The following is a 43,829-nucleotide window of genomic DNA, read 5'->3' as shown; positions in this document are numbered from 1 at the left end:
TGTGACTGCGTAAAACCTGTATCATAGCTGAGTACCTCGCCAAACCAGTTTCCGGTGCTACCACCATTATTTACATAGTTTGCATTAACGCTTGTTTGCCAGCCTGCCAGGTTATAGGTATTTTGCTTTACTTCATCCAGCCTGCATGATCGTAGTGCATCGGGGTAAGCGAGGTAAACTGTGGGGTAGCGCCGCTGAGCAGGTTCGTTTGTTTGACTTTTGGTGAACGTATTACCCTGCAGCGCAAACAGCTTAAACTTTCTCAGCATGATCTCGCTAAAAGAGTTGGCACTTCTGCTCCGATCATTGCCGGGTATGAACAGGAGGAAATTAAGCCATCTATCGATATGGCTAAAAAATTGCAGATAAACTGGGGGTGACAGTGGATTATCTGATCGGCGGAACGGACAAACTTGTCCTGGATAAAAAGCTACTCAAAAGAATGGAAGAGATTAAAGCCCTCCCCACTGAAGATAAAGAGAGGGTATATTATTTTATCGATATGGCTATTACTTATAACAAAACTAAAAAAGCATATTCACGATAAATAGCAAAAGCCGAAAGCTATGACGCCTGCGGCTTTTTGATTTACAATTTCCCCTATCGACATTTTTTCAAAACAAAATCTGCCAATAATTTATTACTGTAATACTTCCCTGTTTTCTTATTCACAAAAAGCCCCCAACGGTCCATACAATATTCTTCTTTTACTCCTTTATAACAAAAGGTGAATAACACTCGAACATCTACAGATTTGGGTTTAGCCGCCTTAAACTTATTAACAGAAGTGGCTATCTGTTTAAGCTCCAACGTGTCTTTTATATCTATGTGCTTAATTGTTCCTGCAAATGCCGCTTTGAAAAATTCACAAGGTACATCCTCTACTGTACTCGTCGCAAAGTCTTCATACTCTATAAAAACGCCAACAAGCACTTTTGAGGATTGACAGTATCCATACTCAGTGAAAAAAGTAATCAAGACAGTAAGTAAAATTGCATTAATTATAACTCGCATATGATTCGCTTTGGCTTCTAATTTTTCTTCTTGCTTTGTCCTTTCACTTCTATTCCACCCAGATTATAATAAGGACTTATAATCGAACCTTTATTTGAAGTTGGGTCCGACACTATGGTCTGATTTTTAAACTGGTGACTTTTCCTTGCAACCTGCCCTGGCTTCGTTTCCCCTAACGCCGTTGCTGTCTTCTGTTCACTACCCGTTATCACTCTTCTCTCTTCTTTGTTACCATATTCAGCATCTTGTGTTTTTACATTATTCCGCTGCTCCATAGGGTTTGTATCATATCCTGCCGCATGGTCTAATTCATGATTAAGCACAGTTGACGGCGAGATAAAAGCATCCGTTTCCGTTTGTTTCCCATTATAAGGGTTCCAAGATATTGTACCACCATTTCCTCCTCCTACAACATTACCAGATTCATCACGTGTATAGTCCCCCTGAAATGAGCCATTCGTACCATCAAATTCCTTCACTGTATATATTTTACTAGAAGAGGATAATTGGTCATAGAACTCTCCAACTCCCTTCTCTTTAAGAAAAGCAATTGCTTTATTGAAATTTTGCTGAAACTCTTTCGTTGTGGATTTGCCAAATATAATAGTATCACCTAAAAAATCACTATAACGAATCGGATTATTCTCCATGGCTGCATAAGGAGATACTGCATCATTGGGCCTCGGATCCACATCCCACCATCTTCCAATTTGCGGATCTAAATTTCTATAAAATGCATCATACTGATTTAAACCTAATTCAGTCGTATGCTCTATTCCATTATACCTCAACCTATTCGCCGCATAATTCAACCCCTTCAACACATTCGAACTAATCCCCTCCATCGTCCCTCCAAATGGATAATAATAGCGTCTCCTCCAGCAACGGTCTCAAACAACTTCTACCACTAAAAATAACGGATTTTATTTTTTCATATGAAAGAAAAAAAATCTGATCCGTCATAAAACGCGGTCACCGTCCGGGGATAGATGATGTGTTACTGCTGCTGATTTTACATTCTCATGCCAGATCATAGATTTATCGCTCAGCCTATATTCTGCTGCTGACCACATCATCCATCCCCGGACGGAAGCGCGATGGTACAAAAGCTGATCAGGGTACTACCGCTGGTGTTCGCGCAGCTTATTCTCCCGTCGCCGGGTCAGCGGTATAACGCTGATGGCTATATTCTGTCGCCCCAACAGGGCTGACCGTTACTATCCCGCTTTACTTCCCGCTGATACTGATGATAAAAGGTAATCGTTTCTATAAACGATAATAACAGCGTCATGGTTCTACGGGGCTTAAAAATTTGCTCCGGTAGCTGGATGCAGCCTGCATAGGGATTCACCACCAGTACCGGTTGCAGTACCTGCTGTACATTCCTAAAAAGCTGTTTAATAGCCCGTTCCTGGCTGTAGTTAACTGCTCCCGCACTCTGGCGGGCTTGATACTCCATAATACTCCGGTCCTGTTCTTTGCTGGCATCCACATAGAACAACAGACAACGGTTAGCGTTATCTTCGTATTGCTTTTCCCGTGTGGTGCAACCGCTCACGCTTACCGGGCCATCCACTGTTACAGTGACGGTTTTTAGGTTCCCTTTATTGTCTTTTAGTGTAACCGTTTTGGTGATACGCTTTTTACTTTGCAGTTCCCGCAAGGGATACAAGGACGTTTCCGCACCGTCCAGATCCTCGATCAGCAGCAGCTTATGCTTTAACTCGTCCTGCTTAAAGTAATAAAACGCATTTTCTGTAATCTGGGTAATCTCTATTTTATCTCCTGCAGGGATCAGGTCTGATACCCGTTCCTGCAGATAGGTTTTACCGCTGCCACTGCTGCCTAAAAACATAATATGCAACGGGGTAGATTGTTTACGGCTGCTGTACACCAGGTAAGCAATCATCCGGTTTACTTCTTCCCCTACAAGCCCAGACCTGCCTATATCTTCACCCGTACGCTTTAAATGATCAGGGGCTTTCAGGTAGTTAATAGCTGCCTCACGTTGTGCTGGTGATAGCTCCGGCTTAGCCGCTGTCTTAGGTTGCAGGCTCTCCATACGCTGCACCCGGTAACCTTCCAACGCATTTGTTAGCTGCGCAATAACAGCCGTAACTACCTGGATATAAACAAACTTTCTCCTAAGGACAAGGAACTCGTATATGAGTTCCTCGACTCCTTCATTGCTAATAGAAAAATCAAAAACGTATTGCAATAAAAAACGCAGGCGATATTGCCTGCGTTTTTTATTGCAATACGGGAACTAAAATTTAATGCCATAATAAATCCTACCTTTTTTACTTAGCAAAAACAATAAATAAAAAAAGTAAAAAAATAAAGGAACTAATATTATGGTATGATGCAACCAAGAACCTGTTTTAGTGCCAAAAAATAAATATATCAACGGAGAAGTAAATTGCATAAAAGTAGGCTCAGCTGTAGTTACACTCACTAATAATAAATTATATACCCCATAAATACAAAGTATAATACCCGGTACAAAAGTCCACCTACTATTCCACAACACCATCCATAAAATCAATATTAATACACAAAGGATGTCTCTCCGGAAAAAACTACTTCCCAATACAGCAAAATAAATACTGACTCCTATTGTGAATATTAATAGGCTTATTATAAACCACTTAATCATTTTCATTATTAATGTTTATAGTTGTAATATCCTCCTCCTGGTTCTTTTCTATATCCTTCAACCTTACCATACTGGGAACTAACATCAGTCAAGGTTTCCACTTTCGGCTTTGCTGTTGTCCCATCTTTACTCCATAAATATTGCGTCCCTTCTTTTGATGTTCCAAGATAAAGCGCTCCATGCGTGGTTACACTGTAAGAGCCAGAAAATATACTCCACTTGGATTCGGCAAAGCGAACAACGGTTTCCCCAAACTTATATTGCGATGGATTATCAGTCACGTCTGTATAATTAGCCGTTATATCTGTCTTAAAATCTTCTTTGGTCATCACATTACCAAAATCAGGTGTTCTGTCCTGTGAAATAGAAGTTGCACATTCCCAACAATTATAATTCTGATCGGTTAACATCGTTGTACCATATTTACCTGGGTCATCAACATAATCCTTTATAGACGCATTAATTTCCTTAACTCCAGATACACTGTTAGGAAGAGCCACAACTCCGTTTTTATCCATTGTATTAAACAACTTCTGTCCTTCCTTCTGATCTACTCCCAGAAAAGCGGATAACGTCTTGGCATTATCTCCAGCTTCTTTCCTAAGCACTAATTGAGCTGACACTACCTTGCCTGATTTATCTTTATTCTCTTGTACTTCTGGAACCCATGGAGCCATTCCATCGGGATCAATAAATCTTATCGGATTATCAAACGCATAATTATAAGGAGAGTGCCTTCTCATTTTTTCGGATAGTGGATCTAACACATGCCATCTTCCTATCTGCGCATCATACATCCTCGCCCCATAATCATACCACTCAAGTCCTGATCCATCCCCGAACTCTTTTGATTGAAGTTCTTTCCCGTTATATTTCAGGCGGTTTTCAGGATAATTACTCCCCTTCAACACATTCGAACTAATCCCCTCCATCGTCCCTCCAAATGGATAATAATGCGTTTCCTCCAATAGCGGACCCGCAATATGCGTTACCGTTAGGTTATCAAAATAAACATTATCTATGGATTCGTTATTCGTATATACGTACAGGAAACCGGTTTGGTTTACTGTAAACTTATCTACTATAAGACTTTGTAGCTCATCAGGGTTATTGCACAGAGAACGGATACCGGTATTCTCTTCCACTAATTTAAAGCGATCATTGAATACCGCAAAATTTAAATGCGCCCGCGAGGCCACAGAATTAAAGGACTGCCGCTCCTGCTTTAACAGCGTTGAACCTGTGGAAATACATTGAATATTATAATAACCAACGAATCAAATTAAAACTGAGCTGACGGTCCGGGTTCGGCTGCACGGTTTAACCAGCCTACAGATGTATGTATGGACGCCGCTGGCAACATCTACATCGCGGATCTGGGGAATCACCGCATCAGGAAGATTGTTAAAAAATAAACGGTAAACAATGTGATAAGGTGCTTCCAGTTTTGGAGGCACCTTTTTTTATGCCAGTTACTTTGAGTTTAGTTTGTTAGCATTCAATTAGATCTTTATTCGCACATATCACCGACGGAGTAAAACTTATTTCTATGATTAAGAGAATTTTCATTTTAGAGATTTAGATTCTCGCGGAGTGCGTTTCGTCGCCATGTTTTATTGATTTATAATCTGTTATATAATACAGTAATTGTTAATTTAGATAATAGCTGTCCCCGTATGGGACCTGATTACTGGGCTGCGATGCCCTAAAATTGATACTATTTTGTGAAGAAATAATATCTGTATGTTATATCATATCTATCATTTACAACTACGGTTCTACCTTCTTGCATTAATACCATTCGTGATGGCAAAAGGGTTAAGATAGATATCAGTTCCTCATCTTGTGGATATATTATAAAGCCGTCAGAAATGCGTATATTTTTAGACTCAGTACCTACTGGGGTAATCCTTTTTAACTCAGTATTAAGGATTGACCATATTACATTATTGTACTTCTTTGTTTCTCTTACTGTATCCCTAACAGTTCCATCAGGGTTAATGATAACGCATGTGCCAAACGTACATTTGCGAACAGACTTTGATTGCATACTATCTAGCCTCCAATTACCTTGTAATGCCAAAGTTATGCTATCTCTTGTTTTCTGAGGTTGGTCTATCCCAGGCGGAGTGTCTGATTTGCTGCAACCAATGGAGTAAATAACAATAAGTGAAACGATTAATCTTTTCATGTTTGTTTTATTGAGGTGTACGTAAATACAATGCGTAGTGTGCCCATACCTTCATTCTACTTACTGCACCTGGCTATCTGTTAACCACAAATTGTAGATGTATGAAGAAGGGAATTGCAAAACGAATTAAGAAGAAGCAGACAACCCCAGATCCTTTCGGATTTCTTGTGTCTTATCTCGAACGTCCTGTTCGGCTTCGTCTAAAATCGCATCGAGATTGCGGCCTTTGTAGCGCGGTACAACTTCAGCTTGAATTTCCGCAACCTTAGCAAGAATAGTTTCCTCGAAAGCCTCCAAGCGTATCATCTGAGCTGTTATAAACTCATTTTGATGCTTCAGGAGGCTTTCCTGTGCTTGGACCAACTTCTTTAAAACCTCTTTTTCTTCATCTACTTTTTTTACTTTGTCTAAATTTTGCCCAAAAATTTCCTCAACATCTACGCCTAGCACTTCAGCGGCCTTCAACTTAAACTCATGAGATAGTGTATCTCCTTTTTTAAGCTGGTAGTATAACCCTTGACGCCCCCTGTATCCTGCCTTCTCCGCAAAATCTTCTACCGCGATCCCTCTTGATTTAATGAAGTTTATTAAAATATCCCCCTCTTTTTTAGACATATGGTAAAAAATTATGTGAAAATTTAGACAAAATTATTTGTCCAAATGTGAAAAATATCTGTTCTTTGTATCACAGTATTCGTACAACAAATGTACGAATACTGTGATACAAACAATACAACGCGTATTAGTACGCAAATTCTATTACCAGTATGATAATGAGATTAACAAGCAAACAGATCAAGGCATACCGCAACCTCTTCCGCCGGGTGAACCTCACTGAAGTGTGCCGGGAGAACGGTCTGAAACGCCGCACAATTTACGCTGTCCTGGACGGCGAGTCCTCCAACGTGGATGACGTGAAGGCTGCCGCCAAAGCTGCTCGTAAGATCATACGCAAATCTAACGGAGATGTACGTCGCATATCGCGCAGGGGATGAGCCTGAGAAGCAGCTGGTAAAGCCGAAGAAAAAGACCAGGAAGCAGGAGGTGGAGGAGATGGCGGAGTACCTGGTAGCGAAGTGGCGGCACCGTGACAGGATAGCCGCGATGAAGAAACACGGTTTAATCAAATAAAACATATCAGTTATGAAAAGACGATTCCTTCAAAAATTATTTACCCTCTGGCACACCAAAGGTGCATTTGATACTACTGCAGAGTACGCGGTGATGGCTGAAGCGATGATGGCAAAGTACGGTGTATCATTCGAGAATGAGGGTTATCAGATATGGTTTTATCAAAGCATTGTAGAAGCTCCTGAATGGAAGTCGTTCCTAAGCGCGGCGGCCAAGGTAATGGACTTCACCCAGGCAGTTTTTCATAACGTGGAATCAGAATGCACCCGGGGCTGATCGCAGCCCTGGTATTACTAAAGTCTTAAACACCATCTATATATGAAACTTGAAAGATTAACTAACGAACAAGAGCAGAAGATGCTACAAGTACGCGACTTCTGGCTTAACTACATCTTTTCCTGCAAGACGGCCATAAACAAAGATGCTGCTAAGATTGGCATCGATTGGCTGTATAATTCTATCGGAAAGAAAAGCCCTGTCGTTATTTACGTGGACAGCCCAATGGGGTGCCAGTATGCAGTCGCTTACCTGAAAGAAATTATTAAGGTTATTGGTGTGAATTCATCAACGGATCAGGTCAGGGCTCAGGTCAGGGCTCAGGTCGTGGCTCAGGTCTGGGCTCAGGTCGTGGCTCAGGTCGGGGATCAGGTCAGGGCTCAGGTCTGGGATCAGGTCAGGGATCAGGTCAGGGCTCAGGTCGTGGATCAGGTCGGGGCTCAGGTCGTGGCTCAGGTCGGGGATCAGGTCGGGGTAGAATATACAAGTTTTACCGGCTACGCCGGCGGGAGCATCTATGATTACGGTTGGGTATCATTCTATGACTTCTTTACGCAGGTTGGAGTGATTGACCATGCAGGATTTAACCAGTTTAAAAGTGTGCTATTGTCAGGCATATACGACATGATACAGCTGGAAGGATTCTGCATTGTATCATCGCTTCCTTCAAAGATCATACGCAACGCAGAAGGTAGGCTGCACAATCCTAACGGGCCGGCAATTGAGTTTGCAGACGGATATGCACAGCATTATGTGAATGGGCGGGCATTACCATCGTGGATTTGGGAAAAGGCAGCAGCTGGCCAGATTACTAAAGAGATGTTCCTGCGTGAGCCAAACAGCGAAATAAAGGGCGGAATATACGAGGTTCTCGGTCAGAAGAGGATGATGGATTTACTGGGCGCTATTGAGATAGATAGCTGTACTATCACTCACCGAAATGGTGATTTGGAAACTGTTACACTGCTTAAGACATCAGAACTATTTGAGGAGATAGATGGTCAGCCGTTTGCCTGGGTGAAGATGGTTTGCCCGTCTACAGGTACACAATACCTGCAAGGAGTAGACCCTCATCATACGGATGCCCTTACGGCAATCGCGTCTCTATCTCCTTTCAAGCCAGAGGATTACTCTTTCGACTTGCGTTCATAAATTATTCACTTCTCAAAACATATAATCATGACAAACAATTTACGTGGTCACCAGGGTGACGTGCAGTTTGCTTCCATTCAATCTATACCATCCAGTGCTAAACGTGTGCTGAATAAGCCAATCGCATTAGGCGAGCATTCAGGTCACATGCATGTGATAACAGGGGATGTTGAAATGCTGGAAGCTGAAGGTAGAATCATATGCGTTGTAGGGCCTGATGGCGCCAGGATTCAGCATGTTCACGAAAGTAATTTCAGTGAGAAGGACTATGAGAGCAGCAAAGAGCTACCACAGGCTGACCATGGAAGTCACCTGCTGCCAGAGGGTACATACGAGTTCTATATCCAGAATTCATATAACCCTTACTCTAAACTGATGGAAAGAGTAATCGACTAAAGTTTCATAGGGAATGAACGCCCGGATGTTTCTACACTGGGCTATCCTTCTCATAATTATTACTACCATGTCTACTATATACTTATACGCTCAGCTTACACTTTTGGTATCTGCACTGGTTGCAGCTATTTATTTAATAGTTAAAAACGGGAAAGCACCATGGAAGCAATAATTAATATACTCTGCTGCCTCGGCATCATCTGTCTGTTTGTGATACTGGATAGGTATGGCGTACGTGTGGTATTGCGTAGGCACGTGAAGGTAACAGGGGTGCCTAAGGTTACTAAAATTCAAATGAACTGATATGCCTGGAACCCTTAAGGTCACATACTGCGGCGTACTGATAATGTTCTGTAGGTATGAGACGCCAATTGGTCGGCAGGCAATTTTATCACTTATAACCGCATTATATGCTACACAGGAATATACTGTTGCAATTATACCTGACGAGTGTACAACCTCCGAAGTACTCGCGCAACTCTCGAATTGTCGAGAGGCTGAAGCTTATTGCAGGGGGTTTGGTATTCGCCGCGCTGGTGATCATACCGCTGGTACTGTGGATGTGGCATAACTGAGTTTTGGGATTAACAACCCTCGCCGGTGGGGCAATGCCGGCAACTATTATTATGTCTGAATTACAATATAGAAAAGTTGAGCGTAAGAAGGCGCGAGTTCGCCTTGGATTGTCTGGTCCAGCTGGATCAGGGAAGACACTGACTGCTCTGCTTATAGCGTACGGTATTACAGGTGACTGGTCTAAGATAGCGCTGATAGATAGTGAAAACGAAAGTGCCGACCTGTACGACCAGAAGTACCTGCCAGAATACGGGCTCACGGTAGGGGAGTTTAACGTAATCCCACTGTCAGCTCCTTATCACCCTGACAGGTATATCCAATCTATTGATCTGTGTCTGAAGCATGGAGCAGAGGTGATTATCATTGACAGCATTACCCATGAATGGAATGGCGTCGGTGGTTGTCTTGAGTTACATGATGTAGAGGTGTCAAAACAAAGAACGCAAAATGGCTTCACGGCTTGGGCAAAGGTAACCCCACTACATCAAAAATTTGTTGACAGGATACTCACCGCGCCTGTGCATATTATTACTACGGTACGAAGCAAGTCAGACTATATACTCACCGAGAAAAATGGTAAGCAGGTGCCACAGAAAGTAGGCATGGCTGCACAGACTCGTGAGGGTTTCGAATATGAATTAACGGTCTCACTGGACTTGGATATCAATCACCTGGCATTATCTAGTAAGGACCGAACTGGACTATTCGCTGACAAGCCAGCGTTTGTGCCAAACGTAATGACAGGTAAGGCTATACGTGATTGGTGCGATCTCGGTGTAACCGAGTCAATTAAGCGACTGCCTATCACAGATGCCATGCTTGATAAGGCCATTGAACGGATCGTTAATGGAGAGCATGGCATCAAAGAAAAAGTAAAATCAACCTATTCTCTCACCGATGACCAGCGCAAAAAACTGGAAGAAGCCAAACCTAAAGCTGCTTAAAATGGGACAGTCAAAAGAAATATTCGCTGAAGAGCGCAACGAGTCTAAGCGCTCACTATATGATATCCGCCAGGATAATCTTACACTCCTTGCCTTCATCGATGCTGCTGACGGTGAACTGGACGAAGCAGCCATGGAGGAGCTGACTATCAACAGGGAGGAATTCCAGCAGAAAGCCATTGCCTACGGGTTTGCTATCCGGAAACTTGAAGCTGATGCTGAGGTAGTGGCACAGGAAATAAAGCGATTGCAAGCTCGGGAAGCAGCATTCCTGAAGAAGGCAAAAAAGTTAGAGCAGATAGTACTGGAAGCCATGACGGAGTTCGGAGAGGTTAAGGTCCAGAATGAGTTGCTGACACTCAGCATCCGCAAGTCTTCGCCGGTAGAGTTGTCGGAAACGTGCCATGATGACATCATCAGGTATTGTTCAGTCACCGCATTCATTACGCCTGGAAAAGAAGATGAAGCCATAGCTGCAGGAGTTACTTCTGAGGTATTGGCAACCTTGAATATTAAATCAACTATCAGCAAAACGCGTGTCGCCAGCCTGATCAAAGAAGGTATTACATACCCAGGTGCTGCAATAGTTGAGCGTAAATCACTCCAAATCAGATGAGAGTATTAGTTGCATGCGAGTACTCTGGGAGGGTTAGAGATGCCTTTTCTCAAAGAGGGCACTTCGCTCTCAGTTGCGATCTGCTCGCAACTGAGAGCGAAGGAAACCACTATCAAGGCGATGTAAGGGATATTCTTCATGAAGAATGGGATTTGATAATAGCCCATCCGCCGTGCACATATCTCACACGTGCTGGCGTGGGATGGTTGTATCATGATAGCAAGACAATGACTATAGATAGCAGAATGGCCGAGGTAAAGAAGGCCAGGGACTTTTTTATGTTGTTGTTAAATCACCGGGCCCCTCGCATTTGCGTTGAGAATCCCGTACCTCATAAACTTGCCGGGTTACCTGCCTATACACAAGTTATCGAACCATGGTGGTTTGGCGAGTCTGAGAGAAAGAAGACCTGCTTATGGTTGAAGGGGTTACCAAAACTGAATGGACTACCCGAAGTGGCGGCTAACCCTTTGAAATATATTCCGGGCCCGGTATTTACAGACAAGTCGGGTAAGAAAAGATACTACACTGATTCGCAACCTAACACACCTGATAGGTGGAAAGAGCGTAGCAGGACTTTTAAAGGCATAGCTAATGCTATGGCAAATCAATGGGGATAATGAAATCTTTACGACCATATCAGACAGAGGCCATCACCGCCGTAGCTCAGAAGGTAGCAGCTGGTAAGCGTCGTATCGTTTTCCAGCTGGCTACCGGCGGCGGGAAGACCGTCACCTTCTCAGGTCTTAGCCAGCGGTGGCTGTCCAAGCAGTCCAGTAAGGTGCTGATCCTGGTGCACCGGTCGGAGCTACTACATCAGGCACGCCGGACTCTATACGATTGGTATGAGATAATCGGTCATCCGGTAGTAGCTGGGCAGAAATATTTACCAAATGTTCCGGTATATACCGCTATGGTAGAGACGGCGTATAACCGTCTACGTAAGAACCCGAACTATTTCGGTAATGTGGGACTGGTAATAATCGATGAATGCCACCTGGGAAACTTCAAGAAGATGCACCAGTACTTCCCGGATGCAGTTATCATCGGATTCACCGCTACACCAATTAGCGCCAGCAAGAAGGAGCCGTTAAAGGATCTGTATGAGGACATAGTATGCGGGATAGATATACCTGATCTGATTACCTCTGGCGCTCTGGTAAGGAATCAGACCTATCATATCAAGAACATCGACCGTAAGACCCTGAAGATTAAGGGCGGAGAGTTCGATGATAAGCAGATGGGCAATGAGTTCTCCAAGGCCAGACAGGTGAGTAATACCGTAGAAGGATACCGTAAGCACTGCGAGGGAAGCAAGGCGGTTGTGTTTAACTGTAATGTCGAGCATAGCAAGATTGTCACCCAGGCCTTTATAGATGCCGGCTATCCAGCCCGACACCTGGATGCTACCTGTGGTGATGCTTTCCGGAAAGAGTGCCTGCAATGGCTGAAGGATACACCTGGCGCGATCCTGAATAACGTGGGTATTTTGACGACGGGATTCGACGAGCCGGGCATATCCACCGTGATCGTGAACAAGGCAACCACCAGCCTACCGTTGTGGTTGCAGATGACCGGCCGAGGCAGTAGGCCATTCCCAGGTAAGGAATTATTCACCATACTGGATATGGGCGGAAATGCCCTTACGCATGGCGACTGGTGTGCTGTTCGTGATTGGGAGTTTATGTTTCATAACCCGGATAAGCCATCTGATAAAGAAGGAGTCGCGCCAGTGAAGTCTTGCGACCATTGTGAGGCTATCGTTCACGCTTCAGTAACTACCTGCCCGGTTTGCGGCGGTGATCTGAAGAAGGCCATGCGGATAGATTCTGCGCTGGCAGAGTTTGAACTGCTGACGGAAGAGCGTCCATTGCTTATCGCTGTAGATGAAGTAATCAGCACTACCGCTGCTGCCGGATATAACTCTTACGCCGCCCTACACAGGATCAAAGATACCATCATATCAAAGGCTCGTAGGAGCTGGCGTGTTAAAGAGCTTACCGATTCGGTTACGGAGAAACTGCACGCCATGTATCAGGAGAAGGTTAAAGACTGGTGTCACGCCAATGACAAGGGATATAACCAGTGGCACAAGGAAACCACACGGCAGTGGTTTGAAGAAGCATTAAATAAAGTATTTACCAATCAGCAACAGGTAGCATGACCACGATCAGTATATACAGCAATATTAAGCAGGTGAAGGGAGACAATGAAATCCCTGTAGATCTGCTGTTGGAGAACATCAGGGACGGTAAGTACCAGGATGATGTGCTGGCTGTACGCAATGGGCAGAAGGATAAGACCAACCTGGTAGCTGTATGTATGTCAGGCAGGTTCAGTGAGCGCCGCATTACGGGGCTTATTAAACACTCGGGTTTCCTGTGCATTGATATAGACGATGTAGATCCGGAGGAGGTAAAATCCCTCCTGTGTGTCGACCGGTACGTTTACGCTGCCTTCGTATCCGCCGGCGGAAAAGGTCTGGCGGTGATGTTCAAGATCAATCCGGACAAGCATGCTGACGCCTTCGAAGGCCTGCAGGAATATCTGTACACGAATTACCACATCGTAGTAGACCCTTCCTGCAGGGATGTGTCACGTGCACGGTTCGTTTCCTGGGATCCGCACCTGTATCTGAATGAGCAGTCGGACCGCTTCGTGCAGTACCCTAAGAAACAGCCGGCGTCCCTACGTAAGGTGCAGGAGGTAGTCTTCGTGCAGAACGACTTCGAGTCTATCGTCCAGGAGATCGAATCCCGTAGGATTGACCTTACCGGTGATTACCAGGCATGGCTGCGAATTGGGTTTGCCCTGGCTGATAAGTTCGGACAGAACGGCCGGCAGTATTATCACCGTATCAGCCAGTTTCACCATAAGTATAAGTATGAGCTGGCAGATCGCCAGTATACTAACTGCCTAAAGGCTGGCCGGTCCGGTGTTACCATCGCCACATTCTACTACTATGCCAAGCAGGCGGGTCTGCAAACTGTATCAGCCAGGACACAGAAGATAGCCACCGTTGCCAGGAATATTAAAAAGTCCGGTAGCACCAAAGCGGAGGCGGCCAAGATGCTTAAGGATGCTGACGGTATCGACGCTGAGGAATCCGGCCCCATAATCGACCAGGTTTGGGCTGGTGCCGCTGTGGAGAATGATGACAGCTTGATCACCCAGGTGGAGGAATGGTTAAGGTATAATTACAGCCTGCGTAGGAATGTGATCACCCGCTTTATTGAGGTGAACGGGGTGCCAATCGAGGACCGTGATATGAATACCATCTGGAAGGAAACGGCTAAGGTGTATGACAAGGTGAGTAAGGATATGGTGCGTAATATCATCCATTCAAATTTTACTGAGGACTATAATCCATTTGATGAGTTTTTCGAACGGTACCAGCACATCCGCCCAACCGGAGTAATTGACGAATACTTTTCCTGTATTCAGTCCGATACGGGTATGGAGGAAGGTAGTGAATTCTTTCCGGACTTTGTTCAGTACTATGCCAAGCGCTGGCTGGTAGGTATGATTGCGACTTTATATGGTAAGCCATCACCATTAATGATGGTGCTGTCTGGGGAGATAAATACTGGTAAAACAGAGTTTTTCCAGCGTATGCTGCCGGCTGAGTTACAGCAGTATTTCGCTGAATGTAAGATGGAACGTGACAAAGACGACGATGTACTGATGTGTAAGAAGATACTGATTTTCGACGATGAGCTGTCTGGCAAGAATAAGAAAGAGGAGGCAAAGCTGAAATCTATCCTGTCGAAACAGAACATCACCGTGCGGGAACCTTATGCCCATGCATCCGTCACCATGAAGCGTATCTGCACATTCTGTGGCACCACTAACCATAAGGAGATATTGCGTGATCCCACAGGGAACAGGCGCATCATTCCTGTCAATGTGCTATCCATTGACTTCACCAGGATTGATGAAGTGGATCGCATTGAACTGATAATGGAGGCTTACTGGCTATTTAAAGAAGGGTTTAAGTGGGAGCTTAATAAGGAGGATATAGAGCGCTTGAATGCCCATACTACCGGGTTTGAGAACTACAGTAGCGAATATGAGTTATTGCTAACTCACTTCGAGTATGTGCCAGATAATGTATATAATCCATCTGGTATATGGATGACATACGCTGACATCATAACCTACCTGGAAAGGTATTCTACTGTTAGAGTTAACAGAGAGCAGTTAATGAAAGAAGCAAATAGATTAGGGTGGAAGTCAAAGCTAAAAACAGTTAATGGCAGTACGGCACGTCGTGTGTGCCTGGTGGAAACTAAACCGCGTCCGGTTTTTTAGCCAATAACAGCCAATAACTGTAAAATAACGGTGGTGTTATTGCTGTAATGTAATACAGTGGCTGCATTACAGAAGAATAACAGGAATAACACTAAATTCTTAAAAGTTAATAGGAATAGTGGTTAGTAGTAAAATGGGTATATATAACCGATATATCAAAATATATAGTCCATATATCCTATAGCTTTAAAATAGAATGGTATTTCTATAAAAGTTTAGTAAAGTGGTGTTATTGGTGTTATCCTGTTATTTTAAGCCACAGTAAAGAGTTTCAGCAATAACATAGGGGTGTTACTGGTGTTATTGGCTAATAGAGAGTAAATGTCAAACCGTCACGACAAGGTGACACAACAAAAGATATATATGCCCAGAAAATCAAAAGAAGAAGAACTGCGGGACTGGCTGCGCGAGATGAAGCCCTTCCTTATTGAGGTCAACATGATCGCTTACATCTCGCACGCGGTGCTGCTGGCCGTAGACTACAACGACGCGGTGCGGAAGATGGAGGCGCAGTACCCCGGAGTAGATACCAGGATTATTAACCAGTTAACAACAGTTGTTATTTAAACGCTACCAGCAGCGATACTGGTAAACAAAATGAGCAAGGAATCAAGATTTAAGGACCGAATAAAATCAGCATTCTTAGGCCGTACTGATTATTTGCAGATTCGTGATGACTACATGGAGATATGGACTGCAATGATTGTAGACGACACCTTCATGAGAGCATCATCGGCAAGACAATTTAAACTGGTATCCAGGATATATATCATGCTAAAAGTAAAGAAGTATGAAAGAATCGCAACTACAAGCGCGCTGCTATCAATGGGCACATAACACCTACCCGCAGCTGCGTGGCCTCCTGTTCGCGGTGCCTAACGGCGGCACCCGAAACGTACGGGAAGCCATGGCGCTGAAAGCAACCGGCGTGGTGCCTGGCATTCCGGACATGGTTTGCCTGTATGGCGGTAGGCCTGTAGGCTTTGAGCTTAAGGCTGATGCCGGCAGAACATCTAAGGAGCAGGAGAAGATACACCAGGTGTGGCAGGCTGCCGGCATCGAAGTGTACCTGGTCCGAGACGAAGAAACATTTCAATCACTTATAAAATCAATAGTACAATGAGCGACCAAGCTAAAATCACCCTCACTGGAGAAGTCCAGAGCGTTAAAGACGCTGTCATTATTGGAAACTTCGAAAAGCGCGAACTGTGGCTGAAGGAGACCACAGGTGACTACCCACAAACGTACTGTATCGAGTTCCACCAGAACAACACTAGCCTGCTGGATAAGGTTAACAAGGGCGATCATGTAGAGATAGGTATTAACCTGCGCGGCCGGCACTGGACAAAGGATGGCCGAGAAGGGGTAATGAATACCCTGCAAGGATGGCGTATTAAGGTAACTGAAAAGGGCGGCGCGGGAGCGACAGCACAGCAACCGGCAGCACCTGTGGCAGCACCCGCCGCCGAGACTTCTGACGACTTACCATTCTAACCATGAGCACCTGGACTACAATCGTTAGGGCCATAGATCCGTATACCGGCACATTCCGTGAATTCTGTGGTCCTAACGTTCAGGCGCCAACGAAGGCTCTAGCTGCTGAGTACTGCCGGCAAAACTACCTGGGACACAACCGAATTGATTACGATAACCAAAACAACTAATGAAAGTACTCGCACTTCTAAATAAGCACTCCGGCTGCGACTATCACCGTATACGCCTGCCACTGGAATACCTCCACGAGGCGGGGTATATCTCAGGAGTTACTGCACCGACGCAGGAAGAACAACTGGCGCAATGTGACATCCTGTATTATAACCGCATACCATACGGCGTATCTATGGAGACAGTCCTGGCGCTGCGGAGGAAGCACGGCTTTAAGATCGTCGTAGATGTAGATGACTACTGGAAGCTGTACCCAGGGCACATGCTGACTGCTGTATGGAAGTCGCAGGAAATGGAGTGGAAGATCGTCCAAAGCCTTACCGCCGCCGACGCAGTTACCTGCACCAGCGACCGCCTGGCCGAGAAGGTGCGTACGTATAACCGGAACGTGTACGTGGTGCCCAATGGGCTGCCATTTGGCGAAGGGCAATTTACCCGTAATATACCGGGGCCAGAAGGTCTAACCCGATTCGTGTATGCCGGCGGTGGCTCGCACCTATGGGACGTCCGGCTGCTGCGAAATACAGCCCGCAGGTTGGCACGTGAGCCATTTACAGGTGAGCTGGTGCTGGCCGGTGTCGCAGAAGGGATTAAAATATACGACGACATGGCGCTGGCTATGTCTGCCAATGGCGCATTGAAGCAGTTCAGGACAGAGAACCACCTGCCATTGGATAGCTACATGGATCTGTATAGCCATGGGGATGTAGCGCTGGCACCGCTGGTAGCCAACGACTTTAATGCCTGCAAATCCAACCTGAAAGTAATAGAGGCCGGCTGTAAGGGTATGCCGATCATATGTAGCAATGTGCCTCCATACCGTGATGACGATAACCCGCTGATCATGCGAGTGGACACCCCCAGCGACTGGCACAGGTGGATACGCTACTGCGAGTTTAACCCGGCCTTCGTTCAGGATACTGGTGAGGCGATGCACGAGTTCGTGAAGCGAAACTATGAGCTGAGAATATTGAATTTCCTGCGCCTTGAAGCGTTCAAATCTGTACTATGAATAGAGATGCAATCATCGACCAATTTGCCCGCGATCCGGAATACAAGGCCATCTGTTTGCAGGTGGCCGGTGATCCGGTTGATGCGGATGACCTCTACCAGGAGCTGTGCCTGTTTGTGCTGGAAATAACAGAGGATAAACTGCGCCGGCTGAATGAGTCGTGCCTGAAGTGCTTCTTCTATCGCATGGCGCAGAAGCAGTTCAATAGTAAGACCAGTGCCTACCATAAGAAATTCCGCCGTGATGGTATGATAGTACGTCAGCATGCCGAGGACATCAACCAGGCCTGGACGTGTGGCGGCTTCCCAGAAGATCTGTTAAGTAAGACACAGAATGCGCTGGACGAGGCGTATTGGTATGATGCTGGGGTGATGAAGTTGTACGTGCAACATGGGACGCTTAAGGCGGTCAGCGAGCTGACAGAGATACCAATAAAATCGCTCCATAATACCATCACCACCGTGCGTAAGGTCGTGCGGAAAAAAGTTAGAAAGTATGAATAACCTACTGATCATCTTTGGCTCCGCATGCATCGCGGTCATCTTCGTAGAGCAGCGAATGTACATGCCTGTGAAGCGCATGATTCGCTCCGACATGTCTAAGCGGGTTAAGCCGCTGGACTGTGCCCTTTGCCTTGCCTGGTGGCTCGGAATAATTTCTTCCATTTATTTTGAAAAAAACACGCTCGAAGTAATATATATAGGTGCAGGGGCTGCGATATCCGCAGTTGCCATAACCAAGCACCTTCAAAAATGAATTTTACAGAAGACCATATCAAGATACTCGAACAACACAAGGGTCACTGGATCACTCTCCGTGATGCCGGCTTTATCCAGAATCTGGACCGAACAGTATTCGACCAGCTACAGCAGGTCCATAACGAAGCGATAGGCGTTGAGCATTTCAGCCATTGGTGTGGCTCCTGTGTCGCAGAGATGGTAGGCAAGGTTTATAAAGCCTATGACCGATACCTCGCTAAGCAGGCCACAGATAAACCAGCCAAACCACCTAAACCATCAGGCAATGGGAAGTAACTATATACATCCAACAGCGGTCATAGGCCCGAACGTGACCATGGGTACCGGCAACTACATCGGCCCGTACTGCGTAATTGGAATGCCGGCGGAACATCGCGGAAAGTGGGACCCGGCGAATCCGGGAGATGTGGTCATCGGTGATAACTGCCGTATTACTGGTCATGTTACCATTGACGCTGGGATGGAAGGGTACACCTATATAGGTGACAACGCTTTCATCATGAAGCACGCGCATGTTGGGCATGATGCGCAAATCCACAACGATGTAACCATTTCCTGCGGTGCCAAGATCGGGGGACATACGGTGGTAGAACACCACGCCACCATTGGCCTAAACGCTGTTATTCACCAGCGACACCACATTGGCGCTATGTCTATGATTGGCATGGGGGCTGTGGTTCCTCTGAAAGTTGAAATTGATGAAGGAGGAGTATACGCTGGTAACCCTGCCAGGTATATCCGACAAAATATCATACCATGAAAGTAGCAGTGCTAATGCTCAGTTATGAGCGATATGATACGTTTAAGATGGTGCTGGATCACAACCTGAAGAATGCCGGCCACCCGTTCGACTTGTTCATATGGGACAATGGTAGTCAGGATTACAGGGTTAAGCAATTGGCCCGCTCTATCCATCCATACTCACTTTACCTGAGTGATAATAATGTAGGTATTGCGAAGGCGCTGAATATAATGATGGATACTGCAATCAGGTTACATAAATACGATGCCGTTCACTTCATGGCCAACGACATCCTGGAATCTAAGAACTGGCTGAGCGATAAGGTTAAATACTTGAAGGCAATACCAGAATCAGGAATGATCAGTATCTGTCCAGGCGAGCATATGTACCCATACGGGGAGATCGCCGGGCGCCCGGCATTTGTGGGCGATGTGATCGGGAACTGCATGATCAGCCGGCAGGTGTATGATGCAGTAGGTAAGTTCCGGGAGGACTTCGGCAGGTATGGGCCAATCGACAACGACTATAATGTCCGATGCCAGATGAAGGGCTTTGTCAACTACTACATACCTGGCAAGTCCACACACCTGGATGATCACAACAATACTCTGTATGGGTATGATAAGGCAGCATCAGTACAGGCTACCTGGCCGGTACATGTCGCCAGTATCCAGGAATACATCAATAATCCCGGCAGGGTGTATATAGCGCCTGACGGAGAAACCACCATGAACATGGCAGAGTATGTGCCATAAGAAACCACTCACGAAGGAAGAGGCTAACCAGGCGCTATACTGGATCAGGCATAACCGTCAGCGGAAAGCGTTCCGCCGGCGCAATGAATGCCGGGCCTACTTCTGTACTGAGTGCCATTGTTTTCATTTAACCTCAAAGAAGAATAAAGATGTCTGGAAGTAAACCGCGCTTTGAACCAGTAGAGCTTCAGAGCTTATGGGAGGAGTATAAGCGAGATTGTAACAACCATAGGGTTGAAGAGGTAAGTGCAGGCAAGGTTGTGAAATTGTTACGACCGCGCGTGTACACTTTAGAGGAATTCCAGGCACGACTCCCGTTATCCCGTCAGGCCTGGTCGGAGTATTGTAAACGCGAAAGATATGAGGCGATTTGTGAAACAATTTCCTTCGAAGTAGAAGCGCGTAAACGGGCGGCCCTGGTGAACGGCGGTGGCAGCACTACCGGTTTGATATTCGACCTGAAGTGTAACTATGGCTGGCAGGATAAGCAGGTGGTAGAGCAGACCGTGCAGATCAACAGCGTTGATGTACGCTTATTACCGGCTATTAACAACGCGCCTATAGCGTCCAGCGAAAAGGATGTAGATGTATAATGTTTGAGGTAGGGCCACTATATGAAGCTAATCTGGATGCCATCGATGACGTGATAGTTAACCAGGGCGGCACCTCGTCAGGTAAGACGTACAGCATTTTGCAGGTGCTATTTACCAAGGCGATACAGGAGCCGAACCAGGTAATCACCATTGTTGGTCAGGATATTCCGAATCTGAAGAAGGGTGCGCTGCGCGATGCCGAAACCATTATCGCCGGCAGTAGAGAACTGCAAGGGTTCATTACTGACTACAACCGTACCGATCGTGTGTTTAAGTTCTGGAATGGTTCCGTGATGGAGTTCACCAGCTACCAGAACGCACAGGACGCCAAGTCAGGTAAGCGTGATTACCTGTTCGTTAACGAGGCTAACGGTATCGCCTACTCAATATATCAGGAGTTGGAAATGCGTACACGCAAGCAGGTGTATATCGACTACAATCCGAATGCTGAGTTCTGGGTGCATACGGAAGTCCTCGCCGGCAAGAGCGTGAAACTTCTGATCAGTGACCACCGACATAACCCTTTCTGCCCGGATAAGATTCGGGAGAAGATTGAGGCCTTGCGGTTTAAGGATCACGAGTTGTTCAAGGTTTACGGTCGTGGTCTGACCGGTAAGATTGAAGGTCTGATATTCCGTAACTGGAACCTGGTGGACGAGATACCGAAAGAGGCTACGCTGGTAGCGCATGGTCTGGACTTCGGATTTACGAACGACCCGACTGCATGTCCTTCGGTGTATAAGTTTAACGGGGAACTGTGGGTTACGGAGCGGTTCTACGAAACCGGCATGACAAACCCTGTTATCGCCGATCGTATGCGACAGGTGGGCATCCGAACTACCGATGAAGTAGTGGCGGACAGTGCTGAGCCGAAGAGCATCACCGAGCTTACTAACTACGGGTTCAATGTATGGGCTGCGAACAAGGGTGCTGACAGCGTGAAGAACAGTATTGATATCCTGAAGCGCTGGACGATGAACATTACTAAGGACAGCACCAACCTGCGGCGGGAGCTGAATATGTACAAATGGCGACAGGACAAGGACGGCAAGACGCTGAACGAGCCTGTCGATTTTAACAACCACCTTATCGACGCCCTGCGGTATGTAGGGTTGAACAAGTTGGGCAATAACAATAACGGACGATATGTCCTTAGCTAATACAATATGCCGATACCACCACCACCACCAGTCCCCCCGCGCATCCCTGATAGGCCTAAGATCAGGTATATAAGTATTTTCAGGCCAGCGGAAAAGATACCATTAACTGCTGTGTTCATTGGGATGGGCAACGACAATGGTTCTTCTGTATTTTATTATGAAATAATTGAATATGTGGAATAGAATTACAGTAGGTAAATTCCAGGAGCTGTACGATATCCTGCAAGGTAAGAACTTCGACAGCGACATCGCCCGCGATATCGCGCTGCTCTCCGCATTGGAGGGCAAGCCGGCAGACTATTATGAGGACATGCTGGTAACCGACTTCCGGAAGGAGAAGGAAAAGTTATCGTGGTTATCCTTATCGGATATCCCGGCAGTACCTATTCCTTCCCGGCTGAAGGTGAATGGCAGAGAGTACCAGATAGTGTATGAGTTTGACCAGCTGAACGCTGGCCAGTTTATTGACGTGGTATCCGTGTCCAAGACTCCGGAGGAGAATATACTGAACATGCACAAATTACTGGCGGCTATCTGCCTACCAATCAGGAGGAAGAAGTTTTGGGGCATCACGAGGGGCGAGGCTCTGGGGAAGTATGGCGACATCCCATTCCACCAGGTAGCCGAGGACATGTTGTCTGTTCCTATACTCCAAGCCCAGGCAGCGGCCCTTTTTTTTTATCGTGTTTGGGAGGAATATTTAAGAGTTATTCCGGGCTGTTTGGAGAGAAAAGTGCAGCAGGGGAGGACGCTAACGGAGATGGAGGGGGCGATGTATCTGGCAGCGCTTTCCACGAGAGATGGGGCTGGATAATGAACACAAAGGAGGTTGCCGCTTTTGAGGGTATACCGGTGGCACAGGCATATGACCTGTCGGTAATTAACTATCTGAATGATCTGGCCTACCTGAAGGATAAGGCTAAGTATGATAAATTATTGCATGACCAATGGCAACGGAAACACAACGGCAACAGGCTCTAATTGATGACGGATTCCTGGACAACCTAGGAACAGACAGTGGTTCCGATCTGGACCTGACGCCGGTAGAGAAGATATTTGTAAAGTGGATGGGGCAGTTGCTCCTGGCATTCCAGAACAATCTGAACACGCTGAAGGATGGCCGGGAAATATCCGCCAGCGGAAACCTGTCTGAATCGATCCGTGTAGAATACAACTTCGAGGGTAATGCATACGAGGCGGTGTTCTATATGGCTGACTATGCCGATTACGTCGATAAGGGCGTGCGCGGTATTGGCCCAAACAACCGGAATAACACCAGCCCTTACCGGTTTAAGCACGCTTTCCCGTCTAAGAACATGCAGAAGGCGCTGTTATTATGGGTGAGGCAGAAGAATATAGTAGAGAATAATATGCCGCAGAAAGGGCTAAAAGGTCGATTTACGCGCAACTACCTCCGTAACAAGATGCGGGCACAGGATCTGGCTATCCGGCTGGGAGTTGGTATCCTCCGGCACGGTACCCGGGCCACCAATTTCAAGCAGGAAAGTCTGGATGAAGTGATGGCGCAGATGGAGGCAGAGATGCAGAAGGCCCTGTCAAATACAATTGTTGTTAACATTCAGAAGGATTTCAGATGATCACCATAGTATCTACCCCGCAGAAGTTTACGCCGGCCTTCAATCCGGTGGTATTCGCATTAACATCAGATAACTACGCACTGCCAGGCTTCCAATATGTGGCCGATGTGTATTCAGGCGCCGGCCAGTTGCTGGCTACATTGAAGTATCAGCCACCGGTAACCGGTACCGATGCTGTAGTGATCGATCTGGCTAAGATGCTCAGCGATCTGGTAGGATCTAACTACCTGCGGATTGACAGTACCATATCGCCGGCAATCGTCGCCCAGGGTGGTGGCTGTGTTGCTGATTACAGTGTTCAGTTTGGAGAACAGTATAGTGGGGTCATTCATGGCAACCTTGCCAGTTATTCAGGGTATGTATTCAATGGCGCTATTGATCAACTTCGGTGGCCATGGTTCGACTATACCGATTATGCCAATACGAAGTTTCTTACCTTGTTCCAGCGGCAGACGGTCCGTAAGCGTGACAATATGATGCTGTCCATGCTGCAACTGGATACGGTTGCGGTAACCGGGTTTGATATCAAGGTTTACAATTCCGCCGGGACACAGACTTACACTACCACTATCTCCAACCCATACACCAGCCTGTCTAACGTACAGCATCGGGCACTACACCTGTGTGTTGGGTTCGACTATCTGTATGCTCGGCTCGGTTTTTCATCTACCATCTATAGTCAGGCAGCTTATTATACGATCGCTCCAGCGGGAGGTGCCGCAATGCGGATAGATTTGTATAGCCAGTGCGAGCGTTTCCCAGGCGTAAGGCTCCGGTTCCTGAACCAGCTGGGCGGATTTGATTCCTTCAACTTCATGCTGGATCAGAAGGCCAGCCAAAGCACTGAGCGTAAACAGACCCTCCGGCAACCCGGTAATCGGGCTACCGGTTACGATGCGGGAAATAGAAGATTTGAGGTGTTGAATAGGAACTATTACACCAGGACTGTAAAGAAGCTAAAAGCAATCAGCGACTACCTTACAGATGATGAGAGTAAACTGCTGGGCGATATGCTGGATAGTCCGCTTGCTTACCAGGAGGCCGATGCTACTGAGTTTGGCGGTACCGGTATTGTGCTCCTACCGGTGAACATAAAGACAACAGACTACGAGCAGAAGAAGTCCAGGGTCGATAAACTGTTCAACCTGGAGGTTGATCTGGAAATATCTACGGACAACTACCGGCAGGTAATTTAGCCAGCCGGAGAAATATTAATATCAAGATAGCAGTTTAAAGCCGAGCATATTCTAACCAGAGTATTGATTTCAAAGTTACTCTTGCCTAGCTCTATATCTGCTATCGTGGCCTGCCTTAAGGCTGATGACTCGGCCAGCTCGGACTGAGTCATGCCTCTGGCTTCTCGCATTCTCTTAACATTAAGCCCGATGCTTACGAGGTGTGTTGGATGTGTCATTAAAAGATGAATTTTGGATGATTGCTAATTGGAGAGCCATACAGTTTAGTCGCGTAAGACTTACTTACCCATTTGGTCATTTGATTTTCAGCTCCTACCTTATAATATCTGGTTTTAGCTTTAATGCGCACCTGTCCATCGCTACCCTGTTCAATACCCTCTATTACATAAATGTCTGCACTCTCAAATACATCTTTAACTGAGATTTTATTTTTCATGTTATTGGTTTTATTTCATAAAGTTAATACGTTATAACGTATTAACCAAATTTATTTAGAAAAAAAAACAGCACTTCTAATATATACTATTGATGATAAGATCAACAGTCATAGTAGAAGGCTACCCGCTTGACCTCACCGAAGAGGTTGATACCGATTTTACGTACTCCATTCAGGACATACGAGAACCGGATAAGCGCACCACCGACTTCAGCAAAACCATATCCATCCCTGGCACACCGGTGAATAATACTCTGTTCGCCCACATCTTTGATCTGAACATTGAAAACACGTGGAATCCTGCTGCCGTTAACATCGGCTACAACTTCAATCCCAACAAGGTGGCCAAGGCGCTGATCCTGGTGGACGGCATCCAGATATTTAAGGGGGTGATCCGGATAATGAACATAACCAACGAGCGCGGCGCCATTACCTATGAAACAAATGTGCTGGGACGGCTGTCTGATATTCTGTTCGCTATGGGAGATAAGAAGTTGTCAGACCTTGATTTCTCCGACCTGGATGTTTCGCCGATAACTGGCACTGGCTCGAATACATTAACGCCGGCGAACATACGCTATGTGTGGGATCATCCCACGCAGTACCGTTACACGTATCCACTCATTGACTATGGGCTATCTACTGATGGCATGCACTACCCAATTCAGGGGTTCGCCCCAGCAATTTATGCTAAGGAGTACATTGACAGAATGTTCGCACAGAACGGGTTTACCTACCAGTGCGACTTCTTCAACCTGCCATACTTTAAAAGTCTGGTTGTGCCGTCTACCGAGAAGGACGGCTTCACCTCATCCAGTCCGAAGATACTGCGGTGTTCCTCCCGTCAGCGTTCCGACCAAAATAACCGCGTGGGTAAATGGCGAGAGATTGGTAACTGGTGGTATCTGAATACAGGTAATCCAGCATACTACGATAAATACGAGTTCATAACCAATACCACCACCGATGAATCCAAGGGCGTCCTGATCAAGTTCACCCGAGACCTGGAAACATCTATACAGTTCTCATTTAAATACACCTGCTCTGGCCCTGGGTACATCAACGTACGGGTCAACGGCAACGTGATACAAAACGCCAATACGGGCGTGTATGCGCTACCACATACTGAGATTATAGAAATCGCAAAGCGCCAGTTCAGCCAGGGAGACGAGGTCATGTTATCGATAGATGGACCGCCGAAGTGTAAGACCACCTTCTACGCCGATACCCTGGTTACCATGCCGTCGCCTGTTGACGACAGCGCCTATCCTGTGGATGTCGGTACAGATATCAAGCTGAACAACTTCGTCTCCAAGACGGTAAGCCAGAAGGATTTTTTCAAGTCCATAATCCTGATGCACAACTTGTACGTGTTCACTGATCCTGACAATGAGACGAATCTGTTCATTGTGCCGATGAATCAGTTCTACAGTACGGCCGCATCTGATGCGGTAGACTGGACGGATAAAATCGACTACAGTAAGGAGGTAAAGATTACTCCAATGGGAGAGCTTACCGCCCGCGACTTCCTATTTACCTATAAGGAGGACAGCGATTACTACAATGCAGATAAGTATAAGAAGGTATACAATGAGATATACGGCCAGCGGAAGTACTCAGTAGACAACGATTTTCAGAAGGATACCAAAAAGATCGAGTTGGTATTCAGCCCTACGCCGAGCGTGCAGGAAACCGGTAACTCCCGTGTGATACCGCACATCTACAAGGTTGATAAAGATGGGGTGAAATCCCGTGATGCGTTCAATATTCGCATTCTTCAGTTTGGCGGAATGATGCCATCGTATAAAATCGGCTCCAACGCATACGCCTACTGGTTCATTACAGATGCTACGGGTGCGACGATCGCTACCTACCGTGACTACCCTTACTGCGGCATGTTCGATGACCCACAGGCGCCGTCTCGCGACCTGTGTTTCGGCCCCCCCAATCAAATATTCTTCAACCCCCCAGGTGGTGTATACCCAGATGTTACCCTATTCAGGTATTACTGGGAGCAGTACATGCTGGAAATAGGGAATAAGGATAGTAAGCTATTCAAGGCATACGCCTTGTTAACCCCGGCAGATATTAACCAGCTTGATTTTAAGAAGTTGGTGAAGGTGGATAACCTGTACTACAAACTCAATAAGGTAGAAGGTTACAGCCCACTTACGAATGACGTCACTAAGGTGGAGTTATTCAAAACCATTGTTCAGGTAGAAATTGTTAAACCCGGATTTATCCTACACGAAGACGGCGGTTACCTGCTGCACGATGACGGATCATCCCGCATACCATACGCTTAACCCATGGCAGACAAAAAGATAAACCAACTGGATGACGCCGGCGCCCTTACGGTGAACGATTACGCTGTCGTGAACCAGAACCATTCAACCGGTAAAGCCCTGAAAGTCCCATTAGGAACATTGAAGCAGTTTTTTTTCGACGGTGTATCCGGCTCCGGCATCCGCGCATACTTCCCGGTAGGCGTACCGACTGTCGATTTGGGGGTTGACGGAGATATCGCATTCGATGTACAGAATCACGGTATCTATCAGAAGGTATCCGGCAGCTGGATATTGCGAGATACTTACGGCACCGAAGGTGGTGTGGCTACCTTCCGGTTTACTGCTACCTATGGCAGTGGCGGCCTGTCTGGAGACGGGAAAACCTACACCAATACTACGCTGCTACAGAACAACATAGTCCAGAATGTGCGTGTAGAGGCTGACGATTTGATTATGGTGGAAAATTTCGGGGATGTCCCCGCCTTCGATGAATGGGACTTCGACACGGATACCGGCATTATCCGATTCGGCAGCGCATTACCACCAGGTACCCGTATTACAGTCATGTACTCAATGTAATTGTTAACCTCAAATAGCCAACCATGCCAGATGAAGAAGTAAACGTTAAGATTAAACTTAACGTAGATGGTGCAAAGACCATTAAGGATCTCCGGAAGGAGCTGAAAGTAGCGCAAGGCGAAGCTATCGCATTTGCCCGCGCATTTGGTGAGCTATCCCCGGAAGCTATCGCTGCAGCCAAAAGAGTCGCTGAGCTGAAAGACGAGGTGGCAGACCTCAACGAGCGTATAGCTCTGGCTGATCCTGGTGCTAAGTTCCAGGTATTCGGTAATGTACTTAAGTCGGTTGCTGGTGGGTTTACCGCTATTCAGGGCGCGGCCGCTGCCTTCGGTGATGAATCGGAGGATCTGCAAAAAACGCTGGTGAAGCTGCAAGGCGCGATGGCATTTACCGAAGGACTCTCTACTGTAGCGGACAGTTGGAAGGACTTTCAGCGGCTGGGTGCCGTGATCAAGGGACAGCTGGTGCAGGCATTTACCACGTTGCGGGGCGCTATCATTGCTACTGGTATCGGCGCACTGGCTGTAGCCCTGGGACTTATCATTGCTAATTTCGAGAAGATAGAGGCTGTGATTAAGCGGTTGTTCCCTGCCTTCGAAGGATTCGGTAAGCTGTTCGACAAGCTGAAGGCTGTAGCGATGGGGGCGATGAATGCTATCGTTGAGAGCTTCCGCGTGCTGGGAGATATCATCGGTGATATCTTCACTGGTGATTTTTCTGGCGCCATGAAGACAGCGAAGGAAGCCGGCACACGGATAGGTGATGCGTATGTTGAAGGGTTTGAACAGGAGGTAAGGGATCAGCTGAACAAATCTGCTGCGACTTTTCTAAATGGGCTGAATGAGAATTTAGCAAGGGAATTAAAGGTCAGAAAAGCGATGGGTGCCGATGTAACGAAGCAAGAAGAAGAAATCGCCCGTAACAATGCGGCGGCCAAACTACTGGAATTTGGAGCTGCGAGCAAAGAGTATTTAGACGCTCAAGCTGACTTTAATGCTTTGATAGCTGGAAATAGGAAGGCAGCTGAAGATAAGGCAAAGGATGATGCTAAAAAGTCAGCAGATGAAAGGCTTAAGCAACTGCAAAATCAGCAAGCTCTTGAAAAAGCTGTACTGGAAACTACAGGAAGGGATACTTATGGACTACGGCTTTCACAACTAGAGGAGCAAAAAGCGCTTGCGATAAAGCTTGGAACTGATACTAAGGATATACAACAGCAGTTAGATCTTGAGCAGTTTGAGCAAAGAAAAGCTTTAAACGCAGCATTAGCTGAGGATATAACATCCACGCATGGTAAGATAACTACTGCTATCACAAATGCCACTATAGCTCAAGAAGCCTTACAGGCAAGGCAGATAGCATCATCACAAAAGGTATCAGAAGCAGATAGAGTATCAGCATTAATAAAAATAGAGCAGGAGAACATAAAGCGCCAGGCTATGGACGCTACTGCTGCTGTGTTAGAGTCCAGTGCACAACTCGCAGGTGAACAAACAGCACTTGGTAAAACATTGGCAATCGCATCTACCACAATACAAACCTATGCTGCTGCACAAAGCGCTTATCAAGCTGCCTTCTTGCCAGTACCAACATATGCCAGCCCCTTTATTGGAGGTGCCTTTGCCGCTGCGGCAGTAATATCAGGTCTTGCCAGGGTTAAGGCTATTGCCTCAATTAAAATCCCTGGCGCTGGTAGTGGCGCTTCGGCACCTGCTATATCCGCCATGAGCAATGGGGTGCAGCTCCCAACCTCACCGCCTGCCTCAATGGTCCAGTCCACCATGGTCGACCAGCTCGCCCAGGTGAATACAAATCTTCGGCAGGCGCAGCGCGTGTATGTGGTGGAGAGCGATATCACCGACACCCAGGCGACAGTGGCTAACATCAAAGCAAACGCACAATTCTAAATCATAACCCCATGAATACACAACTTCCAATCTACCAACTCACCATCTCCGATAACAATGACGACGATAGCGAAGTAGACTTCGTCTCTCTGGTAGATCGTCCGGCTATTCAGCGGAACTTCCTGTCATTCTCAGAACATCAGGCGTTCTCCATTGATAATGAAGATGAGCGAATCGTTACCGGCCCGGCGATGATACCGGATGCGCCTATCTACCGGCGTGATGAATCCGGAGAGTTTTACGTCGTGTTCGATGCTGACACCATCAATAAGATCGCTATCCGGTTCTTCAAAAAAGGATACCAGGCGAACATTAACACCATGCATGAGCGCAATGCCATAGTTGCAAACAGCGTATTTTATGAGTCTTGGGTGGTAGACCGTGAGAAGGGGAAGATGCCACTAGCGGCATTCAAAGATGTTCCAGACGGTACCTGGTTTCTCACCGCCAAGATCAATAACGACGAGACTTGGCAGAAAATCAAGTCCGGCGAGTACCGCGGCTTTTCTGTCGAGGGCCTATTCGATTACACCCCGGTAGCGGATATCGATCCGGACGAAGCAGTGATGAAGGAGATCACCAAGATACTGAAGAAGGTAGGTAAGTAATAAAAATCCCCGGAGATTAGCCGGGGATTTTTATTACCGTTTCGGCAAAAAAATACGTCAACAGATATATGTCTGTAGAAACAACACAGACATGACACCAAAAGAAGCCTTAGCAAAAATAAAAGCGCTCTTCAGCGAGGAGACACCGAAGCAGGAGGATAAGTTCGAAATGCAGACAGGCAAGCTGTCGGATGGTACGGAAGTCCAGTATTCTGAGCTGGCGGCCGGCGGACAAATCGCTATCCCTGATGCAGAAGGTAATTATGTACCCGCGCCGGCAGGAGAGCTGGAACTGGAAGATGGCCGCATCGTGGTGATTACTGAGCCTGGCATTATCGCCGAAATTAAAGAAGCCATGAAACAGGACCAGTCGGTCGAGGAAATGCGCGCTGAAATCGCCACACTTCGAAATGAACTGGCTACCCGCACTAAAGACATCGCTACACTGACATCGGCATTCAACGCTCATAAGGCCGCCAATGAAGCAGTGACACTGGCATTCAAAGAATATCTGGAAGCTGTGTCCGAAGCCGAAACCGGTGAAGTGAAGAAGCCTAAGCAATCAATCTTTCAGTCTCAGATTGACAAGAAGACAGCAGCTAAGGCCAAGGCGCAAGCCGCATTCCAGGCATTCGCTGAGAAGCTGAAGAATAAGAGTAAGTAACTGAATTGTTTGTTAACCCTTCCCTCAAATAACCTTTAAAAGTTAACCCCATGGCATTCGACGTATCTGCCTTACAAAATTATACAGAAGAAAACGTAGCCGTCCTCATCACGTCTTCAGTTTTCAACGCCAAAACGCAGCAGCTGGTAGCAGCCAGCGGTAATATCATGACTGGTATTAAGTCCGCTGAGACTATTAACCGGATGGAAACCGATGCTATCTTTCAGTCTGACGCTTCCTGCGGATTCACTCCATCTGGTACCACTGCTATCACTCAGCGTACCCTCACTGTAGGTAAGCTGAAGGTAAATGAACAGCTGTGCCCTAAGGATCTGGAAACAAAGTATACACAGAAGGCGCTAGCCATCGGCTCAGAATATCAGAACATTCCTTTCGAAGAGGAATATACTACAAAGAAATCTGACCTAATCGCAGCTCAGAACGAGGTAGCTCTCTGGCAGGGTGATACCACCAGCGGGAATGGTAACCTGAGTCGGTTCGACGGCTATATCAAGCTAATTGACGCCGCATCCGGTTCTGTTATCCATGCCAACCAGGCCGCTTATGTTTCTGGCGGACCTGTTGCTTCCGGCACTCCACTGGTAGGCGACGTAGCACTTGCTGTAGCTGATGCTATTTACGCAGCGGTACCTGCCGCCATCGTGGATAAAGAAGACTTCCGCATCTTCTGCGGCTGGGACTTCTTCAAAGCGTATGTGCTTGCGCTGAAATACAAAAATCTGTACCACTATTCTGCTGACAACGAAGCGGGAGAGATCGATATCCCGGGTACTAACTACCGATTGGTAGCTGTCCACGGCCTTGATGGTACTAACCGCCTGTTCGGTCTGCGTCTCTCCAACATGTGGATCGGCACCGACATGGAGAACGAAGAAGAACAGTTCAAAATGTGGTATTCCGAAGACGACGACGTTGTAAAATTCAAGGCGCGCTGGAAACTCGGTACTCAGATAGGCATCCCTTCCGAGATCGTGGAATTCCACCGCGGCGCATAATGTTAACCCTCCGGGCCGGCGCAATCCGGCCCTTCTCTTAACCATTAAAACTTAACCCCATGCCCTGCAACCTCACGCAGAACATGACCATAGACTGTAAGGACTCTATAGGCGGTACCAAAGAAGTGCTGTTTATTGAGTTCGACAACGTCACAGCTATTACCGAAGCGTCCGGAGTGGTCACTACTATTACTGTTGCTACCGGTAAGCAGTTCCGCAGATATGTTCTACCAAAAGAAACCGGTTTCTGGACGGAGACGCCGAACAGTAACACACAAAACGGCACCCTGTTCTACCAACAAGAGCTCACAGTAGTGATTAATAAGATGCAGGCCAATACCCGCAACGAGTTGATGTTATTGGCACAGAACCGATTGTTAGCTATCGCCCTTGACCTTAACGGCAAATACTGGCTACTCGGCCGTGAGCGCGCGCTGGATCTATCCGGTGGTGATGGTGGTAGCGGCACCGCTACCGGTGATCGAAACGGTTATACCAGAGCCTTCACCGGCATGGAACGCCAGATGGCACCAGAGGTACAGAGCTCTATCATAGCCGGCCTCCTGACACCCGCAGCATAGTCAATAAAAATATTTTCAGGAATGGCCCCATCGTGGGCCATTTTTTTTGAAAAAAAATCACACTAACTAATATATAGTAATGATGATACTTCTATTCAGAAACCAACCAGGGCGCATAGTAGTTACAGCCAGTGAAATGGCTGTAGTTCCTGTGACTTCATACTCCATTCTATTCACAAACGAGATGACGAAAACCCCTATTCTGATTGAAGGACTGACCGACACCAGCGCTTACCCCGAACGCTACAATGCATTTGATATAGATACCAGTGTTTTTGATGATGCCGATAATGGATTTTATGATTATCAGATCACTGACCAGGACGGTAGCGTACTGGAAGTAGGTAAGATGAAGCTGGTAGGAGAAACTGTTAACCCGGTAGAGTACCAGTCTACCCCAATTGAGTACGATACATATGGACAATAAAGTACAGGCGCAGAATTTAGGTAATGGCATGCTGATGCTTCGTTTCGATGACGCGGCACAGCCGGTGTTTGTGGAGAAGAAGGGGAAGCCGTATGTGTTGTACGGTGAAAAAAATGATTACCCGCAGTACTTGTTGTACCTCTATAACAATTCCGCTAAGCATTCCGCTATCATCAATGGCAAGGTTGATTATATAGTTGGTAAGGGCTGGGGGCTGGGAGTTGACGACGTGGATGCTCCGGAAAATGCCTCGGCTAATGCATTCATCAAACAGTGCAATGAGAGTGGCGAGAGCCTGAAAACTGTTACAGAGAAGGCAGCGTTGGATATGGAAATATTCAACGGCGCTTATCTGCAAGTGGTAAGGAGTAAGACCGGAGACATCGCTGGTATATACCACCTGGACTACTCTACGGTACGAAGTAATGCTGATAATACTAAGTTCTTCGTTTCGAGCTGCTGGGTGAAATATAAGCCTGACGGGTCTTACACGACCAATAACAACCCGGATGATATAGAAGAATTCGATGCTTATGATCCGAATAGCACTTCCGGCACACAGGTGTTATACCTGAAGAAGTACCACCCAGGCATAGATATTTATACACTGCCTGGTTACCGAGGGTCTATAACGTGGATTGAGGTTGATATTGAAATCGGGAACTACCACCTTAACAATGTGAAGGGGGGATTCTTCGTAAATAAACTGATCAACTTCAATAATGGCGTGCCTGCTCCGGAAGATAAGCGGACGATAGAAAAAATGTTCGAACAGAAGTTCGGCGGTGTACGTGGGCGTAAGTATATGCTGGCGTACAATTCCAATAAGGATAACGCAGCCACCGTGGAAGATCTGAACGTCGCCGAATCCGATAAGCTATTTGACCAGCTCAACAAGACTACCCAGCAAGAAATCTTTACCGGGCACCGGGTTACTTCCCCGATGTTATTCGGCGTTAAGACTGAGGGTCAGCTGGGCGGCCGGTCCGAAATGCGTGACGCATACGAGGCCTTCCAAAATACGTATGTTAATGCCCGCCAGCAGTACCTGGAAGAAGTCATTAATATGGTTGCTGAGAAGAAGGGCATTACTACGCCGCTGGTGATTCAGAGGACTGAGCCCATCAGCTTTGAGTTTTCAGAGTCTACCCAAGCGCAGAATATGAGTAAGGATGAGATCCGTGAAAAGATGGGGTTGCCGCCTGAGCAGGTGCAGGAGGCAACCGCCGCTCAGAAAGTTATCGATGCAATCAATAGCCTGTCGCCGCTGGTTGCTAATAAGGTGCTGGACAATTTGACCAGTGATGAGTTAAGAGGTCTTGTTAACCTACCGCCGGCCGCACCTGGGTCATTACCTCAGCCTTCCGTCACATTCTCAGCTCAGGATGATGAACGAGATGCTGGTATATTCTCAGAGTTTGGTACCCCTCGCAGCGAAAATAACATAATCAAAAGTCGAAAGGTCCTATTTACATCTGACTACGTAGAGCGAATGGATTTCGCTGATACAGTCCTGCAACTGACTACCGTTCAGCGCGGGATTGTTGATATCCTGAATCGCGACCCGCTCACTACTCAGCAGATCCTTGCGGAAGCCCTGGGTGTAGATGTTCAAATTATCAATAACGCCATACGTGCAATGGTAGCTGCGGGGGCGTTGAAGGTAACAGAGAAGAAAGTACGTGGAGAGGTTGTGGTAGAGCGTAAGCCAGTTAAGGAGGCCCGCAAGATCATCGAAGAAAAGCAGCCGGTAACCCGTGCCATAGAAGTTAAGTACAGCTATGAAGGGCCTAAGGACGATAAGAACAGAGCCTTCTGCAAAAAACTATTGGATCTCGACCGGCTATACACCAGGAAAGAAATTGAGTTGATATCAACCCGCCTCGGCTATTCGGTCTGGATGCGCAGGGGTGGTTGGTATACAGTGCCAGGAACGAATGTTCACCGTCCATACTGTCGGCATAGCTGGGTATCCAATGTTGTCGTTAAAAACGTAGCATAATGAGCAAAAATATACTGTTCATATCTGAGCAAAAATTGAAAGACAGCAGCATGCTTTCGGACAATATAGATCCTAAGTCGCTACGGCCTACGGTTAAGATGACGCAGGACATGTACATCCATCCATTACTGGGGTCGGCGCTGTATAACAAGCTTCAGGAATTGGTGCAATCAGGTACAGTAGCTGGCGATTATAAAATTCTGATGGATGAATATATCACCGATACGCTGGTGTGGTACACACTTACTGAGATGCCTGTGCCACTTCAGTATAAACTTGTGAACAAAGGTGTAATTACCCGCACCGGTGAAGCTATTCAGACCATATCATTTGCAGAGGTACAGAATATCGTCGATTACTGCCGCAATAAGGCTGAGTGGTACGCTCAGCGTTGTATCCAGTACCTGTGTGCTAACCAGGATAAATACCCTGAATATAAGGCGACAGAACAGCCGGCAGATGGCATATACCCGGATATCACACAATACACCTGCGGTATTGACCTGGGGCCGGTACGCAGGGATAAGCATACGTTCGATCGCCGGTACCAGGGCAAATAAACCTACCATGGCACAGAAGAAAAACGAAAAGAAGCTACTCGCTTACTTAAGAAAAAACAAACGTAATGACCCTAAACCAATTAAATCAGCTACTGAAGGGGTTCGTAAGCGACCACCCACAGCTAAATAGCTTTGGCCGTGGCGGCTATGAGGAGCTTCAAGCCAGCAAGGATATCGTGTATCCGCTGATGTGGGTCGCCTCATACGATGGCCGTCATGCCGATAAGCAGATGCAGCGGAATATCCAGATTGTTTTTGCCGACCTCCTGAAGGAGGACAAAAGCAATGAACTGGAAGTGCAGTCTGACATGGAGCAGGTGGCCTTGGACCTGATCGCCCTGCTACGAGATAATCCTGATTATGATTTTCAGGTAGACGACAGTATTCAAATTTTATTATTCACCGAACGGTTCGTGGACTTCACAGCTGGTGTCTTTATCACCTTCACCTTCCGCGACCCAAAACCATACGACCGATGCGAAATTCCATCAAACTAACCTTGCTTCTATTACTCACATCTGTATTCGCTACTGCGCAGGATTGGCGGTTATCGCCATATTACTGGTATTACTATGGGGTTAAGACTGATACCTTACAAGTAAACGGGAATGCCCATGTGTCAGGCAAAATCAGCGCACAGCCGGCAGTAGCTGATACAAATTTGATAACACTAAAACAACTCAAAGATACGATCTCCCTGGGCAGAGGCTATGCAGATGCATTTTTCGAAAAAATACGTGCAGGTGCAGCTGTTACGATTGCGTGTGAAGGTACTAGCCTGACCTACGGCCAGCAATATCCGGATGGACCTGTACCTGGGATTAATGGGAGCACAATTCCCCGTGCTCAGTATCAGTATCCATCCGCATTGCAGAACACACTTCAATACGCTGGAATTAACGCTACGGTTATCAATCGTGGTTATCCAGGGGACCGGACAATCGAAGGGCTCACAAGGTGGGACACCTGTTCGCCGGTGGACGCGGTAATCATAGAATACTGTCACAATGATGCAATGAACTACGCCTCTTATCCATCGGGTGTGGTGCCGATAGATCAGTACAAGGTTAACCTATCAGCGATAGTAGAACGCCGGCTGAAGCAGCATAGCTGGGTATTATTGACCCTCCCACCGGATATCGATGACAGTACTGGACAGGCTAAAATAAACCTATACAAAACCGCGATAGTGGAGGTTGCGAATAAATATAATCTTGATATCGTCAATTCTCAGCAGATTATCGGCTGGATGTCCACACAATGGGTAGATGGCCTGCACCTGAATGCGCTCGCAAATAATGAGTGGGGCAGCCAGGCGGCAGCAAATTTCCTGCGTGATCCTCGTACGCATACAATCGTAGGCCATCGCACTACTATTTACCCTCCGAATCGGATTTTTAACGGCGGCGCTACATTTCCTTATGCCTCAGCATCCACTGGGTACCTGTGGCAGTTATTAGGCAATTCTGTATATCCTGTAATAGTCAATAGCTCAGCAGATCTTCAGCTGGCTATTAAGACTGTTAATAATGGCGCTACTAAATCGCTGCTGATACGCTACGGGAATGGTATTTCCCAGCGGGACACAACAATAGTTAACTACACGGCTGGTGCTATTACGACGCCGATCGCAGCGGAAACACTCACAAAAATCCCGGTAGGGCATAGGTTGATATTCTTGCAGAGAACAGCAGGAGAGGCATTCTATGTTGATCAGCTCAGCTTCCATACGGAATTTCAAACACTTGATCAGACACTAAGAGCCGGCAACAGCACAGATCGTAATATGCAATTCACTGATACGAATTATATAAGATTCGCTAAAAACTCCGACTATGGAGAGGTGAAGTGGTATTCGACAGGAGACGTTGACAATTCAAGCAATCTGATATTTACGAATGGAGATAATAGCTCTCCTCAAGAAGGATTCATCTTTCGCAAGGACACGGCGAACAACGCCGGCATCACTACCGCTTATGATACTATTCTATCCTTGAGGTCGATTATCAAATCACGTCTGAGAATGGCACTGAACACTACTGATGATGGCAGCACACAACTGCAAGTAGGCGGCAATGCCCGAATAACTGGTTACATGCAGGCTAGCAACGGCACTGTGTCTAATCTGCTGTTCTACGATTCTGGCGCAGGAACCGGCCTGGTAGGCACGTTTTCCGGCCACCCGATGACCTTGTTCGCAGGGGGCAATGAACAGGTCAGGATACTGACTAACGGAAATGTTGGCATCGGCAATACTTCTCCGTCCTCTCGGCTCGATGTTTCCGGCGCCACTGGATATAATCAACTACGATTGCGTACTTCCTATACACCTACATCCTCAGCAGATACTAATGGTAACACTGGGGATGTGTCGTGGGATGCAAATTACTTGTATCTGAAAACCTCCGCAGGCTGGAAGCGCACGGCATTATCCACCTTCTAAATGTGAACAATGGCAAATTTCTTCAAGAACCTAAATTTTAATTTCCAGCACCTGCTGGCGCTTATTATTGTAGTGACCTGCTTCGGGTACTTTTTTTACATCTCCGGCACTCACTTCGCCACCGTTCAAAACAATAATGTGGTTGATGTAAAGACCGCTATGATCAGCATTTTGACTATGGTTGCCATGCACTATTTCCGCCAGGAGAAGAGAAATATTGATGACCCTTCAAAGCCTGAGTAATGGACCTGAAAAATATAAAAATAGGCATTGTCCAAGTGGCGATTATAGTTGCCCAAACAGTTACTGTAGTATGGGTTATTGGCAAGTCGGCCAACAAAATAGATAAGGTAGACGATACAACCAGTCGCGTTGAGAAGAAGGTCGATAAAATGGATGAGGATAATAAAATCTGGAAAGCTCAGATTGAGGCGAATCAAGCTGATTTTAAGGTGAGATTAGCCATCCTGGAACAGAAGGTTGCTAACATGGAAAATGAACGAAATGCGCACTAAAATAATTATTGGCCTGTTGCTGCTCTGCTCCTGCGCATCCTCCCGTAAATCTATTACCCGGGAGGAGCGCCGCATGGATAGTGTAGGCCTCACCGTACAGGAAAATTCGGTGGTAACCGAAACCACTGTATCCGGCACAGTGCCCGCCTACACGCGTCCGGATAGCGCTGGCCTCACTTGGTACCTGCCATCCGAAGACACCACTACCAGGTCCGAATCTATCCAAGCCGGCACGCTTGTACTCACTGTGACCAGTAAACCACGCCGAGATACCGCTGGGAAGGTTTCAGGCCGTGACCTGCATGTGCAGGCGCGCAAGAATCCGGAGGAAGTCATGGCGCCGGTTGATTTCCACCAGAAGAAAACAGAAACCGGCAGCAGTGTACAGGCAGCCAGGAAGCAAGAATCTACCGCAGTTTCCAGCAAAGCAACGGACAAAACCGGAATTAACTGGCTGGTAGGCGCAGGCATAGCCATCTCCTTAGTGGTGGCTGTGATTTACCTCATTTTAAAGTATGTGAAATGAAAAATGCATATCCAGAAAAACCGATCCTGCAATTCCGCCGCACATCGGTGGAAATGTTGGCGGCAATCAAGGCGATTCAGGACAGCACATTCCCCGCTGAAGTGAAGCGTGCCGCCTACATGATTTTCCGAAAAGAGAGTGGCAATGGCCGCAGTGGCATTAATGAAAATTATTCCGGCTTTCAGGCCGACTCTGGCCGCTGGCCCATCATCTACGATCCGCTGATCGCCGGCGTGGTACAGAAGAATGAGAATGGCACCGGTAAGTCCCGGTTATTTCTGGCATTTCACCATGTATCCGGATGCCTGCAAATGCTGATGGATAGGTTGCAGCAGCGCGGCATTTATATCGGCGGTCGTACCAGCAAGATAGTGACCATGGACGTGAATAATATCACGGATTTTGCCAGGGCCTACAAAAAGGAGTGGGCCGCCGGCAAAGCGAGTGCCGAGCCTACCATGGAGGATATTAAGGGGTTCGACAGCATGTACCGGCAGGCAATGGGGGTTTTAACTGACAAGTAGACTTTTTATTTTCTGTATAATTTGATTAAAATAATTTGTTTTAATCAAATTATGTGTTTATCTTTGTTTCAACAAAACAAACAAACAAACAATGTTCATCGCTCGCAAATCAAATAACATTCAAGAAGATATCAAACGCAACTGGTCATCCTGGAATTTTGGGGAGGGAGGTTTCGAAGGTACGCGCACAGAGCTGGATGCATATTTAGCAACAGCAACTGACAATCATTCTGTATCTGTTTCTGGATTTGAAATTTACCCTGACCTGATCCGTGAGTTTGAATTTGCAGAGCTGTACGCAGGCTACTGGGTAGCGGTTGACAACGTAAATGCAAAAAATGGTTTGTCCTGCATATATCTCGACGCTGAAACAAGGGAAGATGCAATTGCCGAAGCAACAGCAAGAACGGATTACTGGGGAGACGGTGATAGCTTTGACGCAACAGAAGCTACCCTGGTTTTCTCTGAAGGTGATATTCACGTATTCGAAATCTAAACATATGAGCGCAGCAAGAGGAGGTGCTCGGCCGGGCGCCGGGAATAAAGCAGGTGCAAAAAGGGTAACAGCAAGGAGAATACAGCAATCTCTCACTGTAGATGCGGATATCCTGTCAGAGTTCAAAGAAAAATATGGACGGGGATGGAGTCGGAGGATTGAAGATTTAATGAAAGATGATTTAGAGCGATTACCAGCAACAAACATTATACAACCCAAGCCTAAACTCTGAGCAACCGGTTTTTTTTAATGGTTAATCCCCTGTTCCCAGAGGGGATTTTTTATCTACCATACTACTGCAGTAAGTATTGTTTATCACGAAATGGCAATTTAATCAATCCACCTATCAAGGTGGATTTATATTTTACGGGAATCCTTCGTGGCATCCCTGTTAATAATGATGCCGAGGTCACGCAAATACTTCATTGTCTGTTCAAGTGTTGTATGCCTGTTCAGTTGCATCAGTGCGTAAGGATCAACCTTCTCCTTCGCTAAGTGAATATTTCTTGTGTGTTTAAAGCTATACAACGTGTACTTATCATCCAGCTTCAAGTGATCGCGGTACGCCCTAAAATCAATGGCATACATATGATAGCTGGCGCGTTTAGGTCCTGCTGTCCTGGATGCAGAAAATAGGTAATAATGCCCGGGGATTTTATGGAACCCCTGTTTCTTATAGAAGGCTTTCAGTTCAGGATCGAGCGGAATGAAATCATCCCGGCGGCCCTTGGTATCTTCTCCTTCTAGCCGGATAAGATCCCTGTCGTATAGTATGTGTTCGGCTTTTAAGGCGCGCATCTCTGACCGGCTCCTTACGCATGCGTAGTAACAGGTCAGGATTACCCCCTCTGTATTAGTATCATTTTTTTCACGTACCATTGCTAGTATAGCAGCTAACTGTTCATCAGTATAAGCCGCATGCTTATGTACCACAACATTCCTTTGCTCCGCTCCCTGTATGGGGTTTTTAGGCACGACGCCGTGAATGCCTTTTGCCAATAGGTTAAACAGGTTGTGCATATTGTTGAGGTGATTGTTGTAGGTGTTATTAGTCCACTCCTTAGCGACAGCATATTCGTCTAAGTACCTCATGATTTGTGCGGCCGTAATATCTCGTGCGGGAGTATTCAATAGATCCTCAACCCGAAGCCATTCAGAGAAAAACTCAGTTGCTGTTTTATATCGGGCAAGGCTTGCTTCTGCTTTCCCTTGTTTGGTCTTCTCATTGAGATAGTAGGCGATTGCCTGCTGAATTGTATAGTTCTCCCGACGCCCTTCCTTATCCCTCTTAATCCGGTCGAGTATTATCGCCTCCTCTCCAAATGGATTGTACCCTCCAACGAGTGCGGCATTGATAGCATCTCGCAGTTTGATGGCATACTCAGCCTTCTTATTGATTGGCTGCCGGTTGATGTCCTCATAAACTTTGAACCGCTCTTTCTGAAATGTGATGGGATTTTCATAATAGTATTCTACGTGCCATTTCTTCACGCGAACATCCAATGACTCTGGGTAGATATGGGCTAACTTATACTTCATACTCAGGAATTTTTTCGGTTTAACAACTGTCCCTGTTCTGTCCCCGTTACCACCTGAAAATGATAAAACCCGCTGCCATAGCGGGTTTTTATTTATATGGTCGGGACGACAAGATTCTAAACATTTCCCAACTCCAATACTTACCATATAACAGAAGATATATAACAGAGAAAACGGCGCGGATCCATGCCTAAAAGCAAAACGGAAATAGTTCAATTACTCTACCGAATTTTCAAATGAATATATATCACCACCTTCTTTATTACAATTTATGAAAATTTCTTTTGGTATACTGTCACTCAAACGTATTCGAGTAGCTGCATTACAATCATCATAATGAGTATCAAAAATCAGATCCCCCTTCTCCACCCTACTTGGGACGGCTTTCGCTGACCCAACACTATAAAAACCAAAATTACCATTTTTTATATCATAGATATAAACCTTTCCATTCCCCCTTCTGCTTCCAGGGTTTTGACCTGTATAGTTAATACAATTTAAAACACGAAGGGAGTCTCCATTCGTTTGTACTATATATCCAAGGTAGGTTATATTGAGTTCATCAATTTCATTTCCGCTTCGTGAAAAAAAATATTCTTTGCCTATTACATTCTCTGCCAGAACTACTCTTCTACACTTTTCATAATAACTAATAGATTTAAAACTATTTAAATCATAATTCGATGTACCACAAGCAGTGAGTAAAGCAATAGAAATACCCAATGTAATTTTTTGCATTGTCAATAGTTTTGTGGTGTTGGACTAATAGCGTTATTATACATAGTTTCGATATATTTCTGATACATTAAAACCCCACCACCATTATAACTTCCTGTTGCATTCATCCACCCTTTAAAGGTATATTTTTTTGCACCAGTTGCGGGATCATATTGAATTCCTCCTTTAAATCCTTTAGTTGCAATAAACCGAATACCGAGGTATAAGGATCTGTTCTGACTTGTTACATTTTCTTCTCTAGCCAATCCATAGGCAGCCTTATATTTCCCATAATCTCCTTTGTTATTGGCCGTCAACAAATCGCTATTTCCTGAAATACCATTATTGCTTTCCTGTATAGCGGTAGCCTTGATTAAAGTAGGATCCAGATCAGGAATTTTGGCTGCCTCCTCTTTGGGAATCGCCTGCCCTCCATCTGTGTAAAGTTGCAATAAACCTGCATTCTTTGTCTGATTAAACAATCCCACCCTGGCGGCAATCAAGTAGTCATTTTCTTGGTATTCAGGCCCAGTCGTATTTTCTTTTGATTGAGTTCTCTCCTGAATGATCTTAGGCATTGCTACTTCTTTCCAACCAATTGAGCTTTTTGATGGATCTCCTACATTTTTTGAGGATTGAATAAATGTTCTAAACTCAGTACTGCTTTTCTGTCTAAAAACTTCTTCCCCATTGAGATTAAAGTAAACAATATCCTGTGGCCCCATTCCATCAGGATCGATAAACCGCAAAGGATTATTTAAACTATAATTATATGGTGAATATCTTCTCATTTGTTCAGCCAAGGGATCTAGAACACCCCACCTCCCCACCTGCACATCATACATCCTCGCCCCATAATCATACCACTCCAACCCGCTACCATCCCCAAACTCTTTCGACTGTAACTCCTTCCCATTATACCTCAACCTATTCGCCGCATAATTCAACCCCTTCAATGCATTCGAACTAATCCCCTCCATTGTCCCTCCAAATGGATAATAATGCGTTTCCTCCAACAGCGGACCCGCAATATGCGTTACCGTTAGGTTATCAAAATAAACATTATCTATGGATTCGTTATTCGTATATACGTACAGGAAACCGGTTTGGTTTACTGTAAACTTATCTACTATAAGACTTTGTAGCTCATCAGGGTTATTGCGCAGAGAACGGATACCGGTATTCTCTTCCACTAATTTAAAGCGATCATTGAATACCGCAAAATTTAAATGCGCCCGCGGGGCAACAGCATCAAAGGA

At 46.2% G+C, this 43,829-nt stretch carries 58 protein-coding genes and 1 pseudogene; 47 read left to right on the top strand and 12 right to left on the bottom strand.

Annotation, left to right across the window (positions count from 1 at the left end):
* A partial coding sequence (locus KW844_RS28645) for a hypothetical protein (protein WP_218380203.1) occupies positions 1–269 on the bottom strand: 269 nt, incomplete at its 3' end.
* Between KW844_RS28645 and KW844_RS29525 the strand changes: the two genes are divergently transcribed.
* Both KW844_RS29525 and KW844_RS28635 read left to right on the top strand, forming a co-directional pair.
* The gene (locus KW844_RS29525; RefSeq protein ID WP_218380200.1) at positions 213–380 is read left to right on the top strand and encodes a helix-turn-helix transcriptional regulator; all 168 of its coding nucleotides are present in this window, start codon (positions 213–215) and stop codon (positions 378–380) included. The genes KW844_RS28645 and KW844_RS29525 overlap by 57 nt on opposite strands.
* 2 nt (positions 381–382) lie before the next feature.
* Positions 383–547 carry a hypothetical protein gene (locus KW844_RS28635; protein WP_218380199.1) on the top strand — a complete coding sequence of 55 codons (165 nt, stop codon included), beginning with the start codon at positions 383–385 and terminating at the stop codon, positions 545–547.
* A gap of 53 nt (positions 548–600) precedes the next feature.
* Here KW844_RS28635 and KW844_RS28630 read toward each other — a convergent pair whose 3' ends face one another.
* The 4 genes from KW844_RS28630 to KW844_RS28615 form a co-directional block, all read right to left on the bottom strand.
* A complete protein-coding gene (locus KW844_RS28630) occupies positions 601–1,014 on the bottom strand; it encodes a hypothetical protein (RefSeq protein WP_218380198.1) in 414 nt (137 codons plus the stop codon).
* Positions 1,015–1,031: 17 nt separating this feature from the next.
* Complete coding sequence (locus KW844_RS29240) at positions 1,032–1,859, bottom strand: RHS repeat-associated core domain-containing protein (protein WP_255578681.1); 828 nt, start codon at positions 1,857–1,859, stop codon at positions 1,032–1,034.
* Between the two features lie 338 nt (positions 1,860–2,197).
* Positions 2,198–3,232: a hypothetical protein gene (locus tag KW844_RS28620; RefSeq protein ID WP_218380197.1), complete on the bottom strand. Its 1,035-nt coding sequence runs from the start codon at positions 3,230–3,232 to the stop codon at positions 2,198–2,200.
* A 446-nt stretch (positions 3,233–3,678) separates the two neighbouring features.
* A complete protein-coding gene (locus tag KW844_RS28615; protein ID WP_218380196.1) occupies positions 3,679–4,815 on the bottom strand; it encodes an RHS repeat-associated core domain-containing protein in 1,137 nt (378 codons plus the stop codon).
* An 89-nt stretch (positions 4,816–4,904) separates the two neighbouring features.
* Between KW844_RS28615 and KW844_RS29520 the strand changes: the two genes are divergently transcribed.
* Positions 4,905–4,967 (top strand): hypothetical protein, encoded by a 63-nt coding sequence (locus KW844_RS29520; protein WP_370626521.1) that lies wholly within the window; start codon positions 4,905–4,907, stop codon positions 4,965–4,967.
* Positions 4,968–5,001: 34 nt separating this feature from the next.
* A pseudogene (locus KW844_RS29515) lies at positions 5,002–5,085 on the top strand (hypothetical protein); the annotation flags it as partial.
* A gap of 302 nt (positions 5,086–5,387) precedes the next feature.
* Here KW844_RS29515 and KW844_RS28605 read toward each other — a convergent pair.
* Complete coding sequence (locus tag KW844_RS28605; RefSeq protein WP_218380195.1) at positions 5,388–5,861, bottom strand: hypothetical protein; 474 nt, start codon at positions 5,859–5,861, stop codon at positions 5,388–5,390.
* 126 nt (positions 5,862–5,987) lie between these two features.
* Positions 5,988–6,476, bottom strand: coding sequence for a hypothetical protein (locus tag KW844_RS28600; RefSeq protein WP_218380194.1), 489 nt, complete (start codon positions 6,474–6,476; stop codon positions 5,988–5,990).
* Between the two features lie 158 nt (positions 6,477–6,634).
* Between KW844_RS28600 and KW844_RS28595 the strand changes: the two genes are divergently transcribed.
* The 25 genes from KW844_RS28595 (at position 6,635) to KW844_RS28475 (ending at position 24,742) form a co-directional block, all read left to right on the top strand.
* A complete protein-coding gene (locus tag KW844_RS28595) occupies positions 6,635–6,856 on the top strand; it encodes a hypothetical protein (protein WP_218380193.1) in 222 nt (73 codons plus the stop codon).
* A gap of 148 nt (positions 6,857–7,004) precedes the next feature.
* Positions 7,005–7,268 (top strand): hypothetical protein, encoded by a 264-nt coding sequence (locus KW844_RS28590; protein WP_218380192.1) that lies wholly within the window; start codon positions 7,005–7,007, stop codon positions 7,266–7,268.
* A gap of 42 nt (positions 7,269–7,310) precedes the next feature.
* The gene (locus KW844_RS28585; RefSeq protein WP_218380191.1) at positions 7,311–8,420 is read left to right on the top strand and encodes a DUF6745 domain-containing protein; all 1,110 of its coding nucleotides are present in this window, start codon (positions 7,311–7,313) and stop codon (positions 8,418–8,420) included.
* Between the two features lie 27 nt (positions 8,421–8,447).
* Positions 8,448–8,816, top strand: coding sequence for a hypothetical protein (locus KW844_RS28580; RefSeq protein ID WP_218380190.1), 369 nt, complete (start codon positions 8,448–8,450; stop codon positions 8,814–8,816).
* Between the two features lie 159 nt (positions 8,817–8,975).
* On the top strand, positions 8,976–9,119 hold the full coding sequence (locus KW844_RS28575) for a hypothetical protein (RefSeq protein WP_218380189.1): 144 nt from the start codon (positions 8,976–8,978) through the stop codon (positions 9,117–9,119).
* Between the two features lie 275 nt (positions 9,120–9,394).
* Positions 9,395–10,336: an AAA family ATPase gene (locus KW844_RS28570; RefSeq protein WP_218380188.1), complete on the top strand. Its 942-nt coding sequence runs from the start codon at positions 9,395–9,397 to the stop codon at positions 10,334–10,336.
* Between the two features lies 1 nt (position 10,337).
* A complete protein-coding gene (locus tag KW844_RS28565) occupies positions 10,338–10,952 on the top strand; it encodes a siphovirus Gp157 family protein (RefSeq protein WP_218380187.1) in 615 nt (204 codons plus the stop codon).
* Entirely contained in the window at positions 10,949–11,572 is a 624-nt protein-coding gene (locus KW844_RS28560) for a hypothetical protein (protein WP_218380186.1), read from the top strand. Before KW844_RS28565 ends, KW844_RS28560 begins: the two co-directional genes overlap by 4 nt.
* Entirely contained in the window at positions 11,572–13,116 is a 1,545-nt protein-coding gene (locus tag KW844_RS28555) for a DEAD/DEAH box helicase (protein ID WP_218380185.1), read from the top strand. The genes KW844_RS28560 and KW844_RS28555 overlap by 1 nt, the downstream gene beginning before the upstream one ends.
* A complete protein-coding gene (locus KW844_RS28550; RefSeq protein ID WP_218380184.1) occupies positions 13,113–15,263 on the top strand; it encodes a VapE domain-containing protein in 2,151 nt (716 codons plus the stop codon). The genes KW844_RS28555 and KW844_RS28550 overlap by 4 nt, the downstream gene beginning before the upstream one ends.
* A 321-nt stretch (positions 15,264–15,584) precedes the next feature.
* Entirely contained in the window at positions 15,585–15,830 is a 246-nt protein-coding gene (locus KW844_RS28545; RefSeq protein WP_218380183.1) for a hypothetical protein, read from the top strand.
* A gap of 223 nt (positions 15,831–16,053) precedes the next feature.
* The gene (locus KW844_RS28540; protein ID WP_218380182.1) at positions 16,054–16,386 is read left to right on the top strand and encodes a VRR-NUC domain-containing protein; all 333 of its coding nucleotides are present in this window, start codon (positions 16,054–16,056) and stop codon (positions 16,384–16,386) included.
* Positions 16,383–16,757, top strand: a complete 375-nt coding sequence (locus KW844_RS28535) for a DUF3127 domain-containing protein (RefSeq protein WP_218380181.1) — start codon at positions 16,383–16,385, stop codon at positions 16,755–16,757. The genes KW844_RS28540 and KW844_RS28535 overlap by 4 nt, the downstream gene beginning before the upstream one ends.
* Positions 16,758–16,926: 169 nt before the next feature.
* Positions 16,927–17,940: a hypothetical protein gene (locus KW844_RS28530; protein WP_218380180.1), complete on the top strand. Its 1,014-nt coding sequence runs from the start codon at positions 16,927–16,929 to the stop codon at positions 17,938–17,940.
* On the top strand, positions 17,937–18,443 hold the full coding sequence (locus KW844_RS28525) for a hypothetical protein (protein ID WP_218380179.1): 507 nt from the start codon (positions 17,937–17,939) through the stop codon (positions 18,441–18,443). Before KW844_RS28530 ends, KW844_RS28525 begins: the two co-directional genes overlap by 4 nt.
* Entirely contained in the window at positions 18,436–18,696 is a 261-nt protein-coding gene (locus KW844_RS28520; RefSeq protein WP_218380178.1) for a hypothetical protein, read from the top strand. Before KW844_RS28525 ends, KW844_RS28520 begins: the two co-directional genes overlap by 8 nt.
* Positions 18,693–18,974 carry a hypothetical protein gene (locus KW844_RS28515; RefSeq protein WP_218380177.1) on the top strand — a complete coding sequence of 94 codons (282 nt, stop codon included), beginning with the start codon at positions 18,693–18,695 and terminating at the stop codon, positions 18,972–18,974. Before KW844_RS28520 ends, KW844_RS28515 begins: the two co-directional genes overlap by 4 nt.
* Positions 18,964–19,458, top strand: a complete 495-nt coding sequence (locus KW844_RS28510; protein WP_218380201.1) for a hypothetical protein — start codon at positions 18,964–18,966, stop codon at positions 19,456–19,458. The genes KW844_RS28515 and KW844_RS28510 overlap by 11 nt, the downstream gene beginning before the upstream one ends.
* The gene (locus tag KW844_RS28505) at positions 19,455–20,195 is read left to right on the top strand and encodes a glycosyltransferase family 2 protein (protein ID WP_218380176.1); all 741 of its coding nucleotides are present in this window, start codon (positions 19,455–19,457) and stop codon (positions 20,193–20,195) included. Before KW844_RS28510 ends, KW844_RS28505 begins: the two co-directional genes overlap by 4 nt.
* A 149-nt stretch (positions 20,196–20,344) precedes the next feature.
* On the top strand, positions 20,345–20,788 hold the full coding sequence (locus tag KW844_RS28500; RefSeq protein ID WP_218380175.1) for a DNA-packaging protein: 444 nt from the start codon (positions 20,345–20,347) through the stop codon (positions 20,786–20,788).
* Positions 20,788–21,948, top strand: a complete 1,161-nt coding sequence (locus tag KW844_RS28495; RefSeq protein WP_218380174.1) for a PBSX family phage terminase large subunit — start codon at positions 20,788–20,790, stop codon at positions 21,946–21,948. The genes KW844_RS28500 and KW844_RS28495 overlap by 1 nt, the downstream gene beginning before the upstream one ends.
* A gap of 172 nt (positions 21,949–22,120) precedes the next feature.
* Positions 22,121–22,762, top strand: coding sequence for a hypothetical protein (locus KW844_RS28490; protein ID WP_218380173.1), 642 nt, complete (start codon positions 22,121–22,123; stop codon positions 22,760–22,762).
* The gene (locus KW844_RS28485; RefSeq protein ID WP_218380172.1) at positions 22,762–22,929 is read left to right on the top strand and encodes a hypothetical protein; all 168 of its coding nucleotides are present in this window, start codon (positions 22,762–22,764) and stop codon (positions 22,927–22,929) included. Before KW844_RS28490 ends, KW844_RS28485 begins: the two co-directional genes overlap by 1 nt.
* On the top strand, positions 22,896–23,546 hold the full coding sequence (locus KW844_RS28480; RefSeq protein ID WP_218380171.1) for a hypothetical protein: 651 nt from the start codon (positions 22,896–22,898) through the stop codon (positions 23,544–23,546). Before KW844_RS28485 ends, KW844_RS28480 begins: the two co-directional genes overlap by 34 nt.
* On the top strand, positions 23,543–24,742 hold the full coding sequence (locus tag KW844_RS28475; RefSeq protein ID WP_218380170.1) for a hypothetical protein: 1,200 nt from the start codon (positions 23,543–23,545) through the stop codon (positions 24,740–24,742). Before KW844_RS28480 ends, KW844_RS28475 begins: the two co-directional genes overlap by 4 nt.
* Here KW844_RS28475 and KW844_RS29510 read toward each other — a convergent pair.
* Entirely contained in the window at positions 24,739–24,960 is a 222-nt protein-coding gene (locus KW844_RS29510; RefSeq protein ID WP_218380169.1) for a helix-turn-helix transcriptional regulator, read from the bottom strand. The genes KW844_RS28475 and KW844_RS29510 overlap by 4 nt on opposite strands.
* Complete coding sequence (locus tag KW844_RS28465; RefSeq protein ID WP_218380168.1) at positions 24,960–25,178, bottom strand: hypothetical protein; 219 nt, start codon at positions 25,176–25,178, stop codon at positions 24,960–24,962. The genes KW844_RS29510 and KW844_RS28465 overlap by 1 nt, the downstream gene beginning before the upstream one ends.
* A 92-nt stretch (positions 25,179–25,270) precedes the next feature.
* Between KW844_RS28465 and KW844_RS28460 the strand changes: the two genes are divergently transcribed.
* From KW844_RS28460 to KW844_RS28375, 18 genes are all read left to right on the top strand, one after another.
* Positions 25,271–27,484: a hypothetical protein gene (locus tag KW844_RS28460; protein WP_218380167.1), complete on the top strand. Its 2,214-nt coding sequence runs from the start codon at positions 25,271–25,273 to the stop codon at positions 27,482–27,484.
* Between the two features lie 3 nt (positions 27,485–27,487).
* The gene (locus KW844_RS28455; protein ID WP_218380166.1) at positions 27,488–28,045 is read left to right on the top strand and encodes a hypothetical protein; all 558 of its coding nucleotides are present in this window, start codon (positions 27,488–27,490) and stop codon (positions 28,043–28,045) included.
* A 23-nt stretch (positions 28,046–28,068) separates the two neighbouring features.
* Positions 28,069–29,952: a hypothetical protein gene (locus KW844_RS28450; RefSeq protein ID WP_218380165.1), complete on the top strand. Its 1,884-nt coding sequence runs from the start codon at positions 28,069–28,071 to the stop codon at positions 29,950–29,952.
* Between the two features lie 11 nt (positions 29,953–29,963).
* Positions 29,964–30,560, top strand: a complete 597-nt coding sequence (locus KW844_RS28445; RefSeq protein ID WP_218380164.1) for an XkdF-like putative serine protease domain-containing protein — start codon at positions 29,964–29,966, stop codon at positions 30,558–30,560.
* A 169-nt stretch (positions 30,561–30,729) separates the two neighbouring features.
* Positions 30,730–31,224 (top strand): hypothetical protein, encoded by a 495-nt coding sequence (locus tag KW844_RS28440; RefSeq protein ID WP_218380163.1) that lies wholly within the window; start codon positions 30,730–30,732, stop codon positions 31,222–31,224.
* 50 nt (positions 31,225–31,274) lie between these two features.
* Positions 31,275–32,240: a hypothetical protein gene (locus KW844_RS28435; protein WP_218380162.1), complete on the top strand. Its 966-nt coding sequence runs from the start codon at positions 31,275–31,277 to the stop codon at positions 32,238–32,240.
* A gap of 59 nt (positions 32,241–32,299) precedes the next feature.
* On the top strand, positions 32,300–32,821 hold the full coding sequence (locus tag KW844_RS28430) for a hypothetical protein (RefSeq protein WP_218380161.1): 522 nt from the start codon (positions 32,300–32,302) through the stop codon (positions 32,819–32,821).
* Positions 32,822–33,005: 184 nt separating this feature from the next.
* Positions 33,006–33,248, top strand: coding sequence for a hypothetical protein (locus KW844_RS28425; protein WP_218380160.1), 243 nt, complete (start codon positions 33,006–33,008; stop codon positions 33,246–33,248).
* A complete protein-coding gene (locus KW844_RS28420) occupies positions 33,223–35,250 on the top strand; it encodes a hypothetical protein (protein WP_218380159.1) in 2,028 nt (675 codons plus the stop codon). The genes KW844_RS28425 and KW844_RS28420 overlap by 26 nt, the downstream gene beginning before the upstream one ends.
* Positions 35,250–35,810, top strand: coding sequence for a hypothetical protein (locus tag KW844_RS28415; RefSeq protein WP_218380158.1), 561 nt, complete (start codon positions 35,250–35,252; stop codon positions 35,808–35,810). The genes KW844_RS28420 and KW844_RS28415 overlap by 1 nt, the downstream gene beginning before the upstream one ends.
* Positions 35,811–35,875: 65 nt before the next feature.
* A complete protein-coding gene (locus KW844_RS28410; protein WP_218380157.1) occupies positions 35,876–36,307 on the top strand; it encodes a hypothetical protein in 432 nt (143 codons plus the stop codon).
* Positions 36,286–38,253 carry a GDSL-type esterase/lipase family protein gene (locus tag KW844_RS28405; RefSeq protein WP_218380156.1) on the top strand — a complete coding sequence of 656 codons (1,968 nt, stop codon included), beginning with the start codon at positions 36,286–36,288 and terminating at the stop codon, positions 38,251–38,253. Before KW844_RS28410 ends, KW844_RS28405 begins: the two co-directional genes overlap by 22 nt.
* 9 nt (positions 38,254–38,262) lie before the next feature.
* Positions 38,263–38,496, top strand: a complete 234-nt coding sequence (locus KW844_RS28400) for a hypothetical protein (RefSeq protein WP_218377542.1) — start codon at positions 38,263–38,265, stop codon at positions 38,494–38,496.
* Positions 38,496–38,768 carry a hypothetical protein gene (locus KW844_RS28395; RefSeq protein ID WP_218377543.1) on the top strand — a complete coding sequence of 91 codons (273 nt, stop codon included), beginning with the start codon at positions 38,496–38,498 and terminating at the stop codon, positions 38,766–38,768. The genes KW844_RS28400 and KW844_RS28395 overlap by 1 nt, the downstream gene beginning before the upstream one ends.
* Complete coding sequence (locus KW844_RS28390; RefSeq protein ID WP_218380155.1) at positions 38,758–39,294, top strand: hypothetical protein; 537 nt, start codon at positions 38,758–38,760, stop codon at positions 39,292–39,294. The genes KW844_RS28395 and KW844_RS28390 overlap by 11 nt, the downstream gene beginning before the upstream one ends.
* Positions 39,291–39,818, top strand: coding sequence for a hypothetical protein (locus KW844_RS28385; RefSeq protein ID WP_218380154.1), 528 nt, complete (start codon positions 39,291–39,293; stop codon positions 39,816–39,818). The genes KW844_RS28390 and KW844_RS28385 overlap by 4 nt, the downstream gene beginning before the upstream one ends.
* Positions 39,819–39,909: 91 nt before the next feature.
* Positions 39,910–40,314: a hypothetical protein gene (locus KW844_RS28380; protein WP_218380153.1), complete on the top strand. Its 405-nt coding sequence runs from the start codon at positions 39,910–39,912 to the stop codon at positions 40,312–40,314.
* Between the two features lie 4 nt (positions 40,315–40,318).
* Positions 40,319–40,546: a hypothetical protein gene (locus tag KW844_RS28375; RefSeq protein ID WP_218380152.1), complete on the top strand. Its 228-nt coding sequence runs from the start codon at positions 40,319–40,321 to the stop codon at positions 40,544–40,546.
* 125 nt (positions 40,547–40,671) lie between these two features.
* Here the strand turns inward: KW844_RS28375 and KW844_RS28370 are convergent, their stop codons facing one another.
* From KW844_RS28370 to KW844_RS28360, 3 genes are all read right to left on the bottom strand, one after another.
* Positions 40,672–41,853, bottom strand: coding sequence for a site-specific integrase (locus KW844_RS28370; RefSeq protein WP_218380151.1), 1,182 nt, complete (start codon positions 41,851–41,853; stop codon positions 40,672–40,674).
* Positions 41,854–42,069: 216 nt separating this feature from the next.
* Positions 42,070–42,591 carry a hypothetical protein gene (locus KW844_RS28365; RefSeq protein ID WP_218380150.1) on the bottom strand — a complete coding sequence of 174 codons (522 nt, stop codon included), beginning with the start codon at positions 42,589–42,591 and terminating at the stop codon, positions 42,070–42,072.
* Positions 42,592–42,593: 2 nt separating this feature from the next.
* The coding region (locus KW844_RS28360; protein WP_218380149.1) for an RHS repeat domain-containing protein at positions 42,594–43,829 on the bottom strand (1,236 nt) is incomplete at its 5' end.

This window comes from Chitinophaga sp. sic0106 (assembly GCF_019219075.1).
GTDB lineage: Bacteria > Bacteroidota > Bacteroidia > Chitinophagales > Chitinophagaceae > Chitinophaga.
Note: the sequence above shows the minus strand (reverse complement) of the source record. Positions and strands in the feature narration are given on the sequence as shown.

What these genes read in the sequence shown, in the direction of transcription:
- KW844_RS28580 (WP_218380190.1), top strand. Translation starts at nt 8,448, where the DNA reads ATGACAAACAATTTACGTGGTCACCAGGGTGACGTGCAGTTTGCTTCC.
- KW844_RS28545 (WP_218380183.1), top strand. Translation starts at nt 15,585, where the DNA reads ATGTCAAACCGTCACGACAAGGTGACACAACAAAAGATATATATGCCC.
- KW844_RS28510 (WP_218380201.1), top strand. Translation starts at nt 18,964, where the DNA reads ATGGGAAGTAACTATATACATCCAACAGCGGTCATAGGCCCGAACGTG.
- KW844_RS28485 (WP_218380172.1), top strand. Translation starts at nt 22,762, where the DNA reads ATGAACACAAAGGAGGTTGCCGCTTTTGAGGGTATACCGGTGGCACAG.
- KW844_RS28410 (WP_218380157.1), top strand. Translation starts at nt 35,876, where the DNA reads ATGACCCTAAACCAATTAAATCAGCTACTGAAGGGGTTCGTAAGCGAC.
- KW844_RS28630 (WP_218380198.1), bottom strand. Translation starts at nt 1,014, where the DNA reads ATGCGAGTTATAATTAATGCAATTTTACTTACTGTCTTGATTACTTTT.
- KW844_RS28440 (WP_218380163.1), top strand. Translation starts at nt 30,730, where the DNA reads ATGCAGACAGGCAAGCTGTCGGATGGTACGGAAGTCCAGTATTCTGAG.
- KW844_RS28540 (WP_218380182.1), top strand. Translation starts at nt 16,054, where the DNA reads ATGAAAGAATCGCAACTACAAGCGCGCTGCTATCAATGGGCACATAAC.
- KW844_RS28500 (WP_218380175.1), top strand. Translation starts at nt 20,345, where the DNA reads ATGTCTGGAAGTAAACCGCGCTTTGAACCAGTAGAGCTTCAGAGCTTA.
- KW844_RS28555 (WP_218380185.1), top strand. Translation starts at nt 11,572, where the DNA reads ATGAAATCTTTACGACCATATCAGACAGAGGCCATCACCGCCGTAGCT.
- KW844_RS28465 (WP_218380168.1), bottom strand. Translation starts at nt 25,178, where the DNA reads ATGAAAAATAAAATCTCAGTTAAAGATGTATTTGAGAGTGCAGACATT.
- KW844_RS29510 (WP_218380169.1), bottom strand. Translation starts at nt 24,960, where the DNA reads ATGACACATCCAACACACCTCGTAAGCATCGGGCTTAATGTTAAGAGA.
- KW844_RS29240 (WP_255578681.1), bottom strand. Translation starts at nt 1,859, where the DNA reads ATGGAGGGGATTAGTTCGAATGTGTTGAAGGGGTTGAATTATGCGGCG.
- KW844_RS28455 (WP_218380166.1), top strand. Translation starts at nt 27,488, where the DNA reads ATGGCAGACAAAAAGATAAACCAACTGGATGACGCCGGCGCCCTTACG.
- KW844_RS28475 (WP_218380170.1), top strand. Translation starts at nt 23,543, where the DNA reads ATGATCACCATAGTATCTACCCCGCAGAAGTTTACGCCGGCCTTCAAT.
- KW844_RS28430 (WP_218380161.1), top strand. Translation starts at nt 32,300, where the DNA reads ATGCCCTGCAACCTCACGCAGAACATGACCATAGACTGTAAGGACTCT.
- KW844_RS28560 (WP_218380186.1), top strand. Translation starts at nt 10,949, where the DNA reads ATGAGAGTATTAGTTGCATGCGAGTACTCTGGGAGGGTTAGAGATGCC.
- KW844_RS28600 (WP_218380194.1), bottom strand. Translation starts at nt 6,476, where the DNA reads ATGTCTAAAAAAGAGGGGGATATTTTAATAAACTTCATTAAATCAAGA.
- KW844_RS28495 (WP_218380174.1), top strand. Translation starts at nt 20,788, where the DNA reads ATGTTTGAGGTAGGGCCACTATATGAAGCTAATCTGGATGCCATCGAT.
- KW844_RS28370 (WP_218380151.1), bottom strand. Translation starts at nt 41,853, where the DNA reads ATGAAGTATAAGTTAGCCCATATCTACCCAGAGTCATTGGATGTTCGC.
- KW844_RS28535 (WP_218380181.1), top strand. Translation starts at nt 16,383, where the DNA reads ATGAGCGACCAAGCTAAAATCACCCTCACTGGAGAAGTCCAGAGCGTT.
- KW844_RS28365 (WP_218380150.1), bottom strand. Translation starts at nt 42,591, where the DNA reads ATGCAAAAAATTACATTGGGTATTTCTATTGCTTTACTCACTGCTTGT.
- KW844_RS28450 (WP_218380165.1), top strand. Translation starts at nt 28,069, where the DNA reads ATGCCAGATGAAGAAGTAAACGTTAAGATTAAACTTAACGTAGATGGT.
- KW844_RS28385 (WP_218380154.1), top strand. Translation starts at nt 39,291, where the DNA reads ATGAAAAATGCATATCCAGAAAAACCGATCCTGCAATTCCGCCGCACA.
- KW844_RS28460 (WP_218380167.1), top strand. Translation starts at nt 25,271, where the DNA reads ATGATAAGATCAACAGTCATAGTAGAAGGCTACCCGCTTGACCTCACC.
- KW844_RS28575 (WP_218380189.1), top strand. Translation starts at nt 8,976, where the DNA reads ATGGAAGCAATAATTAATATACTCTGCTGCCTCGGCATCATCTGTCTG.
- KW844_RS28525 (WP_218380179.1), top strand. Translation starts at nt 17,937, where the DNA reads ATGAATAGAGATGCAATCATCGACCAATTTGCCCGCGATCCGGAATAC.
- KW844_RS28590 (WP_218380192.1), top strand. Translation starts at nt 7,005, where the DNA reads ATGAAAAGACGATTCCTTCAAAAATTATTTACCCTCTGGCACACCAAA.
- KW844_RS28375 (WP_218380152.1), top strand. Translation starts at nt 40,319, where the DNA reads ATGAGCGCAGCAAGAGGAGGTGCTCGGCCGGGCGCCGGGAATAAAGCA.
- KW844_RS28605 (WP_218380195.1), bottom strand. Translation starts at nt 5,861, where the DNA reads ATGAAAAGATTAATCGTTTCACTTATTGTTATTTACTCCATTGGTTGC.
- KW844_RS28400 (WP_218377542.1), top strand. Translation starts at nt 38,263, where the DNA reads ATGGCAAATTTCTTCAAGAACCTAAATTTTAATTTCCAGCACCTGCTG.
- KW844_RS28530 (WP_218380180.1), top strand. Translation starts at nt 16,927, where the DNA reads ATGAAAGTACTCGCACTTCTAAATAAGCACTCCGGCTGCGACTATCAC.
- KW844_RS28405 (WP_218380156.1), top strand. Translation starts at nt 36,286, where the DNA reads ATGCGAAATTCCATCAAACTAACCTTGCTTCTATTACTCACATCTGTA.
- KW844_RS28520 (WP_218380178.1), top strand. Translation starts at nt 18,436, where the DNA reads ATGAATAACCTACTGATCATCTTTGGCTCCGCATGCATCGCGGTCATC.
- KW844_RS28415 (WP_218380158.1), top strand. Translation starts at nt 35,250, where the DNA reads ATGAGCAAAAATATACTGTTCATATCTGAGCAAAAATTGAAAGACAGC.
- KW844_RS28395 (WP_218377543.1), top strand. Translation starts at nt 38,496, where the DNA reads ATGGACCTGAAAAATATAAAAATAGGCATTGTCCAAGTGGCGATTATA.
- KW844_RS28505 (WP_218380176.1), top strand. Translation starts at nt 19,455, where the DNA reads ATGAAAGTAGCAGTGCTAATGCTCAGTTATGAGCGATATGATACGTTT.
- KW844_RS28585 (WP_218380191.1), top strand. Translation starts at nt 7,311, where the DNA reads ATGAAACTTGAAAGATTAACTAACGAACAAGAGCAGAAGATGCTACAA.
- KW844_RS28550 (WP_218380184.1), top strand. Translation starts at nt 13,113, where the DNA reads ATGACCACGATCAGTATATACAGCAATATTAAGCAGGTGAAGGGAGAC.
- KW844_RS28565 (WP_218380187.1), top strand. Translation starts at nt 10,338, where the DNA reads ATGGGACAGTCAAAAGAAATATTCGCTGAAGAGCGCAACGAGTCTAAG.
- KW844_RS28595 (WP_218380193.1), top strand. Translation starts at nt 6,635, where the DNA reads ATGAGATTAACAAGCAAACAGATCAAGGCATACCGCAACCTCTTCCGC.
- KW844_RS28380 (WP_218380153.1), top strand. Translation starts at nt 39,910, where the DNA reads ATGTTCATCGCTCGCAAATCAAATAACATTCAAGAAGATATCAAACGC.
- KW844_RS28515 (WP_218380177.1), top strand. Translation starts at nt 18,693, where the DNA reads ATGAATTTTACAGAAGACCATATCAAGATACTCGAACAACACAAGGGT.
- KW844_RS28490 (WP_218380173.1), top strand. Translation starts at nt 22,121, where the DNA reads ATGTGGAATAGAATTACAGTAGGTAAATTCCAGGAGCTGTACGATATC.
- KW844_RS28435 (WP_218380162.1), top strand. Translation starts at nt 31,275, where the DNA reads ATGGCATTCGACGTATCTGCCTTACAAAATTATACAGAAGAAAACGTA.
- KW844_RS28480 (WP_218380171.1), top strand. Translation starts at nt 22,896, where the DNA reads ATGGCAACGGAAACACAACGGCAACAGGCTCTAATTGATGACGGATTC.
- KW844_RS28425 (WP_218380160.1), top strand. Translation starts at nt 33,006, where the DNA reads ATGACGAAAACCCCTATTCTGATTGAAGGACTGACCGACACCAGCGCT.
- KW844_RS28445 (WP_218380164.1), top strand. Translation starts at nt 29,964, where the DNA reads ATGAATACACAACTTCCAATCTACCAACTCACCATCTCCGATAACAAT.
- KW844_RS28390 (WP_218380155.1), top strand. Translation starts at nt 38,758, where the DNA reads ATGCGCACTAAAATAATTATTGGCCTGTTGCTGCTCTGCTCCTGCGCA.